Source organism: Mesorhizobium sp. YC-39, from assembly GCF_025753795.1.
Lineage (GTDB): Bacteria > Pseudomonadota > Alphaproteobacteria > Rhizobiales > Rhizobiaceae > Mesorhizobium.
Map to the genome: position 1 here is coordinate 221817 of NZ_JAOWPS010000002.1, position 55456 is coordinate 277272.

Genomic DNA, 55456 nt, shown 5'->3' on the forward strand with positions numbered 1-55456 from the left:
TCGACGAATACACCTGGTACTTCGGCTTGAGCCCGTTCGGTCCGAAGACACCGACACCGAGCTATTATCGCGACGCGGTGCGCAAGCTGCGCGCCTTCAATGCCCGGCTGGCCACCTGTCAGGCGACGTTCGATGCCCGTGCCGACAATCTGAAGCAGTATGTCGACCGTATCTCGTCCGACATCGGCTCGACCTCGGCTATCCTCAAGGAGCGCGCCGAAAAGCACAATGCCGGCTGGTTCGACACCCGCGCCGACGACCGCTTCTGGTTCGCCTATGGTCAGCTTTATGCCTATTACGGCCTGATGAAAGGTGCACAGGCCGATTTCGAGGACGTGATCAAGGAAAAGCACCTGCAGAATCTGTGGGACACGATGGACGCGCAGTTCGTCTCGGCGCTGCGCATCCAGCCTTTCATCATCGCCAATGGCCGCGAGGACGGCTGGCTGTTGCCGACGCATCTGACGACGATGGGTTTTTACATCCTGCGTGTGCGTTCGAACATGGTCGAGATCAGCAACGTCCTGACGCAATAGCAACGTCTGCTCGGCGGCATGGCGATGGCGAATTTGCGCCGTCGCCTCTGTCGCATTCCGTGCATTGTGCGGCTGTTTTGAGACGGCAGAACGGCGCGTCCTCTGGCTTCTATACGGCGCGACAACCGGGCGCAAAGACCCCGAACAGGTCGACCCGGCAGGCAGAAGCACTTTCTTCATAGGAAATATAGTTGCATGAAAGTTGACGCCGCGGCAGCGACAGGGTTAGAACAAGCCCCCACGCGCCTTCGGGCCGTTTCGAACATGCATCAGTGATCGAACCCGTCCCCTCCACCGTCCAATCCAGAGGAAAGCCGTCATGGCCGAAGTGAAGTCCGACATCGAGATCGCGCGCGCCGCCAAGAAGAAGCAGATCCAGGAGATCGGCCAGAAGATCGGCATCCCGAGCGAGCATCTTTTGCCTTATGGCCACGACAAGGCGAAGATTTCCGCCGAATTCATCAAATCGGTGAAGGGCAACAAGGACGGCAAGTTGATCCTCGTCACCGCCATCAACCCTACCCCGGCTGGCGAAGGCAAGACGACGACGACAGTGGGCCTCGGCGATGGTCTCAACCGCATCGGCAAGAAAGCCATCGTCTGCATCCGCGAGGCCTCGCTCGGACCGAATTTCGGCGTCAAGGGCGGTGCTGCCGGCGGCGGCTATGCGCAGGTCGTGCCGATGGAGGACATGAACCTCCACTTCACCGGCGATTTCCACGCCATCACCACCGCGCACAATCTGCTTTCGGCGCTGATCGACAACCACATCTACTGGGGCAACGAGCTCGGCATCGACACCCGTCGCGTCGTCTGGCGCCGCGTCATGGACATGAACGACCGGGCGCTGCGCGAGATCATCTGTTCGCTCGGCGGCGTCGCCAACGGTTTTCCGCGCGAGGGCGGCTTCGACATCACCGTCGCTTCCGAAGTCATGGCGATCCTGTGCCTCGCCACCGACCTGAAGGATCTCGAAAGGCGCCTCGGCGACATTATCGTCGCCTATCGCCGCGACAAGTCGGCCGTCTATGCCCGTGACCTCAAGGCTGACGGCGCCATGGCCGTGCTCTTGAAGGACGCCATGCAGCCCAACCTCGTGCAGACGCTGGAGAACAACCCCGCCTTCGTCCATGGCGGCCCGTTCGCCAACATCGCCCATGGCTGCAACTCGGTGGTCGCCACCACGACAGCACTGAAGCTCGCCGACTATGTCGTTACCGAGGCCGGCTTCGGCGCCGATCTCGGCGCCGAAAAGTTCTTCGACATCAAGTGCCGCAAGGCCGGCCTGAAGCCGGCGGCGGCTGTCATCGTCGCCACCGTGCGCGCCATGAAGATGAATGGCGGTGTCAAGAAGGAAGACCTCGGCAAGGAAAACATCGAGGCGGTGAAGAAGGGCTGCGCCAATCTCGGCCGTCACATCGAGAACATCCGCCAGTTCGGCGTGCCGGCGGTGGTCGCCATCAACCATTTCTATTCCGATACCGACGCCGAAATCCAGGCGATGAAGGACTACGTCACCTCGATGGGCGAAGAGGCGATCCTGTGCAAGCACTGGGCCAAGGGCTCGGCCGGCATCGAGGATCTCGCCAACAAGGTGGTGGCGCTGGCCGAATCCGGCGCGTCGCAGTTTGCGCCGCTCTATCCCGACGCCATGCCGCTGTTCGAGAAGATCAACACCATCGTCCAGCGCATTTATCGCGGCTCCGAAGCGATCGCCGACAAGTCGGTGCGCGACCAGCTCCACGCCTGGGAGAAGGCCGGCTACGGCAATCTGCCGGTCTGCATGGCCAAGACGCAGTATTCGTTCTCGACCGACCCGAATTTGCGCGGCGCGCCGACCGGCCATACCGTGCCGGTGCGCGAGGTCAGGCTGTCGGCTGGCGCCGGCTTCGTCGTCATCATCTGCGGCGAGGTTATGACCATGCCCGGTCTACCCAAGGCGCCGTCCTCGGAAAAGATCTTTCTCAACGAGATCGGCCAGATCGAAGGCCTGTTCTAAACCTTCCGGGCCATACAAACTGCCAAAAGGGCGCCGCATCATTGCGGCGCCCCTTTTGTTTGCGGATATTCCTAAGCCGCGTTGCGCGCCAGCGCTCGCTGGTTGGAGGCGAAGATCGTGTCGCGCTCCGGCAAGATGCCCGTCTTCAGGCCGTCGATCCATTCGGCGGTCTTGAGGACGGCCGCAAAGCGCGACTGCAGGATGATCGTCACCACACGATGGATCTCTTCGGCCGAGGCGTAACCGGCACTGTTGGCGTAGGGCACCGAGCCAGTCGCGTCGGACAGGAACTCAACCGCAAAGCCCATGTGGACGGCGTGGATGACCGTCGACAGGTCACAATTGTGCGTCATGTAGCCGACGACCGTAATTGTATCGATGGCGTTGGCGCGCAGCCACTCCTCGAGATCGGTGCCGGTGAAAGCGCTCGGCAGGGTCTTCTCGACATGGTGGTCGCGGCTTCGCCTGGCGATTTCGGGATGCAGCTCGCCGCCATGGCTGCCCTTGGCGAAGATCGGTGAATTTTCGGGTGCCATCTGCTTGACGACCACGATCTTGACGCCGGCCTTGGCGGCCGCATCCATCGCGTGCGCCACATTGACGACGCTGTCGCGGAACGGCGGGTGCTGGATGGCGAGATTGCCGCCATCATAGTCGTTCTGCACGTCAACGACGATCAGCGCCCGGCGGGTAGTGACTGGTTCAGACATGGCGTTTTCCTTCGGCTTGAATTGACTGACCAAGAATAGGTCCGCAGCTTACCAGCCAAAAGTGGCCCGATTGACATTATTCGAAAGAATTGGGACAATTCGACCTCAACCACCTTGGTATTCCTCATGGCCGACCCGATCGTTGCCGCCATAGCCTTCGATGGCATCAGCCCGTTCCATCTTTCCGTACCGTGCCTGGTGTTCGGTGAGGATCGCACCGCGCTTGGCCTGCCCCGCTTCGACTTCCGCGTCAGTGCGGTCGAGAACAGCCCCATCCGCACCGATGCCGGACTGACCATAACGGTACCGTATGGGCTGTCCGCGCTTGATGACGCCGACATCATCATCGTTCCAAGTTGGGATCTCGAAGTACCACCGCCACCAGCGTTGACCGAGACGCTGCGGCGCGCGCATCGGCGCGGCGCGTCGATCGTCGGCCTGTGCCTCGGAACCTTCGCCATTGCTGCAACCGGACTGCTCTCGGGAAAGCGGGCGACGACCCACTGGGCCTATACCGACCAGTTGCAGGCACTCTATCCCGACATCGTCGTCGACGCCGACGTGCTTTACATCGACGACGGCGATATCGTGACATCGGCCGGCGTCGCCGCCGGGCTCGACTGCTGCCTCCACATCGTGCGCGCGCGTTATGGCGCGGAAGCGGCGTTGCGGCTTGCCCGGCGCATCGTGCTGTCACCGCATCGGCAAGGCGGACAGGCGCAGTTCATCGAACGCCCCGTGGCGACGGCTCCGACCCTCGATCGTTTTGCAAAAGCTCTGGATACAGTGCTGAAAACGCTGGGCGACCCGCACAGCCTGGACAGTGTTGCCGAAGCCGCCGGCCTCACCCGCCGAACCTTCACGCGCCGCTTTCAGAAATCGGTTGGCACCAGTTTCGGCGACTGGTTGATCGAACAGCGGGTCCAACTGGCGCAACAGCTGCTCGAGTCGACGGCGCAGCCGATGGATGCAATTGCCTTCGAGGCGGGTTTCGGCAGCGCCACTTCGTTACGCCAGCATTTCGCGGCGCGGCTCAGGATCTCGCCGGTGCAATACCGGCGTGAATTCTCGAAAAGCGCCCCGGTGAACAACGACCGTCCGATCCAAACCGTGCGGCTTCAGAACGCGGGCGCGCTCACCGCCGTGTGATCACCCGCGCCGGATTGCCGACCACGGTCGTGTTCGCGGCCACGTCGCGCGTCACCACGCTGCCGGCGCCAACGATTGCCCCCTCGCCGATGCTGACGCCGCCGAGGATGATGGCGCTGCCGCCGATCCAGGCATTGTCGCCGATCTCGACCGGCCTGGCGATTTCCAGGCCTGCCTGCCGTCCTACTGCCTCCTTGTGATGCTCGGCGCAATAGATCTGCACGTTGGGGCCGAGCAGCGTCCGCTTGCCGATGCGGACCGTTGCGGTATCGAGGATGGTGCAGCCGGCGTTGAGGAAAACGCCATCGCCGAGAAAGATGTTGAAGCCATAGGCACAATGGAACGGCGCCTCGATGCGGGCGCCCTCGCCCGCTGTACCGAGCAGCGATTTCAGGGCGGGGCCGATATTGCCGCGGCGACCAGGTGGCAGACTGTTGTGTTCGAAAACCGCATCGCGCGCGAGGACGCGCAACGCCTCCAATTCGTCATCGAGGCATGTATACCACTCGCCCGCCGCCATTTTTGTGCGTTCACTTCCAGCCATGGCGGCGCCTCCTGTCTCAAGATCGTTCCAAAGCACAGTCGATCCAAACTGGAAAGCACCAGTGTCGCCACTGGTCAAATGCCAAGCCTATGCTAGCCTGCTCTTGCCGGACTGTCCTGACCGGTGATCGAGGGGATCAATCATGCTGTATATTCTCGCACTGCTGATCGGCGTCATTGCCGGCCTTCGCGCCATGACCGCGCCGGCCGCGGTTGCCTGGGGCGCGTATCTCGGCTGGCTGCCGGTTGCCGGCACCTGGGCCAGTTTCATGAGCCACTGGGCCGCCGTCGGCATCTTCACCATCCTGGCCATCGTCGAGCTGGTCACCGACCAGCTTCCGTCGACGCCGAGCAGAAAGGTGCCGCAGCAGTTTGGCGCCCGCGTCATCATGGGCGCCTTCACCGGCGCGGTGATCGGCGCGACCGGCGGCGCCACAATCGGCGGCCTGATCGCCGGTGCCATCGGTGCGGTCATCGGCACGCTGGGCGGCGCCGGAGCGCGCGGTCGGCTTGCAGCCGCTTTCGGCAAGGACCCGCCCGCCGCCTTCATCGAGGATGCCGTGGCGATCATCGGCGGCCTGCTGATCGTGGCGGCCGTCGTATGACGGCAAAAAGCTTCGACGCCATCATCATCGGCGCCGGACAGGCCGGCACTCCGCTCGCCGGCCGGCTGAACGCAGCCGGCATGAGCGTGGCGCTGATCGAGCGCAAGCTGGTCGGCGGCACCTGCGTCAACACCGGCTGCATCCCGACCAAGACCATGGTAGCGAGCGCCTATGCCGCGCATCTCGCCCGCCGCGCCGCCGACTATGGCGTGACGCTCGGCGGTCCCGTCGGCGTCGACTATAAAGCGATCAAGGCGCGCAAGGACAAGGTGTCGGGCGCCTCCCGCACCGGGCTGGAAGACTGGATCGCCGGCATGGACAAATGCACGCTCTATCGCGGCCATGCGCGCTTCGAATCCGCCAACACCGTGCGCGTCGGCGACGATCTGCTGAGCGCCGAAAAAATCTTCCTCAACACCGGTGGCCGCGCCTCGGTGCCCGACCTGCCCGGCGTCCACGATATCGACTACCTGACCAATTCGTCGATGATGGATCTCGATGTGCTGCCGCGCCATCTGGTCGTTGTCGGCGGCAGCTACATCTCGCTCGAATTCGCGCAGATGTTCCGCCGCTTCGGCTCCGATGTCACCGTCATCGAAAAGAGCCCGCGGCTGACCGGCCGCGAGGATGAGGATGTCTCGGCCGCCATTCTGTCTATCCTCGAAAACGAAGGTATCACGGTTCACGTCGGCGCCGACGACATCGGCTTTGCCAGGAGGGGCAACGACATTGCCGTGACATTCACCGCGGGCAAGGCGCCGGCGGTCGGTTCGCATGTGCTTTTGGCGCTGGGGCGGACACCCAACACCGACGATCTCGGCCTCGACAAGGCCGGTGTCGAGGTCGACAAACGCGGCTTCGTCGTCGTCGACGACCAGTTGCGCACCAGCGTGCCCGGCATCTGGGCGATGGGCGATTGCAACGGCAAGGGTGCCTTCACCCACACCTCCTACAATGACTATGAGATCGTCGCCGCCAATCTGCTCGACAATGACCCGCGCAAGGTCAGCGATCGCATCGAAGCCTATGCGCTTTACATCGACCCGCCGCTCGGCCGCTGCGGTATGACCGAGACGGCAGTGAAAAAGTCCGGCCGTCGCGCGCTGGTCGGCCAACGGCCGATGACCCGCGTTGGCCGCGCCGTTGAAAAAGGCGAGACGCAAGGCTTCATGAAGATCCTGGTCGACGCCGATACCAGGGAGATTCTTGGCTGCTCGGTGCTCGGGCCGGGCGGCGACGAGGCAGTGCACTGCGTGCTCGACCTTATGTATGCCAAGGCGCCGGTCGACACGCTGGCGCGGGCCATGCACATCCACCCCAACGTCTCGGAGTTGCTGCCCACCATTGCCCAGGAGCTGAAGCCGCTGGTCTAAGCCCGACAGGACTCCATCGGGATCGACCAAGCTCCGATTGCGCCATGACGGACGCTTCGGCGCCCGCTCTGCATCCACCGCATGATGTAATGCAGTCGCGCTCTGCCCTTCGCTTTCTGCATTGCTGCATTGCAGCAATCGCGCTTGTGCGCCGGTACATCACCGCACAATCTCGACTTGAACCGATTCATTCTGGACGCTCCATGCCCTTGCCCATCCTAGCGCTTGCCATTGCGTCCTTCTGCATCGGCACCACCGAATTCGTCATCATGGGCCTGCTGCCCGAGGTCGCCGCCGATCTCGGCGTTTCGATTCCCTCGGCCGGCCTTCTGGTCACCGGTTATGCGCTGGGCGTCGTCTTTGGCGCGCCGGTGATCGCGGTCGCCACCGCGCATCTGCCACGCAAGCCGGTGCTGGTCGGGCTGGCAACGCTGTTCGTCATCGGCAATCTCTTCTGCGCCATCGCCCCCAACTACTGGACGCTGATGGCCGCGCGCGTCTTCACCGCCTTCGGCCACGGTGCCTTCTTCGGCATCGGCTCGGTTGTTGCCGCCAGTCTCGTGCCGCGCAACAAGCGGGCGAGCGCCATCGCGCTGATGTTTGCCGGGCTGACGCTGTCCAACATCCTCGGCGTTCCCGGCGGCACGGCACTTGGCGAAGCCTTCGGCTGGCGCGCCACTTTCGTGGCCGTGGTCGGCATCGGCCTCATCTCGGTCGCGGCCATCGCCTGGCTGGTGCCATCGGACGTGGCCGAACCGAGTGGCGGCGGCCTGCTCGGCGAGGTGCGCGTGCTCGGCAAGCTGCAGGTCTGGCTTGGCATGCTGATCTCGGCGCTGGCTTCCGCCAGCCTGTTTGCCGTCTTCACCTACATCAAGCCCTATCTCACCGATGTATCCGGCCTTTCAACCGGAGCGGTCACTTGGGTGCTGCTGTTGTTCGGCGGCGGCATGACCATCGGCAATATCATCGGCGGCAGGCTGGCCGACTGGAAACTAATGCCGACGGTAATCGGCACGCTCTTGATGCTGGCATTGTTGCTGGCCTGTTTCACAGGATTTGGCGCCATCGCCACTGTTGCGGTGGCGATGGTTTTCCTGTGGGGCCTGCTCGTCTTCGTGGTCGTGCCGCCGCTGCAGATCCGCGTCGTCGAGGCGGCCTCCGAGGCGCCGAACCTTGCCGCCACACTGAACCAGGGCGCCTTCAATGTCGGCAACGCCAGCGGCGCCTGGATCGGCGGACTGGCCCTCTCCTTCGGTGTATCCTACGCCAATCTTCCGCTAGTCGGAGCGGCACTCGCCCTGCTGGCGGTCGCCGTCGCGGTGATGTCGCAGGCGCTGGATCGGCCTGCGCCAGTCGTCTCTCTTCAGGCTCCGGCGGAATAGCCTTGCGCCCATAGCGCGGCAGGCTGGACCAATCGACATCGACACCTCCGATGGGCATGTCTTCTCGCTCTTGATGGAGAAAGTCATGCGGAAAACGATCGAGCGCATCGCCGGCGACAGCGAGGGGGTTTCTTACGAATTCCCTGTGTTTCGTTTTGCTGGAGCCGACAAGGCAGCACCCTCGGCCTATCTGCAAGCAGCCCTTCATGCCGGCGAACTGCCGGGCGTGGTTGCCATCGATGCGCTGATGCCGATGCTGGCCAAGGCCGAGGCTGAAGGCCGCATCAAGGGCGACATCACCCTCATACCCCAGGCCAATCCGGTCGGCCGCGCCCAGTATCATTTCGGCGAGCACCAGGGTCGCTTTCACCTAGGCACTCGCAACAACTTCAACCGCGACTTTCCATTGCTGGCGGCGCCCGACACCAAATTGCTGCCGGACACGACGCTCGGCACGGCCGACCAGCGGCTGAAGACGCGCCTGCTCCAGCTCTCGATCGGCCACGACATCGTGCTCGACCTGCATTGCGACGACGAGGGCCTCGCCTATCTCTACGTCCATACCAGCCTGTGGCCTGATATGGCGGATTGCGCTGCGGCCATGGGCGTCGATGCGGTGATATTGTGGGACGAGGATAGCGACGGCACTTTCGAAGGCGCCTCGATCATGCCCTACCAGAACGTCCCCGCCGATGTGGCGCGCTTCGACCGGCGCGTCGCCACCACGGTCGAATATCGCGGCATCCTCGATGTCGATGGTGCTCTGGCCGCCTCCGATGCCGAGGGGCTCTATCGGCTGCTGGTGGCGCGCGGCGTGATCGCCGATACGGCCCTGCCCTCGCCCGGTCCTTTCACCGGTACTGTCGCGCCGCTCGAAAACATCGACATGATGCCGTCACCCCGGGCTGGCGCGATCCTCTACGACGTGAAGCCTGGCGACCGTGTCGCCAAGGGCGCGCGGCTTGCGACCATCATCCATGGGCCGGGCGAAGCCGATGGCCGCACGGAAGTGTTCGCGCCGCAAGCCGGAATCATCCTGACCCGTCGCTCCCGGCGCATCATCCGCGCCGGCGAGGACCTGCTGAAGCTGGTCGGCGACGAAAAGAGCGCCGACGCCCGATCGGGAACACTGGAGGATTGAGGAAGGCGGCCTAGTCAGAAATAGCCTGGCGCGCCTTGGCCTCGAGCCATTCGGTCATCTGCCGGTAGGGCACGGGGCCGTGGCTGATGCGGGCAACGCCGAGCTCCGCCAGCCGCTGGCGCGGCGGCACATGCGCCAGCGCGATGATGTTGACCGGCAACGCAATTGCCTTGCAGAGCGCCTCGATAAGCCCTTCGTCGCCAAGACCCGGCGCAAAGAAGCCGCTCGCTCCGGCCTTTTCATAGGCATGCGCCCGTTCGATCGCCTGGTCGAGCAGCGCCCTGTCATGCGTATCCGGCTTCGCCTTGAGGAATATGTCGGTTCGGGCGTTGAGGAATGCCGGAATACCCGAGGCCTTGACGGCTGCTGCCGCAGCTTCGATCCGCTTCATCTGAACGGCGATATCGTGCAGGCCACTGCCTCCGACAATCTGGTCCTCGAAGTTGAAGCCAATGGCACCGGCCTGCAGGGCAAGCGTCACCGTACCGGCGACGGTTTCCGGAGCAACGCCATAGCCACCCTCGAGGTCCATGGTCACCGGCAGGTCGACAGCCCCGACGATGCGCCTGATGTTGTCGAGCGCCAGCTCCAGCGGGATTTTCTCGCCATCGGCGAATCCGAAGGCGGCCGCCACCGGCCAGCTTCCCGTGGCGATGGCCTTTGCTCCCGCTTTCTCGACGATCTTGGCTGAGCCCGGATCCCAGGCATTGTAGAGAACAATCGGGTTTCCCTTGACATGAAGGGAATGGAAGGTCCGCGCGCGCTCGATCTGCTGGGTCATTGGTGTTTTTTCCATCTTCGTGCTGATGAATGCTCAAGGTAGTCGGGACCACAGGCTCTGGCGATGTGCCATGAGTCGCAGAAGCGGCGGCCACGGAACAGGCTTTTCAAACCTGTTGCGCATCCTGTCTTTCGCGGCTATGGATTTCGCCATGAACATGCGTTCGATCAAGACCGTTTGGTGGTGGGCTCGCTGACAGCGGCCTGTTCGAACGCGTTCGCGTGAAAATAGAGGGTGGCCGCAACGGAATGTCCGGGCGGCCATTTGTTTTTCTAGGCATTCCCGGGTCCGTTGCCCCAATACGCTGATGGAGACGGCAATGACGACGAAAATTCTCGAAAACGGAGCGGAGCGCTTCGTCACCGCTGGTGGCGTGATGATTACCCGCGAGCGCCACGACCGGCCCTATGAGGGCGCGATCGACGCCTATGTCGACGGGCTGAATTCCCGCCGCGGCGCGGTGTTTTCCTCGAATTACGAATATCCCGGCCGTTACACGCGCTGGGATACCGCCATCATCGACCCGCCGCTGGTGATCTCCGCGCGTGGCCGCGCGATGTGCATCGAGGCGCTGAACGGCCGTGGCGAAGTGCTGTTGCCGGTCATCGGCAAGGCGCTTGCCAACCTTGCCGAGGTGACGATCGCCGAGACGTCGAAGAAACTTATCTGCCTCGATGTCGCCAAGCCCGGCCGTGTCTTCACGGAAGAGGAACGAAGCCGCGTTCCCTCCGTCTTCACTGTGCTGCGCGCCATCACCGCTTTGTTCAAGACGGAGGAAGACGCCAATCTCGGTCTCTACGGCGCCTTCGGCTACGATCTCGCCTTCCAGTTCGATCCGGTGGATTACAAGCTCGAGCGCAAGCCAAGCCAGCGCGACCTCGTGCTGTTCCTGCCCGACGAGATTTTGGTTGTCGACCACTACTCGACCAAGGCCTGGACCGATCGCTACGACTATTCCGGCGAGGGGTTTTCGACGGAAGGCCTGCCGCGCGATGAGATCGTCGAGCCATTCCAGACCGCCGACCGCATCCCGCCGCGTGGCGACCACGAGCCCGGCGAATATGCCGATCTGGTGCGCAAGGCGATGGAGAGCTTCAAGCGGGGTGACCTGTTCGAAGTGGTGCCCGGCCAGATGTTCTACGAGCGCTGCGAGACGCCGCCCTCCGACATTTCGCGCAAGCTGAAGTCGATCAACCCCTCGCCCTATTCCTTTTTCATCAATCTCGGCGAAGGCGAATATTTGATTGGCGCCTCGCCCGAAATGTTCGTGCGCGTCAACGGCCGCCGCGTCGAGACCTGCCCCATCTCAGGCACGATCAAGCGTGGCGACGACGCCATTTCCGACTCGGAGCAGATCCTAAAACTGCTCAATTCGAAGAAGGACGAATCCGAGCTGACCATGTGCTCGGACGTCGACCGCAACGACAAGTCTAGGGTCTGCGAGCCGGGCTCGGTGCGCGTCATCGGCCGCCGCCAGATCGAGATGTATTCGCGCCTGATCCACACCGTCGATCACATCGAGGGGCGGCTGCGCGAAGGCATGGACGCCTTCGATGCCTTCCTGTCGCACGCCTGGGCGGTCACCGTCACCGGCGCGCCGAAACTATGGGCCATGCGCTTCATCGAGCAGAACGAGAAGAGCCCGCGCGCCTGGTATGGCGGAGCGATCGGCATGGTCAATTTCAACGGTGACATGAACACCGGCCTGACGCTTCGCACCATCCGCATCAAGGACGGCATCGCCGAGGTGCGCGCCGGCGCCACCCTGCTCTTCGACAGCATCCCCGAGGAAGAAGAAGCCGAAACCGAATTGAAGGCATCCGCCATGCTCTCCGCCATCCGCGACGCCAAATCAGGCAATGCCGCCAGCATCGAACGCAGCACCGCGCGTGTCGGCGACGGCGTCAACATCCTTTTGGTCGACCACGAGGACTCCTTTGTCCACACGCTGGCCAATTATTTCCGCCAAACCGGCGCCAATGTCTCGACCGTGCGTACGCCGGTGCCGGACGAGGTCTTCGACCGGCTGAAGCCCAATCTGGTCGTGCTGTCGCCCGGACCCGGCACGCCGAAAGACTTCGACTGCGCCGCCACCATCAAACGGGCGCGCGCGCGTGAGTTGCCGATCTTCGGCGTCTGCCTCGGCCTGCAGGCTCTGGCCGAGGCCTATGGCGGCGAGCTGCGGCAACTGCATGTGCCGATGCACGGCAAGCCGTCGCGCATCCGCGTGTCGAAGCCGGGCATCATCTTCTCCGGCCTGCCCAAGGAGGTGACGGTCGGCCGCTATCACTCGATCTTCGCCGACCCGGTGCGCCTGCCCGACGGCTTCATCGTCACGGCCGAGACCGAGGACGGCGTCATCATGGCGTTCGAGCATCGCAAGGAGCCGATCGCCGCGGTGCAGTTCCACCCGGAGTCGATCATGACGCTCGGCCACAATGCCGGCATGCGCATCATCGAGAACATCGTCGCGCACCTGCCGCGCAAGGCTCGGGAAAAGGCCGCCTAGAGCCGGATGATTTCAGGTCGAATCAACCTGAAATCTGAATCCGGCTCTAAATTCAAAGAGGTAGAGCATGATGTCGCCCGAAAACCGTTTCACACTTTTCGGCATCATGCTCTAGGGTTACGGATGAACGCGGCTCCCCCAGCGATCACAGCAGACGCAAAAGCCGCCGCCAGGCGCAAGGTCGCCAGCCTTGCCTTCTGGTCGATTGTCGTCGCCTGCGTCGTACTCGCCCTGAAGCTGGCGGCCTGGTATGTCACCGGTTCCGTCGCGCTCTATTCGGACGCGCTGGAATCGATCGTCAACGTCATTGCCTCGGCCGCCGCCTACTGGGCAATCCGAGTCAGCTACAAGCCGGCCGACCAGGATCATCCCTTCGGCCATCACAAGGCCGAGTATTTTTCGGCCGTTCTGGAAGGCGTGCTGATCGTGCTGGCGGCGCTGCTGATCCTGAACGAGGTCTGGTGGTCCTGGCGCCATCCCGCCCCGCTCGAGCAACCCTGGACCGGCCTGGCCATCAACGGCGTCGCCACGATTATCAACGCCTTCTGGGCGTGGACACTGATCCGTGCCGGTCGCGCCGAGAAATCGCCGGCGCTGGTCGCCGACGGCAAGCACATCATGACCGACGTTGTCACCTCGGTCGGCGTCTTCGCCGGCCTGGTCGGCGCCGTGCTGACCGGCTGGCAGATTCTCGACCCGGCGCTTGCCGTCATTGTCGCGCTCAACATCCTGTGGCAAGGCTGGCACGTCATCGGCTCGTCGATGAACGGGCTGATGGACCGCGCCGTCGATACGCAGGAGCACATGCACATCCGCGACATCATCTCGGCCAATTGCAAGGGCGCGCTGGAAGTGCATGATTTGAAGACGCGCATTGCCGGCCGCGCCACCTTCATCGAGTTCCACCTGGTCGTCGATGCCGACATGTCGGTGGGCGCCAGCCATGTGATTTGCGACCGTATCGAGGACGCGCTGAGGGCGGAAATCCCTTCGGTTCGCGTCACCATCCATGTCGAGCCGGACGACGAGGCTAAGCTGCCCAAGGGCACGACAGCCGTGCCTTTCGCGTAGACTGCAGGCTCTCCGGACCGCTCAAGGCGCGCAGGCGGATTGCGGCATCGGCTGCAGTCGATAAACCTTGTCGTCGGACATGGTCTTGCCGTCGACCGCCTTCGAGCAGAGATCGACGATCGGCAGGCTGTTGTTGGGATTGGCCAGCATCATCGTGCCGTTGGCGCCACGGCGCAGATAGATCTCCTTGGCCGCGATATCGCAGGAAAAGTTGCTCATCTTCGCGCTGGCTGTACAGCGCCACTGGTCCGCTTCGCCCTCGCAACTGTAAATCTGCGTCACCTCAGCCGACTTCTGGCGCGTGGTAACGGACACGGCAATATCGGCACCGCTTGGCCAGTTGGCCGGATCGCCATCCTTGGCGAAGGAGGCGAGTTCGACCGGCCCTCTGAAAACCCGGATGGTGCGGGTCAACTGATCGGGATGCGAGCCGAGATGCTTGTCGTCGTAGTCGCGCCCGTAGCAGAAGGGCTGGTCCGGCTTCAGCCGCTCGCGCAGCGGCGGCCCCAGCGCCGGGTCTACGGGATCGATGCGCGCGAACTCGGCCCTGCAAATCTCCGCCGGCATGCGGTCGAGCCGGAAGCCGTCGTCCTCGGTGCCAAGCGCCTGCCTGGCGTATTCCTTTGCGCCCAGCTCCTCCTCGGCGCCGACATCGAGATAGAGGTCGCGCCCGACGTCGGAGACGATCAGCCGGCCTTTTTCGTCAAGCTTCAGCGTGGCCATGGTGCGGTCGCATTCCATGCCGCAGCGGATCTCGCCCGATTGCGGATCGTCCTTGCCGCACCAGCCGCCGACCCATTCGGGCTTGTTGGCGCCGCGCACCGTCGTCGCCATGAAGCCGGTGTAGTCGGACGGACCGCTGCTCGGCTCCTCGTTTGGATGGCTGACCGGGTCATGACCATGGTAGAAGAAAATCCGTCCCACCTTCTGGTTCGGATGTGCCTTGAGATGCGCCGCATCATAGACCCGCCCGAAACAGGCATCCTTGCCGTCCGGGCTGAGTTCGGTGAGCTTGAGCACATCCTCGGCGAAGGCCGTGCCCGCCAGTGTCGCGAGCAGGGCAGCACCAAGTCCGGCGCCCGCCAGTGTCTTCGACGTCATGTGACCCCTCCTTGCCCGACAGGACGTGGCTTCAATTTATGCTAGGATCGAAGCCGAAGCCACGCAATTTGCGAGGCCGGCAACAGGAGGAAGTCATGCGCCGCCGCGACATGTTCCGCGTGGGTCTGGCCGGAACCGCTGGCCTTTTCGGGCTGCGCCAGGTTAAGGCTGCGGCCATGGCAGAGCAAAGGCCAAAGGTCGCCTACCACCTCAGCGATCTCGATAAGGTCGGTTTCGTGCTCGGCAATATCAAGAACCACTATGACGGCACCGGCGGCAACGTCGATATCGCGCTGGTCGTGCATGGACCAGCACTCGCCGCTTTCAAATCGAAGAGCGCATCCGCCGCGATTTCCAGCCGTTTTTCGGGTTTGGTTCGCGACGGACTTTCCCCGCATGCCTGCGCCAACACCATGCAAGGCATGGATATCGCGCTCTCCGACCTGCTCGACGGCTTCCACGCCGCCGAAACCGGCGGCGTCGTCAAGCTCGCGGAACTGCAGCGCCAGGGCTACGCCTATCTCAGGCCTTGATCCGAAGGGCTTGAACACAGAGGCGGCAAGGGCCTACGAAGGACGGGCAGAAATCCGGAGGATAGACGTGCCAGGCACCACGACCGCCCCAATCATTCCCGGCCTGGCCATCCCCGATCTCGCCGGCAAGGCGGTGCTGGTCACCGGTGCGTCGACTGGCATCGGGGCAGCACTTGCGCTGGCCTATGCCGCGCAGAAATGTCTTGTGGCGCTCCATTACAATTCGAGCCAGGAGGCGGCCGAAAAGCTTGGCCGGACGATCCAGGATGGCGGCGGGAAGGTGTTCCCCGTCCAGGGCGATTTCTCGATCCCCGCCGATGTCGAGCGCGTGGTTGAGGACAGCGCGCAACATTTCGGCCGGCTCGACGGGCTGGTCAACAATGCCGGTGGCATGCTCGGCCGCGTGCCCTATGCCGAGCTGACCGAGGCGCATTACGACGCGGTGATGGACCTCAACGCACGTTCCGTGCTCACCGCCTCGCGCAAGGCGATCCCATGGCTGAAGCGCCAGGGCGGCTTCATCGTCAACACCTCGTCGATCGCCGCGCGCAACGGCGCCGGCGGCGGCGCCGGCCTCTACGGCTCGTCCAAGGCCTTTGTCTCCAATGTGACGCGCGGCATGGCCAAGGAACTCATCGGTTTCGGCATCCGCGTGAATGCGGTGGCGCCCGGCACCATCGCCACGGCCTTCCATGAACGCTATTCGACCGACGAGCAGATGAAGGGCATGGTCGCCACCATCCCTCAAGGCCGCGCCGGCACGCCGCAGGACTGCGTCGGCGCCTATCTGTTCCTGTCGTCCGATCTGTTGAGCGGCTACATCACCGGCCAGGTGATCGAGGTGAATGGCGGCCAGTTGATGCCTTGATGTGCGATCTGCATACTCCTGTCGCGAAATCTGAATGGAGACGAAGGCGATGTACGGACTGATCGGTAAGATGCGGGCGGCGCGCGGTCAACGCGACGCGGTCATGGACGTGCTGCGCGCCAGCACCGGCGCCCTGCCCGGCTGCCTGAGCTACATCATCGCCACCGACCCGGCCGACGCCGACGCCATTTGGGTGACCGAAGTGTGGACCGATCAGGCGAGCCACAAGGCATCCCTGCAACTGCCGGAAGTCCAGGCAGCGATTGCCAAAGCACGCCCCTTCATCGCCGGCTTCGAATTCCAGATCGAAACCCACCCCGTCGGCGGTTTCGGCCTGACCGACGGCAAGACCGGCTGACGCTCGGGAGCGGGCAGGAATTCAGCATTTTTGTGAAAAATGCTCACTTGCCAGTGGCCCGGTTTTTCAGCCGTGTGCACGGCTATGCGCGCATTACGAACATTGCAAACAACCGAGGCTACGGCACTTGCACTATGCTGCCGCTGCCTCTCACCTGCGAACGTCGCATGGTCGGATGCCCGTACAGCTCGACATCGCCGCTACCGGAAATCGAGACATCCGCATCCGCCTGTGCGGTAATTTGCGCGTCGCCGCTGCCGCGGATCTCAATCTGTGCGGATTGGGCGATCAGGTTCTTCAACCGCCCTGAGCCGGAACCGGAGATTTCCAGACCGACGGTCTGGGCGATGCCGGTGGCGGCGACACTACCGCTTCCCCGGATGCTCAGCCGCAGTTCAGGCTGATTGATCTGCGACAGAGCGAGATCTCCGCTGCCGAGCACTTTCCAGTCGGTTATCGCCGGCCCCGACAGGCTGACATCGAGCCGGGACGCAAACCAGCCCGGCTCACAATCGAGACTGAGCCTGCCGCCTTCCAGCCGCACATGGTCCAGCAGAGCTGAATCACCGCTCACGACAGCCTCGGCTTTGTCCCCCGGCTGATAGTGGACCGAAGCCGGCAGATCGATCGTCAGACTGTCGCTGGCGATGAAGGGCAGAGTAACCTGCCGGCTGGTGGATGTGGCCGATCCGCAGGTGGACTGGCCCGCAATCCACCACCCTCCGGCATTGGCCCAACCTGGCCCGGAAAGCCCGACGCCCAGCGTCAGAAAGACGACCGCGCCGATCAGTCCCGTCGTTGCGATGAATGCCAGTTTTCCAGTCATTGTCCGTTTCCTTCAACGTGATGACAAATTGCTCGAGCTTGGCAACGCTCAAACCCGGTCATGGTCCGGTTGAGCCAGGCGGGAATGCAGCCGGGCATAACGCCCGAGCACGCGTATCCCGGCGCTCAGCGCCAGCAGCAGCAAGGCGCCGCCACCGAGGAAGAAGCTCACCAGCCCAGCGCCGATGAACAGATGGCCTAAAGTCACCGTGATTGTGCCGCCGATGTCGAAGAACAGCGTGGTGAGAATGATCTTGATGCCGAGTGCGCCGATGGCGACAAGCGCGATGCCAAGGGCCAGCGCAAGGACGATCGCGGTGATCAGCAACGGCAGCAGGAAGACAATGTCGACGAAAGCAAGGCCGGCGAGCGCCAGCATCGCAGCCAACATGTTCGACACACTCCAATGGGCCTCGAAACGACGCAAGCCTGCCTCGGCCCGCAACTCGCGAGCAAGCCGGGCCGGGTCGCCCAATGCAGCCGCGACCTCCGCTTCGCTACGGCCCGACGCGTCGGATTCGGCGAAATGGGCTGTGTAGTCGCCAACGATGTCCTCGATCTCCTGAGGCGGCAGACCGGCGAGCCCCAGTCTCAGCGTGCGCAAGAAAGCATCCCTGGTCATGGCAAATCCTCAAGAAGTTTATCGACTGCACCCGCGAAGGAGCGCCAGTCGCGGCGATGGGCTTCGAAGGCCTGCTGGCCGAGTGGCGTGAGCCGGTAATATTTGCGCGGCGGCCCGCTGCTCGATTCGACGATGCGAGTGGCGACCAGACCGTCGTTCTGCATCCGCCGCATCAGCGGATAGATTGTGCCTTCTCCCATACTCACCGCGGCGACCAGCGTGCTGGCGATTTCATAGCCATAGCTCTCACCTCGCGACAGCACGGCCAGGACGCACAGGTCGAGGGCGCCTTTTCGTAACTGGACTTGGATTGAGTCGGTCATGGCAGGTCTCGAATTCGAGATCTGTATATAGCACGCTACCTGTTTATGCAAGGTAGCAACTTCGACTGCCGCTCTCACGTAATCTTGGTGCGGTAACTGCTTGCGCAAATCCTAAAACTTCGACGAAATGAGCCTTAGGATTTTTCTCGGCCAACGGGGTTCGCATTTTTCCGCTATGGGTCTAAGAGCCGGATATGGATTCCTCGCGAGACCAGCCGCCGACCGTTGAGCGCATGGCGCGAACACACAAGGGCTGGCAGTGGCTGGTCCTCCTGGTGCTCTCGATCCTCTTCGCCGGCGCGCTGGAGCTCGCCGCCTTGCCGGCGGCGCTGCTGATCGGACCGATGCTGGCGGCGATCCTCGCCGGCACCAATGGCGCCACGGTGCGCGTCCCGCGCCTGCTGTTCGGTTCCGCCCAGGCGATCGTCGGCTGCCTTGTCGCCAGTTCGATTTCCGCCGACATCTTTGCGGTCTTCTACCAGGAATGGCCGCTCTTCCTCGGCGTTGTGATGGCGACCGTCGCGGCCTCCAGTCTGCTCGGCTGGCTGATCAGCCGCTGGCGCATCCTGCCCGGCACCACCGCCGTCTGGGGCTCGTCGCCGGGTGCCGCCACCGCCATGGTGCTGATGGCCGGCGCCTTCGGCGCCGACCAGCGCCTCGTCGCCTTCATGCAATATCTGCGCGTCATCTTCGTCTCGATGACGGCAGCCCTTATCGCACGCATGTGGGTCGACACATCGGGTATCGAGATTCCGCCCATCGTCTGGTTTCCACCCATCGATCCGCAAGCCTTCGCCGCCACCATCTGCATCGCCCTCGTCGGCGGCCTGATGGGAAAGCTGTTCAGGCTGCCGTCGCCCTTCTTTCTTGGCACCTTCATCTTCGGCGCGGTGATTCACCTCGGTCTGGGCGTACCGATGCAATTGCCAAACTGGCTGCTGGCCGTCAGCTACGCGATGGTCGGATGGTCGATCGGACTGAACTTCACGCGCCCGATCCTGCGTCACGCGACGCGGGCGCTGCCGCAGATCGTCGGCTCCATCATCGCGCTGATCGCCTTTTGCGGCGGTCTCGGCTTCATGATCAGCCATCTGCTTGGCGTCGATCCGCTGACCGCCTATCTGGCGACCAGCCCCGGCGGCATGGACAGTGTCGCCATCATCGCCGCCGCCGCGCAGAACGTCGACATCTCCTTCGTCATGGCGCTGCAGTCGGCCCGCTTCCTGGTCGTGCTGCTGGTCGGCCCAAGCGTGGCGCGCCTGGTGGCGAGAAGCCTGAAGGAATGACGCGCTCGCGCAGAAATGTTCCACTGCACCGTTGCGGTGCGGACCGTCAGGCGATCACCAGGCTGGAGATGCGATCGCCCTCCAGCGTGAAGGTCATGTCGCCCTCGCCGTTGAAGCCACTGCCCTTCACGGCAATGCGGACCTGATAGGTGGCGTCGACCGGTGCGATGCGGACGATGCTGAGATGGGATTGCACACCGATATTGTCCGACTGGTTCCAGCGCGCGATCTCTGCGCGGCCCTTGAAGGTGCGGCCCCAGTCGCTCAGCAAGGCATCGGCCGTGAACGTGTCGAGAAACGCCGCGGTGTCACCTTCATTGGTCGCCTCGATGAAGCGTCGGATAGGATCGGGCGTGGTCATTGGGCTGTACCCTAAGGTGTGTCGAGATTCAGGTCAGGCCGAGTCGAAAACGATGGTTTCCGAGAACCGGAGCGGAGCGTACTTGAAGTACGTGAGCACCGGAAGCGCAGGAAACCATCGTTTGCAGGCCGGCATCACCTGAATATCAACACACCTTAATCCAGCCTGTGCATCAGGTCGTCATCCAGCCATCGGGCGAAGAAATAGACCAGTTGCTTGTGCCACCATGGCCAGTCATGGCTGACATCGCCTCCCCAATAATCGACCCAGGCGGGAATGGACTTTTCCCGCAGCACCTGTTCCAGCGCCCGTGTCTCGACCAGCATCCGTTCCTCCCAGGCCCCCTGCCCGCAACAGAAGATCAGTCTCAGCGCCTTCAGCCGGCCAAGCAGTTTCTGATCGACAATGCCAGGCAGATAGTCGAGTGGCGAGTTGAAGAAGATGTTGCCGTCGAGCGCCTCTCCGAAGAAGTCGCGGGTCGAATAGACACCCGACAGCGCGATGACACCGCTGCTCAGTTCCGGAAAGCGGAAGACGAAGTTCGAGGCATGGTAGCCACCCATCGAACAGCCTGAAAACAACGGCTTCAGCGCGCGCCCGCCATTGGCCTCGGTCGCCGTGGAGAGAAGTTCCGGCAGCGCCTCTTCGCGCACATAGCGGAAATAGGCCTCGTGGCGGGCGATACGCTGGGCGGGATCGGCGTGCTTGTCGAAAAAGGTCTCCGAATCGATGCTGTCGAGCGTGAAGAGCTGGACGCGGCCGGTGTCGATGAATTCGGCAAGGGCGCCAACCGCGCCGGAATCCTCGAACTGGTAGAATCGTCCTTGCGAGGTCGGGAACACCACCACCGGCCGGCCGGCATGGCCGTAGCGCTTGTACTCCATGTCACGGCCGAGGTTGCGGGCAAAACCCTTGTGATAGGAGACCTCCATCGCCTCACGCCTTTTCCGCATGGATGTAGTCGACCGCCTGGCGCAGCGCTTTGGCATCCTTCGACCGCATCTGATACGCGTAATGTCCCATGGCGCGGCTGAAAACCTCTTCGATGGCCTGATAGTGGACGATCTTGTCGCCATGGGCGGCTAGCACGTCGGCATGGCTGTGCAAATAGTCGAGGTGCCGCTTGCGGCTGGCATAGGCGGTGAAATACTTGCCCTTGTAGGGTCCGCCGGCGGCATCCCTGACCACCATATCGGCCCAGGCCGCATAGACGTCGATGTCGAACGTGTAGTTGATGGCGTCGGTCATCCAGGCGCCGGGCGGACGCATGTTGACCTCCAGCGCGATGATGCGGTCGTCCCTGGTCTCGAACAGCTCGATGTGGAAAAAGCGTTCGCGCACGTCGAACGCTTTCAGGATCTTGCGGCCTGCCTCCTCGACCGCCGGGCTGATCTCGGGAAAGCAGGTGTAGCTCATATGGCGGTCGCGGTTGACCACCTCCATGACGCTCTGGTCGTAGCGGTGGCTGGCCGCCAGCACCACCTCACCGTCGCGGTTGACCAGCCCGTCGAAGGTCACCACCAGCCCCTCGATGAACTGCTCCATGACGAAGCTGACATCTTCCGGCTTGTCCTTGAAAAACTGGTCGAGTTCCCTCGTATTGGAAATCTTGAAGGTGTTCGAGGCGCCGGAGCCCGAATCCGGCTTCACCACCACGGGGTAGCCGACGCGGCGGATAAAGGTCATGGCGCCGGCCCGATCCGAGCATTTGCGCTGCGGGATGGTTTCGACGCCGCTCTTGCGGAAGAAGGCGCGCATGCGGCTCTTGCGCTTCAAATTCTTCACGAAATCGAGTTTGGTGCCAAAGATGTTGAAGTCGGTACGGATGTTGGCTTCCAGCTCCAGCCAATGCTCGTTGAGCGACTCGAAGCGGTCGATACGGCCCCATTTGTGGATGAAATGGCCCATTGCCCGGAACACCGGCTCGTAGTCCTCCATGTCGGCGACACGGTAATATTCCGACAGCGCCGTCTTCAGTTTTCCGTTCAGCGCTTCATAGGGCGCATCGCCGATGCCGAGCACGGTGGCGCCGGCCTTCTTCAGCCGGTCGCAGAAGTCGGCGCCATTGGCGGGAAAATGCGGCGAGAAGAACACGAAATTCACGGACGACCTCCCCCGGCATTGTCGCCAAGTCGACAGCCTAGTCTGGCGCATTTGCACCGTGTGGGGAAGAGCGCGCGCAGCACTGCCATGCGGCCCACTTGCCTCCCACAGCCCGCTCCTGTATGAAAACCGCCATGAATACGCGCGCCACATCAGTTGCTTCTCGTCAGACCGGCTTTGCCGGCGAGACCGTGCGCGCGCTTGCTTCGACCCTGCTGCTTCTCGGCCTTATCGGCGATCGCCGGGTTCGCTGAAGGAGCGCCCGGCGGTCGAACCGCCGCTCACGCGCACGCTCCTTGGCAAGTCACATCAAGCGAACGAAACTTTGGTAAAGGCGCCGCTCGCCACCAATCCGCCTGAGGGCGGATCCGCGAGCCGCCGGGAGAAACGACGATGAACGCACGAGAAGACATCCGCGATGGCGGGGAGCCCATGGCAGAGGCAGCACGGGGCATGCCGGACGCCGCTCGCAAATATCAGCCCTATCCGACCGTCGGCCTCACAGATCGCACCTGGCCTTCCAAGGTTATCGACAAGGCGCCGATCTGGTGCTCGGTCGACCTGCGCGACGGCAATCAGGCGCTGATCGATCCGATGGGCCACGAGCGCAAGGCGCGCATGTTCGCTCTGCTGCTCGACATGGGCTTCAAGGAGATCGAGATCGGTTTCCCCTCGGCCTCGCAGACCGATTTTGACTTCGCCCGCTGGTGCATCGAGGAAGGCAATGTGCCCCCCGATGTCTCGCTGCAGGTGCTGGTGCAGTGCCGTCCGGAACTGATCACCCGCACCTTCGAGGCGCTGAAGGGCGCCACCAACCCGATCGTGCATTTCTACAATTCGACCAGCGAGTTGCAGCGCCGCGTCGTCTTCGAGAAGGACGTTGCCGGCATCAAGCGGATCGCCACCGACGCGGCCAAGATGATCACCGACATGGCGGCCAAGGCCGGCGGCGGCTACCGGTTCGAATACTCGCCGGAGAGCTTTACCGGCACCGAACTCGACGTGGCGCTGGAAATCTGCAACGCCGTCACCGAGATCGTGAAGCCGACGGCGGACAACAAGCTGATCATCAACCTGCCGTCCACGGTCGAGATGTCGACGCCCAACATCTATGCCGACCGCATCGAATGGATGTGCCGTAACCTGGACAACCGCGAAAACCTGCTCATTTCACTGCATCCGCACAATGATCGCGGCACCGGCATCGCCACCACCGAGCTCGGCCTGATGGCGGGTGCTGATCGTGTCGAAGGCACGCTGTTCGGCAATGGCGAGCGCACGGGCAATGTCGACATCGTCACGCTGGCGCTCAACATGTACACGCAAGGCGTCGATCCCGAGCTCGATTGCTCCGATATCAACCGGATGAAGGACGTCTACGAATATTCGAACCAGTTGAAGATCCCGGAGCGCCATCCCTATGTCGGCGAGCTCGTCTACACGGCCTTTTCCGGTTCGCACCAGGATGCCATCAACAAGGGCATGAAGGCGCTGCGCAAGGCCAACACGCCGCACTGGGAAGTGCCTTATCTGCCGATCGATCCCGCCGATGTCGGCCGCAATTACGAGGCGATTATCCGCATCAATTCGCAGTCCGGCAAGGGCGGCATCGCCTATGTTCTGCAGGCGGACTATGGCCTCCATTTGCCGCGCAATCTGCAGATCGAGTTCAGCCAGGCGATCCAGGCGATCACCGACGCCGAAGGCAAGGAGGTGCCGGCCAAGCGCATTCACGAACGTTTTCTCGACACCTATGTCGACCAGCCCGGCGCGCGGCTGAAATTCCTCGACCACCAGACCTATCCGGATACCGAAACCAAGGGTCGGCGCGTGGTGGAGGCGATCATCCTCGACAGGGGCAAGGAAGTGACGATATCCGGCACCGGCACCGGCCCGATCGACGGGTTCGTCGATGCGCTGTCGCGCCATATCGGCGTCGAGATGTCGGTGCTCGACTATTCGGAGCATTCCATGCAGCGCGGCTCCAACGCCTCGGCCATCTCCTATGTCGAGATGGAACATCCCGGCGGCAAGCTGTTCGGCGCCGGCATCAACACCAACATCGTCGCCGCTTCGTTGGAAGCCGTGGTTTCCGCCGCCAACCGCATCATCGGCCGCAAGGCCGGCTGAAACCCCCGGCACAAGAGCAAGATGAACCCGGACGGAATCATCTTGCTCCGATCCTTGGTACCATTAACCACCGGGGGATTATCCGGTGGGGTACGCGATCGCATAATGGATGCATGCTTGTGTGGCAGTGTAGGCGCTATATGATCGAGCACATAACCTGTGCCGACTTCGAAAGGATCGACACTTGCAGCATGCCACGCCTGCCGCCCCCGCAGTGCGCGAGACGTTGGAGCGATTGCTAGCCAGCGAGACGTTCGGGCGCTCCGAGCGCGCGCGTAAACTGCTTCGCTACCTGGTCGAGCGCGAGCAGGCAGGCGAAGCCGACAAGCTCAAGGGCTTTTCCATCGCGATGGACGTTTTCGGCAAGGACGGCGATTTCGATTCGTCGACCGATGCGGTGGTGCGGGTCCAGGCGGGCAGGCTGCGCGAGCTTCTGCAGCACTATTTCGCCAATGAGGGCATTGCCGAACCGATCCGCATCGCCATCCCGCGTGGCGGCTATGTCCCATCCTATGAACTCAACGCGATCCGCCTGCCGGTCGAGCCCGAGCCGGCGGAACATATCGGGACGGTCGCTACCTCTTCGGAACCGCTCGAAGGCGCCGGCATGGGCGCGCCTGCTGCATCATTGATGTCCTCTTTTGTCCCCGAGCCGGGATCCTCTCTGCGGCGCCACCTCCAGTTCTTCTGGGCGGCGATCGCGCTGGTCATTGTCATGCTGGGCGTGTTGATCCTTCGTCAGGGCAGCGGCGCATTGCTGGCCGGAGGCGATACCGCATCGACGGTCGAGAGTGCAGTGGCGACCGGCAGCATCGCGCCATTGCCACCGATCGAAGCCCTTCCGCTCGTCTACATCGCCGTGAAAGCCAACAGCGCCGAGGCGACGCGCGTCGCCTCGGCGCTGCGTGCCGGCCTCAGCGGCTTCGATACGGTCAACTTCATCGGTCGCGACGCCGACAGTCCACCCGATCCGGTCGCGGACGCAACCAGTTTCATATTCGATGTCTTGCCGGGACCGACGACGGGCGTTGTCACTCTCGAGTTGCAAAGCGTGGCGACCGGACGGGTCCTGCTGTCACGCAACCTCGCCGCCGCCGACAGCACGTCCTCAACCGTCGAGGATAGTATCGCCGGCATTTTGAGCTCGGCCGTACCCGCCTCGGGCACGATCTATAACTATATCGAACAGAGCGGCATTCAGAACGGTCTGACGGAATGTCTGCTGCTCAACGACAAATACTATCTCGACCAGAACGCCAGGACCCACGAGGCTGCCTATCGCTGCCTCGAAAACCTGGCCAATCTGGATGCGAAGTCGTCGCTCGTCTATTCCGAACTCGCCTCCTTGCACCTTGAGGCGGTCACCGACCACTACGCCTATCCATCCGGCGCAACAATTGAACAGGCGATGTTGTTTGCCCATCGCGCCGCACAGATGGGGCCGACCAGCCCCTATGCGCACCGCGCCTATGGCTACCTCTACGCGCGCCTCGGCAATTCGGACGAATCGATCCGCTGGATGCGCAAGGCCCACGAGCTCAACCCTTATGACCTCAGCATGGCGGCCGCCTATGGCTACGGGCTGATCTTCGCCGGCAAGTACAGCCAGGGCACGCCAATTCTTGCGCACGCCGTCGAAATCTCCAGCGCTCACCCGACCTGGTGGGACTACGGGCTTTTCGTCGGTGCGTTCATGCTGGGCGACATGAACAGGGCCACGATCGCCAGCGATGCGCTGCGCACGACGGCGACGAAATCGCACTATCTGGCCGCGCGGCTGATTGGTTCGAAGGCCGCCGGCCGCGATCAACTGGCGCTGAAGCTCGCGGATGAACTGACCGCCAAGTTCCCGAAATTCGCTGCCGATCCGCGCGCGACATTCATCGACAGACGGTATCCCGCCGATCTGACCGACCGGCTGGTCGAGGCCCTGCATGCCGCCGGGATCGGCAGCGGTAGCTAACTATTTCCAGGCTGTCGCCTGATCGCGAAAATTTTACTGGCTTTGGATCTGGACAAAGAGCAATCCAGCCACAATTTCAGCTCTGCTGTCCCGCCCGCCTTGCGATAACATCACAAATTTTCATGATTTCATCCCTTTACGCTGTCGAACGGGGCATCGGCCCGAAGACGATTGTCTTCTTGCATGGCTTCGGCGGTTGCCACCATGATTGGCGCGAGGTGATTTCGACACTGGCATCTGGAGCACGCACGCTGGCCTATGATCTTCCGGGCCACGGACTGTCGCTCGATTTCCCCGAGGGCGGTTCGGCCAAGACGGCCGCTCGCGCCGTTCTCGCCGATCTCGCCGCGCGCAAAATCACGAGAGTGCATCTCGTCGGCCATTCGATGGGCGGAGCGGTAGCGGTGCTGATGGCATTGGCCGAACCCGAAAAGATAGCGTCGCTCACGCTTCTGGCCCCGGGCGGCTTTGGGACAGAGATCAACGGACCACTGTTGCGCCGCTACGCCGCTGCTGCCGACAAGGGCGAAATTAGCGCCTGCCTCGCCGCCATGTCCGGACCGCAAGGCCCGCCCTCGGAGCGTATCGTGGATGCTCATGACGACATGCGGGCGCGTCCTGGCCAGTTGCAGAAACTGGTCGAGATCGCGACTGCCATGACCAGGGATGATCGGCAAGGTGTCATTCCCTGCGAACGGCTCGAGACGCTGACCATGCCGGTGATGGTGGCTTGGGGGACCGACGATGCCGTTCTGCCCTTTACCCAGGCCGATGGCCTGCCGGCGCATTTCCACCTGCACCATGTGCTGGAGGCCGGCCATATGCTGGTCGAGGAGGCGCCCGGCCTCGTCGCGGAGATAATCCGCCACAACATGAAACGCCGCAGCAGCCCGCTTCGTTTAAAATTTACCGCGGCGGCGAACTGATCCCTTCGCTGCGAAGACCGGCGCCCTCTTGGAGGCGCCAGGCAACCTCCCGGCACTTTGATGCGCAATGCATTCCTACCCCCCCGAAGGTCGGTCCTGCGTGCATTTTGCCGGTGATTATGGTAACTCGCTGTTAACCAACCCGCGAGGCGAACGCCGATGAAGGACGCAGGCGAGAACATCACCCAGATCGATCAGTCGCGAAAACTGTCCGATGCCATTCGCGACGTGAAAAACGCCTTCGCCGACCGCGATGACGTCGTGGTCGACATGCGCGAGGCGCATCGCATGCGGCTCGACCTGCTTGCCGCCGAACTCGCACCCGTCTTCGCCGACGTGCCCGCCGACATGGACAATTTCGACTTCGCCATATCGTCCGGACTGCAGCCGCGTCTGTGGATCGATGCCGTCAGCCATGTCGCCATGGGGCGCGATCGCCGCACCTATCGTTTCCTCAGGGATACGCGCATCGGTCGTGTGGTGCTCGCCGAATCGACCGACATGAAACCCGTTGCCGATCAGGTGACGCGCTACGTCGCGGAGCGCGTCGTAGAACGCCAGAGAATGTTGGAAGGTGGCGTCGAGCAGGCTATCGCTGGCCTGAAGCGCGCTGCTGTGGCGGAAGCCGAGCCGCCGTTGCAGGCAGCCCCGCGCAGCAAGGGCTGGTCGGCTTTCCTCTCCGGCCTGGGTTTGATCGCCGCGGGCGCCCTGGTCGGGCTGGTTGTCTCGATCGTATTGTTCTGGGAACGCATCGTTGCGATGGGATGGGGCTTCAAGCCATAGCTTCGGCGTTGGCGCCAAGTTCCAGCGTCTCCAGGTCGGAAGGCGCTATGGCTGGCCCGGTCAGGCCGCGCCGTGTCAGCTTGATGCGCCAATTGCCCTTTTCGCCGTCGATATCGAGCAGATTATACTGTGCTGCCGGGCGCCTGCCGCCAGGCGACTGTCCAGCGGCAGCCACGCCGACCACGGGAATCCTGCGGCCTCGCCCGCCGATGAAGAACAGCGACGGCTCATGCGAATGGCCGTGCAGGATGAGTTCGGCCCCATGCGTATGAACGACCTTGTTGAAGCGGGCGATGCCGAACAGCCGTTTGGGTTGCGAAACCGCGCCGCGCACCGGTGGGTGGTGGATCATGATCACCCGGAACAGCCCGCGCTTGGCGGTCGCATCGAGCACACCGCGCAGCCTTTTGGCCTGACCTTCCAGAAAAAAGCCGTTGGCCATGAACGGAGCCGTGGCGCGCGCCGTCGTGACACCGATCAGCGCGATGTCGCCACGCACGCGCAGATAGGGAAAGGCGTTGCGGTCGACCGGCGTATTGACGCCGTCGCCGGTCATCCACGCCGCCCATGACCGGCAGGCCTTGTCGAAGGCGCCCGGCACATAGGCGTCGTGGTTGCCGGGTACGACCGACACATCATCCGGCGAACCCAGCGTCTCCAGCCAATGCTTGGCCATCTCAATCTCGCCGTCGAGCGCCAGATTGACCAGATCGCCGGTGACGGTGATGTGATCCGCCCCGCTGGCTTTCATGTCGGTGACGATCGTGTCGATGACGGCATCGTGCATGTGGCGGCGGCGGTTGCGCTGCCAGTTGACGTAGCCGACCACGCGCTTGGAGGCGAGATCGCGATAGGTTACATCGGGGAGCGGTCCCAGATGGATATCGGAAATATGCGCGAGCCTGAACATCCTTCCTTCATAAGCGACGCGCGTCCCGCTTTCCACCCACGGTTTCGTGGCTGATGACGCGGTCCGATCCGCAACAGGCCTTTCGCCAAACCGGCTGGCCGGGTCTCAGGACAAGGCTGTTTCACCTGTATTTCGTGCTGCGGCGGCCAATGACGCTCGGCGTGCGCGGCCTGGTCCACGACCGTGCCTCCAACTCCGTCTTTCTCATTCGCCACACCTATGTCCCGGGCTGGCAGCTTCCGGGCGGCGGCGTCGAACACGGCGAGACGCTGGTTGAAGCGCTTGTGCGCGAACTCGCCGAGGAGGGCAACATTGCGCTCAGCGCGCCGCCGCTGCTGAAGTCGATGCATTTCAACCACCGGGCCAGCCGCCGCGATCACGTCGGCCTGTACCTGATCGAGGCGTTCAGCCAGACCACGCCGAAGCTGCCGGACCATGAAATCGCCGAAGCCGGCTTCTTCCCGCTCGACCGCTTGCCGGAAGGAACCACGCCGGCCACGTTGCGGCGCATCGCCGAGATTTTTGGCGGCAACCAGCCCTCGCCCTACTGGTAGGTCACGCCGCCTTCCTGAACCGCGCGCGATCATGCGGCGCGCCATAGTCGAGCTCTGGTCCGACCGGCACGATGCGCGTCGGATTGATCGTCTGGTGGCTGCCGTAATAGTGCGCCTTGATGTGATGCAGGCTCACCGTGCCCGAGACGCCCGGCACCTGATAGAGATCGCGCAGATAGTTCGACAGGTTGGGATAGTCGGCGATGCGGCGCAGATTGCACTTGAAATGGCCGACATAGACCGGATCGAAACGGACCAGCGTGGTGAACAGCCGCCAGTCGGCCTCGGTGATACGGTTGCCGACGAGGTATCGCTGTTGCGACAGGCGGTCCTCCAGCGTGTCGAGTGCCGAGAACAGATCGTCAAACGCTTCCTCATAAGCCGCCTGCGTGGTGGCGAAGCCGGCGCGATAAACGCCGTTGTTGACGGCGGGATAGACCAGTGCATTGACCCTGTCGATCTCGCCACGCAGTGCCTGCGGATAGAAATCGAGGCTGGCATCGCCCCATGCGTCGAAGGCGGAGTTGAGCATCCGGATGATCTCGGAGGATTCGTTGGAGACGATGGTCTGCTCTTTTTTGTCCCACAGCACCGGCACCGTCACCCGGCCGGAATAGGCGGAATCAGCCCTGGTATAGATCTGATGCAGGAAATCGAGGCCGTAAAGCGTATCGCCGGTGGCGCCGTCCTCGGCCAGGAACGTCCAGCCATCGGCCCCCATGAAGTGATGGACGACCGAGACGGAAATCACGTCCCTGAGCCCTTTCAGCGCGCGAAAGATCAGCGTCCGGTGCGCCCAGGGACAGGCAAGCGAGACATAGAGATGGTAGCGGCCGGGCTCGGCCTTGAAGCCGCGCATGCGGCCCTCGGCCGGCGCGCCATCACGAGTGACCCAATCGCGCCATTGCGACTGTGCCCGCACGAACTTGCCATTGTCCGCGGTGTCGTAACCGCGATCGTGCCACCTGCCTTCGACCAGCAATCCCATGCGAAATCTCCTTGCATCCTCTTCAACCATTTAGGCGCAAGGCGGCGCTGCCGAAGTCGTCATGTGCTGAACAGACCGTCACTTGGGCGAAGCGGCGGACCAAAACGGCCGATTGCAGCGACTGAAAATTGATGCTAGCGGAAAATCCGCATGTTCGACTTTGCTTTGATCCGGATTGACCGACGACGAAAGGGCGCCCGCGCTTGATGTAGCGCTGACTGGCGAACGCTGCCGTTTGCAGCAAACCTTTCCCCGTACCGGAACGCAAAGACCATGAGCCTTGCCGACGTAAGATACCTGCCGGAAACTCCGGCGCATGATCCCGAAATCGAAGCCATAAACGACGAGGCCTTCGGGCCGGGCCGTTTCGTCCTGGCCGCCTACAAGATCCGTGAGGGCGGCCCGCATGAGCGTGCACTGTCCTTCGTCGCCGTCGATGGCGGTACTGTTGTCGCCTCGGTGCGCATGACACGCATCGCTGCCGGTGCCGGTCGTGCGCTGATGCTCGGGCCGCTTGCGGTGCGGCCAGCTTTCAAGAATCTCGGCATCGGCCGCCGGCTGGTGGCGATCGCATTGGAGACCGCCGCCAAGGCAGGCATAGCAGCCATAATGCTTGTCGGGGACGAGCCTTATTACGGCCCGCTCGGCTTCAGGAGAATCCCGCGCGGGCAAATCTCCATGCCGCGTCCGGTCGATCCCGACCGGCTTTTGGCGCATGAGATCATGCCGGGCGCGGTGGCAAGGCTGGCGGGAGAGGTCTGCCACGCCGATCAGGCGAAGATCGGCGAGCCCATCGCCGTGATGGCATGACGACGCGGATGTTGCGTCGTCCTGTCGAGCTTCGTAGCATCTGGCCGACTGGCGCATGACCCCGAAAATCGGAATCGATTTTCGGAAAGGATCATGCGCAAAATCAAAGTGCTACAGCGTCCTTTGCGCGTCCGAAAGGACGCGCGGCGCTGTAGTGCATGTCGCGCAAAAGTGTGAAGCGGTTCTGCGACAACGACATGCATAAAGACAAAACCTAAAGCGCATCCATTGATTCCGTTTCAATGCGAAGCGCTTTAGTTGGAGGACGCCGACATGACCCCAAACGGCCAGATTGCGATCGTCACCGGTGGCGGATCCGGCCTTGGCGAGGCGACAGCGCGCGCACTGGCCGCGAAGGGTGCCAGCGTTGCCATCCTCGACCTCGGTATCGAGCGGGCGGCGAAGGTGGCGGCCGACATCGGCGGCATCGCCATCCAATGCGATGTGAGCAGTGCCGACAGCGGCGCTGCTTCCGTGGCGGAGGTGGCGGGAAAGCTTGGCGAGCCGCGCATCCTGGTCAACTGCGCCGGCATCGCCATCGGCATCAAGACGATCGGCAAGGACGGCCCGCATCCGCTCGACCAGTACCGCAAGGTGATCGAGGTCAATTTGATCGGCACCTTCAACATGATCCGCCTTGTCGCCGACCGGGCCGCCAAACTCGAGCCGTTGCAAGGCGGCGAGCGCGGCGTCATCGTCAACACGGCATCGGTCGCCGCCTATGACGGTCAGATTGGCCAGGCAGCCTATTCCGCTTCCAAGGGTGGTGTCGTCGGCATGACGCTGCCTGTGGCGCGCGACCTTGCCCGGTCAGGCATCCGCGTCTGCACCATCGCGCCCGGAATCTTCAAGACGCCGATGATGGCCGGCATGCCGCAGGAGGTGCAGGATTCGCTGGGCGCCGCGGTACCCTTCCCGTCCCGCCTCGGCGAGCCTTCCGAATATGCGGCACTTGCGCTGCACATCGTCGAAAACCAGATGCTGAACGGCGAGACCATCCGCCTCGACGGCGCCATCCGCATGGCTCCGAAATAGTGCCGCTCTTGTCAAATCAGGCCTTGTCGTCCGATAAGTGGATTATGAAAATCAACTTGTGATGGTAATCACCTTGGACGATCGGAAGAAGGACGTAATCCGCGAGACGGACGCCGAGGCGATCAGGCTGGCCAAGACGCTGATCCGCAGCGCCCGTTTCGGCGCGCTTGCGGTGATCGAGCCCGGAACCGGTTCGCCGCTGGCCAGCAGGGTCGGCGTGGCGACCGATATCGACGGCACGCCGCTGATCCTCGTCTCGACGCTGTCCGCCCATACCGGCGCGATCCTTGCCGATCCGCGCTGTTCTCTGCTGGTGGGTGAACCCGGCAAGGGCGATCCGCTGGCGCACCCGCGAATCACCCTGGTTTGCCGAGCGGCGCGGCTCGAGCGCGGATCCGGCGAGCACACCCGCGCCGAACGGCGCTATCTCAATCGCAATCCCAAGGCGAAGCTTTATGCCGGGCTTGGCGACTTCTCTATCTTCCGCCTCGAACCCGAGCGAGCCAGCCTGAATGGCGGCTTCGGCAAGGCCTTTTTGCTCGACCGCGCCGACCTTGTCACCGCCGCACCGATCGTCGAGGAACTCGCCGCCGCCGAACAATCCGCCCTTGACCACATGAATGCCGACCATAGCGATGCAATTGCCGTCTATGCCAGTCATTTCGCCAAGGCCGCGGGCGACGATTGGGTCGTCACCGGCTTCGATGCCGATGGCATGGATCTGGCGTCGAGCGACGATGTCTGCCGGATCTTCTTCCCCAAGCCATTGCAGGCCGCGCGGGAGTTGCGCCCTGCCCTGATCGACATGGCAAAAACTGGCCGGGCGGCAGGCTGATTCATGTCGCCCAAAAAGTGTGCAGCGATTGCAGGAGAACGGCATGCATAAAAACAAAGGCTTGAAGCGCGTCGCACGATTCCGTTCAAGCGTGACGCGCTTTAGACACAGCCCCACAGTTAATCGCATCGGATCGAAAGCAAGTCTTGAGATTTGAGCGAAATGTTCTACCTTCCCGCTAGCGTTGAATCGCCAGCGCATATCAACGAGTGAGTCTATGGAACCAGACGCTATTGCCCCCATGGCGTTCGGATGAGCAGGAAGGCATGGGGGATCGATGGTCTCGACTAAGCTAATCGCCAACGCCGAATCAGCGGCGACGTTTCTGACGCTGATGGGCAACGAGAAACGGCTGTTGATCATGAGCTATCTCGCCGACGGTGAAATGTCGGTCGGCGCCATTGCCGAGAAGGTTCTGCTTAGCCAGTCCGCCCTGTCGCAGCATCTGGCCAAATTGCGGGCGCTCGATCTCGTCGAGACCCGCCGCGACCGGCAGATGATCTACTATTCCTGCAAATCAGAGGCCGTGCGCGAACTTCTCACCATGCTGGACGGGATTTTCGGCGAGGGCGAGCTGTCGCAGATGGCCTATCGCCTGCGCCGCGCCGGAACTTGACCGGAAAGTCCAATCGTTCCTAATGCATGTAGCCCAAAAACATGCCCTCGGGCTTGACCGAGGATGAAGTGGTTTCGGGCAACGACATGCATAAAATACAAAAACGCAAAGCGCGCCGCGTGAAACGCATGTCACGCGACGCGCTTTACGTCGCTGTTCGTCCGCCGAGGAACGCATGGACCCTATCCGTATCGATGACCCGCTGGACCCGCGCGTCGCTGCTTATCTGGACATACGCGAGCGCGATCTTGCTGGCCGGCAAGGCCGTTTCGTTGCCGAAGGCAAGGTCGTGCTGGACATGCTGCTCTCCACCGGGCGCTTCAAGGCCGAATCGGTGCTGGTGCTCGAAAACCGGCTGGCTGGCCTCGGTGAAATCCTGCGCAAGGCGCCCGTAGACCTGCCGGTCTACGTCGCGGCTGGCGAGATCATGGACAGGATTGCCGGCTTCCACATGCACCGTGGCATATTGGCGATCGGCCGCAAGGCCGGGATACAACCTGCAGAGGCCCTGGTAGGCGCCCTGCCCGCCCGCTCGCTGATCGTCGTGCTGGTCGGCATCGCCAATCACGACAATATGGGCTCCGTCTTTCGCAACGCCGCCGCCTTCGGCGCCGATGCCGTGTTTCTGGACGCGACCTGTTGCGATCCGCTGTACCGCAAGGCGATCCGCGTCTCGGTCGGCGCCGCGCTGAAAGTGCCCTTCGCCTCCTTCCCCGATACTGTCGGCTTCATCGCCGCGCTCGACCGGCAAGGCTTCGACCAGCTTGCTCTGTCGCCGCACGGGCAAACCGAAATCCGTGATGCAAAAAGGGCAGAGCGGCTGGCGCTTTATCTCGGCACCGAGGGCGAAGGCTTGCCCGAAAGCCTGCTTGCCCGCCTGCGAACAGTGCGGATCGACATGGCCGAGGGGTTCGACAGCCTGAATGTCGCCGCGGCGTCAGCCATCGCGTTGCATCATTTTTCCGCAAGCAGGAGCTAGTGCATGTCGCGCAGAAGTGCGCAGCGGTTTTGTGATGACGACATGCATAAAAACAAGAACTTAAAGCGCGTCGCCTGAATCCGTTCAAACGCGATGCGCTTTAAGCCGCGGAAGACGGCCTCCATCGTCCGGGTTTCAATTCGTCAAAGCGGCCTTCTGCAACGCTCGCACGCGGTCGGCGAGGCTGCGTTCGCCGCCTGCCGACTGCTTGGGTGCCGCAAGCACCTTGGCGATCGGCGACTCCGGGCCGTCGAGTTGCGCCGTCAGGGCGACAACTTGCGCCGCCAGATCGCTGATCTGCTCGCGCAATGCCGCACTGGCGTTACGCGCATCGTTCCCACCCTCGGATCTGGGGGATTCGAAGGTGGCAAGGTCAGTCTTCAGCCGCCTGTTCTCGCGGGCCAGCGCCGCCAACCTGGCTTCCAGCCGCTCGCGGTCGGCATCGAGCTTGGCGATCGCCTTTTCGATCTCGTTACCCTTGACGGATGTACCAGCGGGATCGCCTGGCGCGCCGACAAGCCGCACAGGGGACGTGTTGCCCTCGCCCTTCTTTTCGCGAAGCCGCGCGATCTCCTTTTCGCGACGGTCAAGCTTGTCCTCGCGATCGGCAAGCGTAACGAGCAGGCGCTCGACCTTCTTGTCCAGTTCGCCAGTCCTTTTCTTCTCGGTTTTCAACGCGTCTCGCACAGCCTTGCTCTCGGCCACGATCTCTTGGCTGCGCCTGTCCGCTTCCTTGCGCCGGCCACGCAGCAACGAAATGTCGCTGGCCAGCTTCTGTAGCTCGGATTCGCGCGCCACCAATTCGATCTGGCGGTTGCTGGAGGAAAAACTCGCGTCATCATACATGTGCTCGAGCTTTTCCAGCTCAAGCGCGCGCTTTTCCAGCACACGCTCGGTCTGGGCAAGCCGATCCGTCAGAACCTGCAACTGGTTTTCGCGCTGCCGCAGTTCCTCGCTCTTGGCCTCGAGCTCTAAAAGGGCCTGCTTCTTGTCCTTCCGCTCGATTTCCAGCCCTTTCAGGGCCTCGCGGCCGCGGCCGATCTCGACAAGCTGTTCGGCCGATTTCTCGCGCAGCGACTTCACACTCATTTCGAGTCGGCGCGTCGACATGGCGAACTCGGCCCGGACGCGGTCCTTGTCCGCCTGGATCTCGGCCAGCGTCAGCGGCATTGAACCCTCGACGCGTTTGCGCGTCAGCGCCACGGCCCTTCGCCAGATCGCCGGGGCAATCATCAGCGCCAGAAAGCCCGCGCAGAGAAAGCCGAGGACAAAGAACAGGATCGACTGAACCAAGGTGACTATCCGTTATGGATGGCAAACAATCGTAGGCAATTGTGCCACGTTCGCATGACGGAATTCCAGTGCTGCGGCAAGGGTCTGCCGCAGCACTGTTCGGATTGCGAACTCACTCATCTGGCCGAATGGCACGATCACAGACCTGGGGTGTTTTGAGATTCAGGTCAGGCCGGCCTCACCTGAATACCCAACATGCCCTGCTCAGAACGGATTCCAGGTCGCTCGCTGGGTAAGCTTGAGGTAACCGAGATTGACGCCGAGCCGGGCGCCAACGCCGGTACGAATCGGCACCAGCAGCACGTTGTTGTTCTTCATGACGTTGAAGCCGACGCCAGCCACCACATAGGCCGAGCCAGAAACGCCGCCGAAACGATTGTAGAGGCTGTTCACGTCATCGAGGTTATAGACCAGCATCATCACCCGCGAGCCCTCACCGCCGAAATCCCAGCCAAGCGACGGGCCTTGCCAGAACACTTTGTGATCGCCGGCATTTTTGGTGTAGAGCGTACCTTCACCATAGGTCAGGCCGCCGATCAGCGCGCCGGACCCCTCCTCGCCGAGCAGATAGCCATTAGGCAAGCCGTAGGAGGCGAAGATCTTCTCGACGACGGTGGCGAGCCCGCCCGATGTCGCCCCGAAGAATTTGTGACCGGAATCAACGATCTCCTGAGCGGTGTATTCCTGGGCTCGCGAGGCCGAGGGTGAAAGAACGACAAGGCCCACGAGAGCGATCGTCATTGCGAGGACACGGAAAAATATCCGGTCTGGGATGACACGGAAAAAAGTCCGGTCGTAGAATCGGGAAAACATGCTTCCAATCTCCGTCAGGGAGCACTTTCGCCGACGCCTCGCATCCGTGCGGCTCTTTGGCGGCCGTTAAGGATGACTGTTACAGGCAAACTATGCCGTAATTCTTTTTCAACCATTAAGCTTTCACATGAAGATGGCGGTTCGAAGGCTGGTTTCGGCCTGGTTTGGCTCGCCCGCGCATCCACTTGCGTGAACGCACCATTTTCTATCACGACAATTCTGGATTTGTTGATGGACGCACAAGCGCTGTGTATTCAGAAAGCCTTGTGAGAGAACGTGATTCGTGTGGACAGGCGTGATTGTCGATCGCCCGGCCATTGGTTGTGAAATTTGCAGGGACTTTCGCTGATGGCCGAGCTTTTCACCCTTTCCGCACCGGACCTCGCGGCGCTTTTGTGCAGCCGGGTCTGTCACGACATCATTTCGCCGGTGGGCGCCATAAACAACGGGCTCGAACTGCTCGATGAAGGCGGCGCCGACGAAGATGCCATGAAACTGATTCGCCAGAGCGCCAGAAATGCCTCGGCTCGGTTGCAATTCGCCCGCATCGCCTTCGGCGCAGCCGGTTCTGCCGGCATGATGATCGACACCGGGGACGCGGAAGCCGTTGCCATCGCCTTCCTCAAGAACGAGAAGCCGGAACTGGTCTGGAACGGAAGCCGTGCGCTGTTGCCCAAGAACAAGGTCAAGCTGCTGCTCAATCTCATTCTCGTCGCCAACGCCGCCATCCCGCGTGGCGGCAAGCTTGTGGTCACGCTTGAGAGCCTCGAGGCCGAACCGCGCTTTGCTCTGGCCGCGAGCGGTCCGATGCTGCGCGTGCCGCCGAAGTTCCTCGAACTTCATTCTGGCCACAGACCCGAGGAACCGATCGACGCGCATTCGGTGCAACCCTATTACACGCTGCTGCTGGCGCGCGAAGCCAACATGACGATATCGATCCACGCAACCGCAGAAGAAATCGTGCTTTCCGCAGCCTGAAACTTCCTGCACCACCGCGCCTGATCCTCTTCCGAACCTGTGATTGGGATCGTTCGCCAGCGGAAAGCACAGATAAAGAACTTTTTCTAACAATACCTTGTGTCGTTGCGGAAAGATTTTCCGGTCTGAAAAAGCCGAAGTATCGACGAAGAAGAATATGTAATAGCGCCTTTACAAAAATTTTACCCAATGGCTTTTCGGCTTCTTTACCGGATTGGCCGATGGTGCCTCTCAGCCCCGCGACGCTGCCGGCAAAGAAGGCCCGGAAATGAAACGCTGCATGTTCATCGACAATTCGAGCGTCATCAGGAAGGTTGCAAAGCGCATCCTGGGTGGTCCCGACATGCTGGTCATCGAAGCCGCCAGCGGGTTTGACGCAGTCGAGATGTGTGCCGCCGATATGCCAGATATCATCATCGTCGACAGCGCCTTGCCGGATATGCAGGCGGTGGATGTCATTCGCCGAGTGCGCGCCATGGCAAGCCCGGTACGGCCGCAGATCCTGATTTCGCTGGTCGAGGTCGAGGTCGCATCGATCATGAAGGCAAAGCGCGCCGGCGCTCAAGGCTATCTGCTGAAGCCGTTCAATCGACCGCAGCTGCTCGAATGCTTCCGCAACTTGAAAATCGCGGCCTGATACAGGCTCACTAATGACTATTCAAAAGAAAAACCCGGCTGAAGCCGGGTTTTGTGGGAAACCAATCGAAAGAGCGCCTCAGGCGCTGACGCGGATATCCTCCGGTTCGCGCAGCACATAGCCGCGGCCCCAAACCGTCTCGATGTAATTCTGGCCGCCGGAGGCGGCGTCGAGCTTCTTGCGCAGCTTGCAGATGAAGACGTCGATGATCTTCAGTTCCGGTTCGTCCATACCGCCGTAAAGGTGGTTGAGGAACATCTCCTTCGTCAGCGTCGTGCCCTTGCGCAGCGAGAGCAGCTCCAGCATCTGGTATTCCTTGCCGGTCAGATGCACGCGCTGGCCGCCGACCTCGACGGTCTTGGCGTCAAGATTGACCACCAGGTCGCCGGTGGTGATGACCGACTGGGCATGGCCCTTGGAACGCCGCACGATGGCGTGAATGCGGGCAACCAGCTCATCCTTGTGGAACGGCTTGGTCATGTAGTCGTCGGCGCCGAAGCCGAGACCGCGCACCTTGTCCTCGATGCCGGCCATGCCGGAGAGGATCAGGATTGGCGTCTTCACCTTAGAAAGACGAAGTGTTCTCAAGACTTCATATCCCGACATATCGGGAAGATTGAGGTCGAGAAGGATGATGTCGTAGTCGTAGAGCTTGCCTAGATCGACACCTTCTTCGCCGAGGTCGGTCGTGTAGACATTGAAACTTTCCGATTTCAGCATCAGCTCGATGCTTTGTGCGGTTGCACTGTCATCTTCTATCAGCAGAACACGCATTTCATTCCCCTTTTCTGCTGCCGGACCATTTCACGACCCGTCCAGGACCGGAGCAGTGATTGCCTAGAGCAGAGGCTGCCATCGAATGGTTAACAAAACCTAATTCCGTACTGATGACGGTATCAGATTTTTTAACCCCTTTCTACACCTTGTTGAATCTAATGATGAATCACAGAACCAAACCGCTAATGCAACACATTAATAAGCCAGACTAAGTGACTCTTCGGACTCGCTGGTCACGCTTCCCAGCCGAGGACCGGAATTTTTACCCGGCCTTAAGTCCTGAGCCGTATGATTAACAATGCCCGTAAACGAATGGTTACCGCCGGCAAAAAACTTTAGGGGTTTGTTTCCCATAGTTCCGGGAAAGCCGGTGGAAACGGGTGAAGCCTCGGCTTGCCGGAGCGGATTGGACGATATGTGCAGGTGTGCGTTTCCAGGAGTACCGAATCATGAAGTCACGTGAAAACCTCGTTCGACTGAAGCAGTTTCAGGTGAACGAGAAGCGGCGGCAGCTGCTGCAACTCGACATGATGATCGCCGAATTCGAACGCATGGCTGTCGAGCTGGAACTTCAGATCACCGCCGAGGAAAAGAAGGCTGGCATCACCGACATCAACCATTTTGCCTATCCGACCTTCGCCAGGGCGGCGCGCTTGCGTCGCGACAATCTCAGAAACTCACAAAGCGATCTCGCCCAGCAGCGAAGCATTGCCGAATCACTGCTTGGCGAAGCCGAAGCTGAGCTCTCCAAGGCGGAAATGCTCGAATCGCGCGATACCAAGATCCGTGACGCCGAGACCGGCCCCCGCAGCGCCATGATCGGCTGAAAACAGGGCTCCAGGCCCAATCGGTACGCGGCGATAGGGGCGTCGACCATGGAACGCTGCCAGTCGCCAGGCAGGCGCCAGTTTCAAGCCACCAAATCCCCTTCCTGTCCCGCGGCCGCCCGCGCACGGGCATCCTTGATGTCAGGGGCATGTTGCTCCGACCAGGTCCTTATCTGACTGAGCAGCCCCGCCAGATTCTGGCCGAGTTCGGTCAGTTCATATTCGACCCGCGGCGGTATGACTGGAAAGATCTCGCGCCGCACCAGGCCGTCGCGTTCGAGAACGCGCAGCGTCTGCGTCAGCATTTTCGGCGTGATGCCTTCGAGCTTGCGCGCCAGTTCGCCGTTGCGTAGCCGTCCGCGACGCAAGGCGCAAACCACCAGATAGACCCATTTGCTGGCGAGCATTTCGAGCACGGTGTGCGACGGGCACGTCCGGCGGAACGCGTCATAGCCAAAAGGGGATTTATCTTCGCTATCCATTAGATACATATATATCAAACGGGTACATACTAGACAAGGTATTATTACTATCCAAATGATAGTGGAACACCAACCAGCAGGAGATTCCCATGCGTGCCATTGTCCAGAATTCCGTCGGCGGACCTGACGTCCTCGTCATCGCAGATCGACCCGACCCGATACTCGCATCAAGGCAGCGGGCATCAACCCGGTCGATGGCTCTGTGCGCAGCGGCCGTTATTCACTGCTCGGCGCGCCACCCTTCATCCTGGGCTGGGTTATTTCTGGAACCGTCGAGGCACTAGGTTCAGGGGTGACCGGCCTGAAGCTTGGCGACGCCGCGTTCGGCATGCCGCGCTTTCCCAAGCAGACAGCGGCCTATGCCGAACTGGCCGCCGTACCGGCGGGCGAGATTGCAAAGAAGCCGGAGAGTATCGACCATGTTCACGCAGCGGCGCTGCCGTTGGCCGGCCTGACGGCCTGGCAGGGCCTTGTCCGCCATGGCGGGCTCAAACAGGGCCAGCGCGTTCTGATCCATGCTGCGGCCGGCGGCGTCGGGCATCTGGCGCTGCAGATCGCCAAGGCGCGCGGCGCTTATGTCATCGCCACCGCCAGCCCGGGAAAACTCGATTTCGTCCGCTCGCTCGGCGCCGATGAGGTTGTCGACTACACCAAGGGCGATTTCGCCGACAGCATCATCAACATCGATCTCGTCCTAGAAACGGTCGGGGGCGACCATGCCCAGCGCTCGCTGAAGGTGCTCAAACCCGGCGGCGTGCTGGTGTCGCTGCTCAATGTCGGCGATGCTGCCAAGGAGGAGGCCAAGACACGAGGCATCCGGGTCGAACGCATGTCTGTCGTGCCTGACCGCGACGGCCTTGTCGAGCTTGCCAAACTGGTCGATGCGAAAAAGCTCGCCGTTCACGTGGCAAAAGCCTTTCCGCTCGAAGAGGCTGGCGCCGCGCATGCCTTTCTCGCCACCAGGCCGATCGGCAAAGTGGTGCTTGCGGCCTGATACAGGAGAATCGTTCCGGCAAAACAAAAAAGGCGCGGATTACCGCGCCTTTCATCGTCCTGGAATCAGTTTAATGACGGTATTGCTGGATACGCGTCGTGCGCAGTCCGGCAAGGCCATACTCATCGATCGATGCCTGCCAGGAGAGGAATTCCTCGGTTGTCAGCTTGTAGCGCTGGCAGGCTTCTTCAAGGCTCAAAAGCCCGCCGCGCACCGCAGCCACCACTTCCGCCTTGCGCCGGATAACCCAGCGACGTGTGTTCGTCGGCGGCAGATCGGCGATCGTAAGAGGGCTGCCGTCAGGCCCGATAACATATTTGACTCGTGGTCTAACTAGATCGGTCATCGTACTCTCTACTAAAAACTCAAAGACCCAATCCCCATCACATTACCGCCACAGCTTTAAAAATTGCCTAAGCGAACCCTAATAGCTAGGTAAGGATCATGAACGCCGCGTTAGTGTTTTCGTCGGCATTTGAGATATCCGCCGGCAAGTGCGGAATTTGCTCGCAAAAATCGACGCCGCCGCAAAGCTGGCGCACCCGAGGTGCTTGACCTATATTCCGGCCATTGGCATTCAAGCGCCGTCAATTGGGCGCCGCGCAGAACGAAAGAACCATGAACAGCCTCGACCTTCCCGAAAGCCCGCAAAACACTCGTGTCGTCGTCGCCATGTCGGGCGGCGTCGATTCGTCCGTTGTCGCCGGTCTTTTGAAGCACGAAGGCTATGATGTCGTCGGCGTTACGCTGCAGCTCTACGACCATGGCGCGGCAACGCACAGGGCTGGCTCATGCTGCGCCGGTCAGGATATCGACGATGCCCGCCGCGTTTCCGAGACGCTCGGCATCCCGCATTATGTGCTCAACTACGAGGAGCGCTTTCGCAAGGCGGTGATCGACCCGTTCGCCGAGAGCTATGTGGCCGGCGAAACGCCGATCCCTTGCGTGTCCTGCAACCAGACGGTGAAGTTCGCCGATCTTCTGGCGACCGCGCAGGAGCTCGGCGCCGACGCGCTGGCCACCGGCCACTATATCCGTTCCGGTGCCAACGGCGCCCATCGCGCTCTTTACCGGCCGGTCGACGCCGATCGCGACCAGAGCTATTTCCTGTTCGCCACCACGCAGCCGCAGATAGACTATCTGCGCTTTCCGCTCGGCGGCCTGTCGAAGCCGCAGGTTCGCGCCATTGCCGAGGAAATGGGGCTTAACGTCGCCGCCAAGCACGATAGCCAGGACATCTGCTTCGTGCCGCAGGGCAAATATTCCGACATCATTGCCAAGCTGAAGCCGGCCGCCGCCAATCCAGGCGACATCGTCCACATCGACGGCCGCGTGCTCGGCCGCCATGAAGGCATTTTGCGCTATACGATCGGCCAGCGCCGCGGCATCGGCATTGCTTCGGGCGAGCCGCTCTACGTTGTCCATCTCGATGCCGACCGCGCCCGCGTCGTCGTCGGTCCGCGCGAAGCGCTGGAGACGCACAAGATCTATCTGCGCAACATGAACTGGCTGGGCGATGGGCACCTCGCCGACATTCCGGCGACCGGGCTGGAGCTCTTTGCCAAGGTCCGCTCGACACGCCCGCCGCGCCCGGCCGTGCTGCATCACCGCGCCGGCGTCACTTCGGTGGAATTGGTCGACGGCGAGTCCGGCATCGCGCCGGGCCAGGCGTGCGTGCTCTATTCCGACGACGGCAACGAGGCCCGCGTGTTCGGCGGCGGTTTCATCGAGCGTTCCGAGCGCGGCGCCGAGGCCGAGGCAATGCTGAACCGGCTTGCGGCTCGGCCAGCGCAGGTTCCCGCCGAGTAGGGCGGCGACAGCACTTTTCTCTCAGGAAGGCGATCCGCTATGGGCGACCGTGCCGGCAGTCAGGATGCGCAGCACCCTGATGGCTTCCTCGCCGCTGGTGCGGGGCTCTGCCCGCGTCTCGATGCACTGGATGAAATGCTCTAGCTCACGCGTCAGCGGCATGCCCTCGCCGACCGCCACATAGGATGGCTCGTTGGCGGTGAAGGCCCATTGGCCGCTGTCCTGCCACACCGCGTGGCGGTAGACGGCGAGCTTGCGCTCCCATGGCTCGACATCGTCGAACACTGCCATCGCCTTGGTGCCGACCACGGTCAGCCGCCGCTCGCGGTAAGGATTGAGCCGCGAGGCGAAGAGATGGCTGCGCAGGCCGTTGGGAAAGCGCATATGCAGATGCGCGAAGTCACTGAGCTTGTCGAGCAGTGCGGCGCCCTCGCCGCGCACTTCGACCGGCTCCGAGCCGGTGATGGCCAGGATCATCGACAGGTCGTGCGGCGCGAGATCCCAGAGCGCGTCGTTTTCGGTATGGAACTTGCCGAGCCCGAGCCGATGCGAGTGGATGTAGCGCACCTCGCCGAGCTCGCCATTGTCGATCAGCGCCTTCAGCGTCTCGAAAGCGGGATGAAAGCGCAGCACATGGCCAACCATGAAGACGCGGCCATTGTCGGCCGCCGCCTTCACCGAGCGCTCCGCATCGGCCACCGTCAGGGCGATCGGTTTTTCCACTAGCACGTCCTTGCCGCCCTTGACGGCGCGCACTGCCATGTCGGCGTGGAATTGCGGCGGCAGCGCCATGACGATGGCATCGACGTCTTTGCGGGTAAACAGCGCCTCGGGCTCGATTGCCAGGCAATCCTGCTCGCTGGCGAACCCTTCGGCACGGGCAGGGTTGGCGTCCGAAACAGCGTGCAGCGCGCCGAGCGCCTTGAGGGTGCGGATGTGGTTGCTGCCCCAGTATCCGCAACCGAGGACTGCAATGCGCGGTTTCATCAATTTCAGACCATGACTTTCGTGGCCGAGACATAGCGACGTGCCTCGTCGAACTCAACCCCGGTGTCCCAGCTCAAATGTCTGCCCGGCAAAGCATTTTGGCCATTGGAGCGACGTGCGTCCACTTGGACGCACAAAGTATGCTCCAAGACCTTGAATCTCCCGCATCGTGCCGGCCGAAAATCGATTCCGATTTTCGGACCGATGCGAGGCCAATATGGCGGCATGGCCGACTGCATCGATGCTTGACAGGCTTGGTGTCCCAACCTTATATCCGCGCGACCTTGGCGAACGCCTCGACATGCCTTTCGATTTAAGGCGGATTTCGGGCCTTTCGCCGCCCTGGCGGGGTAGCTCAGTTGGTTAGAGCACGGGAATCATAATCCTGGGGTCGGGGGTTCAAGTCCCTCTCCCGCTACCACCCTCAAATTCCGAACAATTCTCCCGTCCCCTCTTGGCTTCCCGGAAGCCCAGCTTTTGGCAGTTTGGGGTCGAAAGCTGGGGAGTACGGAAACGACTTTCTTCCCCAAATGACTCTCTGAATGCCCATCATTCTCCGAAGCTGGGGAGTAGTTCCAAAAATCCCCAGGTTTTGACGACAGCAATATCAATGCCTTAGCGTCGACTTGATGCGGCAGTTTTGCGGTTCGCTCGCCTATCTAATGACGACCACAACTATGCGGTCGCTCGCTAGGTCCGGCTTGCGCAACTACGGAAATCCCCAAGCCACTACTCGGACGTCGGGTTTCGGGCCGAGAACGGACCGGCAGCTTCGCGCCTCGGATGTTCAAAGCGGACCGTCTTTCTGGCAGCCGCTTACTTGCCCGCGGGTTCAATCAAGCATCGGCTGAAGCACCCGATGCTGGTGGGCATCATCCTTTGGGCCATCGGCACCTCCTGGCCAATGGCGACCTTGCCTCGCTCCTAGTCTTCGGAGCGCTTCTGGTTTACGCGATTGTCGATCTCATTGCCGTCATTCCACGCGGGATCCGGCACCCGCGGTCGTGCGACCGCTTAGCGACCTGATTGCTGTGGGCATCGGCTTGGTGGCTTTCGCATTGTTCGGGCTCTGGCTGCACGGCTGGCTGTTCGGAGTCTCGCCCTTCGCTTGAACGTCCGCAGCGACGGCGCGCCTTAGATGGCCTGGCGAATCCCACCAGTTGCCGCGGATCGAGCGCCTCGCAGACACCACAGTGAACCAATGCTTGGCATAAGGTCGGCACATCAGAATTTTGATCCATAGACGGGCTCCAGCCGGCAACGTTGCGGTTCGGCTCGGATCGCGCCTTGCGACGCTGCAAACACGAGCGGTACAACAATTACCGGAGCGAATGCGTCCCCGGGATGGCTCAAATGTCCTCCATCGATTCTCTCGCCGCGAGATTATTGTCGGCGACATTGATGTTCGATCGGGCGTCGTTGCTGGCGCTCGAGGCTTTGGCTGCCGAATCCGACCGTCGGGTCCTGAGGCGCGGTGAGGTCCTGGTTCGCGAAGGAGATCCATCGGACAGGTTCTTCGTCGTGCTGTCCGGTCGCTTTACGGTACACAAAGGAGATCCGATTGGCTCGGTCGCCGAGATTGCACAGGGCGAACTAGTCGGCGAAATTGGTTTCTTTGCAGGGCTGCCCCGTACGGCCACTGTCCTTGCGGCGCGCGATTCGATCGTCCTTGAAATCAGTCGTAATCATTTCGAGAAGGCGGCCGAGGCTTTGCCGAACCTCAGAGAGGCGGTCACAATATCTCTGGCGCGCCGGTTCGCCACGCAATCCCCGATTTTGTCACGTCTCCAGAAACCTGCCAAGATCCGAACGCTTGCCATCATTGCAGCCGGCGGAAGTCGCATCTCACCGGTTTTCATCGGGCACCTACAGCAAGAGTTCGGCGCGGTCACGCGCGCTCAGTTCGTTTCCCGGCTTGACGTCCACGCGAAGTTCGCAGGTCGTCCGATCGACGACGAGCCGGTCCTTAACTGGTTGAACGAACTGGAGGCGCAAGCTGAATTCGTTGTCTACGTCGCCGATGAAGAACCTAATGAATGGACACGCGTCTGCATTCGCCAGGCCGATACCGTCCTGTTGCTAGCGAACGCGTCCTCCTCGCCTCGCTTGAACACGTCCGAGGAATTGGCGCTATCGGTCCATCCACCATCGACCGGTCGGCTTGTCCTAATTCACGACAATCGCTCGGCTGCGGTCTCCGGCACCTCTGCGTGGCTCGATGAGCGTCCCCATGTCGGCCAGCATCATCATGTTGCGCTGGAGGACAGGTCTGATATCCAGCGCCTGGTCCGATTTATTTCCTGCAAGGCACGTGGCTTCGTGGCAGCGGGGGGTGGGTCCCTGGGCAGCGCCCATCTGGGCGTCTACAAGGCCTTCGTCGAGGCGGGCGGGCGCTTCGACTACCTCGGCGGGACGAGTTCCGGAGCGGCGATGATGGCCGGCTTCGCAAGAGGGTTGGACGCCGAGCAGATCGACCGCGGCACGCACAACATATTTGTCAAGAGTCGGGCGTTTCGGCGCCCCACCTTGCCGCGTTTCGCGCTTCTAGATCACAAAGCCTTCGATCGAGCCCTTCGGGAGGAATACGGCGACGTTCTGATCGAAGATCTTTGGCTTCCGTTCTTTGCGCTTTCGACCAATTTGAGCAGCCGTCAGCCCCATGTCCACCGTCGTGGAAAACTCTGGCAAGCCGTTCGGGCATCCGGCTCGCTCCCGGGTGTCCTGCCGCCGTTCTTTACGGCTGGCGGCGATATGCTGGTGGACGGCGCCATCATGAACAATTTGCCGCTGGAACAGATGAGGGAACTCAAGACCGGCCCCAATGTCATCGTGAGCTTTGGGTCCAGTGGACCGCAAAAATACCACATCGACTATGACCGCATCCCCGGAAGATCGGACCTGGCGGTCGCCCTGCTGAATCCTTTCGGCCGTGCCCGCTTGCCGCAGATTCCGAGCATGCTTCAGGTTATTGCCGCGAGTATGCTGGCACACGGGCCGCAGGACATTGCCGTCGGCGACGAGGATGTCTTGGTCTGTCCGCAGGTTTCGAGCACGATCGGCTTCATGGATTGGAGTCGGCATTCCGAGTTATTTTCGGACGCCTACGACCGCACGACGCAATGGATCGAGCAACGTCTCCGCCAGAACGACTCAGGGCTCCGGGCGGTGCTCGGCAACGCACATACTTAGCGCATCACAGCGCGATACCGGCAGCCCGAACATCAAAAGCGCGGCGATGAGCAAATGCACGGCAAGGGAGGCAGGTTCGTCAGGGTGGAAACCGGAAGTTCGACGCGAACCCAACAGGAGCTCGCCGGCTGTTCACGGCTGCTCTACGCGCTCAGTCCTCGGACAAGCCGGCCAGAGAACTATCAGAAGCGACCCGGGATCAAGGGACGTCGCCTGGCCGGACGTTACGCGCAGGAGACAGCATCTTTGCAACCGCAACGATCACTCCGGCACGCCGGAGATGCCCAGCGCCTCGACGTAACGCTCGGTGACCGGCGGAAGACGCATTTGCGTCAACGAAACCATCTCGGCTCGTCGGCGCCCGAAGATCATGATTCGATTGCCTGAGCCGATCGGTGCTACACTGGCAAGCCGGCCAACGCCGCAGACCCTGTTCAAGAATATGACCAAAGTAACCGCTCTACCTGACCAGATCGATTTTGACGTGGCTGCCGATGAGACCTTGCTCGAGGCGGCACTTAGATCGGGCGTGCCGTTCGCACATGCCTGCGGCGGCCGGGCGAAATGCTCGACATGCCGCGTCTGGGTGCTCGATGGGCTAAAGGCCTGCCCGGACCGGAATTCCGATGAGACTTCGATGGCGGACCGGTTGAGATTGGCGGATGAGGTCCGGCTGGCCTGTCAGCTCAGGCCGGAAGGCGAGCTTCGCGTCCGACGCCTGGTGCTGGACGAAACCGACATGATGATCACCAGCCAGATTGGCGGTTCTGCCGCGACGCGTTGCGGCGAAGCAAAGCATGTTGCGGTCTTCTTCAGCGACATTGTCGATTTCACGGCGCTGTCTGAGCGGCTTTCGCCCTACGACGTGATGTATCTGCTCAATCGCTACTTCGCCCAGGTCGGCGACATCATCGAGCAGAATGGTGGTTTCATCGACAAACTCATCGGCGATGGGCTCATGGCAATATTCGGTATCGACGACCAGCCCGACGCTCCGCTCCGCGCCGTGAACGCCGCGCTTCAGACCCTCGCCACAGTCGATCGTCTAAAGCCGTTCTTTGCCTCGATGTATGGCATCGATTTCGATATTCGGATCGGCCTCAACTATGGCGAAGCCGTCATCGGCACGCTGGGTTTTGCCGGACACGAACGTCTCACGGCAATCGGCGACGTGGTGAATCTGGCCAGCCGGGTCGAGGCGGCCAACAAGGATGCCGGTACGCGACTGCTGATATCCGAGGCCCTCCGCGACCAGATCGCCGACAAGGTGGAAATCGCCGACTTCGTCAGGGTACGCCTTCGCGGTACCGCTGAGCGCATGAGCCTATTCGAAATCGTCAGGCTGAAGCCCGAAATTGACGCCGTGCTGAATGCCAAGCGGCCTCGCGAAACCATTCGTCACGGTGGTAGGAGGTGGATTCGCGCTTTTGCCGAAGACGAGCTTCAGCCCTACGAACGTCGGATTCTCGATTTTGAGAACTGCGATATCGTCGTCGTTCGCGGATCCGACAGCTATTGCGCGTTCAACAATGCCTGCCCGCATCTTCATCTGCCGCTCTACGAACGCCGAAGTTCCGCTCAGGCCGAAGTGCTGGGGCTCCCACACACGGAGAGCACGATCACCGCAGATCTTGGCTTGGTCTGCCGCTGGCATCAGAGTTGTTTCGACCTGCTAACTGGCGACATCAGGGAGTGGGCGAAGTTGCAGCAGGATGGTACTGCGCCGGGCTATGAATTCGCGGGTGACATTTCGAAAAACCGCTCAAAGCTGATCGTTTATCCCTGCCGAAAGCAGGATGGCTTTGTGTGGATCGGGCTCGAATGAAAGCGACGGTCAGTCGCGATCCCGTGTGTCGCCTTTTTCGCCGAAGCTGACTTTCGCGGTGCCCACTACAATTGCCCGGATCGGTCAGACTTCCCGTTCCCCATCAATCTTTGCAGCACCGAAACAGGTCCATCACGTCCAACACCGTAGAAAATATCGCAGGGATTTCGAGTGTGGGGAAAGGCGGTAGCGCTCTCTCGCTACCACCATCCCCCACTCCTTTGATGAAGCGCTCGCCGGAACGTGGAGCCAGCGCTTTTCAGTCGGCATGCCGACATACTGACCGGCCCGGTCGCCGGCCCTGGCGAGCGTGTTGGCAATGTCACTGGAACCGGTGAAACGTCACCAATGATGCCGATCTTCATTCGTCGTGGTCGCCAGTCTCAGGCTCACTTGCCCGCTGGCGCCAGAACATCGTCGTCAGCTGGTCGAGATGCTCCCGCATCGCCTGTTCGGCGCGATCGGGGTCGCGCGCCGCGATCCCATCATAGATGGCGCGGTGAGCCTCATAGGCCGTTTGTTCCTGGCCGTCGGCGGCCAGAGTGACGATGCGCTGCTCCTTGAGCCATTCCGATATCTGGTCGTGCAGTGCGATGAAGACGAGATTGCGGGCGATACGCGCCAGCTCGAAGTGGAAGGCGATGTCGGTGCTGGTGAAGCGGTCGCGGTCGCCGATCGCCAAGCGGTTGGCCTCGAGCGCGGCGCGCAGCGATTCCAGATCGGCGGCCGTCGCCGTACGGGCAGCCTCGCGGGCGAGACCGACTTCGAAGAACATGCGAGCACCCTGAAAGGAGCGCTGGCCTTCCTCGGTCGACAGCATCTGCCTGACGGCAGGCGCCATGCCGGTGAAGATATGGCTGGCTGTCGGCATCAGCACCTTGGCACGGGCGCCATTGGTGAGTTCGACGAGACCGGCCTTCTGCAGCGAGATCAACGCCTCGCGAATGGCCGGGCGGCCGACGCCGAAGCGCGACTGTAAATCGCGTTCGGGCGGCAATTGGTCTCCGGGCTTCAGTTTGCCGGAGAGGATCTGCCCCTCGAGATGCGTGGCGACATGCTCGAAGAGTTTCTTTCGTTCTATGACAAGTGGGTCGACCATAGACCTTTCATACCATCATGCTTGACAACCATGCAACAGCTTGCAATGCTGAAATCACAAAGATTGAAAAGCGGAAAGACAGGCCGGGCCTACGAGCATCGGCCGACGTCGGCTTGGTTTGCTGCCAAGCCGACAAGTCAGCGCGCTTTGCGACGGCGGTTGCGATCGCCAAGGGAGGAAAATGCATGAAAATCGCCATTCTGGGCGGCGGCGGAGCTATGGGCGGGATATTCGGTGGATATCTGGCCCGCGCCGGCAATGACGTGACCTTGATCGATGTCTCCAAGGCAGCCGTGACGGCGATCAACGACAACGGGCTGACCATCGAGGAGAAAGATGGTTCGCAGCCGGTGATCAGGGTGCCGGCAAGCGACGATCCGGCAAGCGTCGGCCCGGTCGACCTCATCATCAATTTCGTCAAATGCTATCATACCGAGGCTGCCGTCCGGTCGGCCGAACCGATGATCGCCAGCGAGACCGCCGTGCTCAGCCTGCAGAATGGCTGGGGCAATGCGCCACGCATTGCCTCGATCGTCGGCGAAGACCGCGTTCTGGTCGGGCTCACCTATCATGGCGGCACTCTGCTGGCGCCGGGCCGCGTCAAGCATCCGGGATCCGGTATGACCTATATCGGCGAGCTCACCGGCAAGCCGACCGAGCGCCTCGGCAAGGTGATCGAAGCGTTCCGCGCCGCTGACATCGAGACGACGCGCTCCGACAACATTCTGGACGAGGTCTGGAAAAAGCTGGCGCTGAATGCCTGCACGCTGCCGGTCGCCGGACTGCTGCATTTCATGTCGCACGAACTCGTCACCTTCGACGGCACCAAGAGCCTGATGGCCGCCATCCTCAAGGAGGTTGTGGCGGTAGCGAAGGCGCAAGGCATCGCGCTCGACTATGACGAGCGCTGGGCCGCAATCACCGGCCTGCTGGAGAAGGCGGTCGGCGGCAAGGCCTCGATGCTGCAGGATGTCGAGGCCAGGCGCCAAACCGAGATTGAAGTCATCAACGGTGCCATTGTCGACGCAGGCAAGCGCACCGGTGTGCCCACTCCTGTCAACGAAACTATGGTCTGGATGATCCAGGCCAAGCAGGCCCATTACCTCCAGGTCAAGGCTCAATAGGGCCATGGCGCCGCGCCTCGAAATCAACGGCCTTTCCAAGTTCTTCCCCGGCGTACGGGCGCTCGACGACGTCTCGATGAGCGTCGAGGCCGGCGAAATCCGCGCCCTGCTTGGCGAAAACGGGGCCGGCAAATCGACGCTCGGCAAGATCGTCGCCGGCGTCTATTCGCGCGACCAGGGCACCGTCCTGGTCGATAGCGCCGAGATCGGCACGCTCGATGAAAAGGCCGCCGGTGACCTCGGCATCGGCATCGTGCATCAGGAAGGCTCGCTCGTGCCGCAGCTTTCGGTTGCCGAGAACATCTTCGCCGGCCGCCAGCCGACGCAATGGCTTGGCCAGGTCAATGTCCGCGCCATGCGGGAACAGGCAAAGGCGCTGATCGCGCAGCTTGGCGTCGCCATCGACCCGGCACTGAAAGTGTCGGCGCTGTCGCCGGCGCAGGCGCAGATCGTCGAGATCGCCAAGGCGTTGTCGCGTGACCTCAGGATCCTCATCCTCGACGAGCCGACGGCAGCGCTGACCTTGACCGAAACCGAAAAACTCTTCGATGTGGTGCGGCGGCTGGCGGGCAACGGCGTCTCGGTCGTCTATGTTTCGCATCGCCTCGCCGAGATCTTTTCGCTTTGCCATTCGGTGACAGTGCTCAAGGACGGCAGGCTTGCCGGCACACGGCGGGTCGCCGAGACATCGACCGACGAGTTGATCCGGCTGATGGTCGGACGCGACGTGCATTTCTCTCGTTCGGCCGCGGGGCGAAGAATCGGCGACATCGTGCTTGAGGCGCAAGACGTGGAAGCGCCGCCGCTGGTGCGGTCGGCGTCGATCACCGTGCGGGCCGGCGAGATCGTCTGCCTCGCCGGCCTCATCGGCTCGGGCCGCAGCGAATTCTGCGAGGCGATCTTCGGCGCGCGCCGCCGGCATGGTGGCTCGATCCGGATCGGTGGCACGGCGATCGATCCGAAAGGTCCGTGGGACGGCAAGCACGCCGGCATCGGCATGGTGCCGGAAGACCGCAAGGCAGCCGGGCTGTTCCTCGGCATGGACATCGTCAACAACGTCGCCGCGACGGTTCTGTCCAGGGTCTCGTCGGGCGCGAATTTCTCCAACCGCAAGGCCGAGGCGCTGGCGAGGAACTTCGTCGACGAACTGCGTATCGCGACGCCGAGCGTCCACCAGATCGTCGGCAACCTTTCCGGTGGCAACCAGCAGAAAGTGCTGCTGGCCAAATGGATGGCAATGGAGCCGCGCCTGCTGATCGTCGACGAGCCAACACGCGGCGTCGATGTCGGGGCGCGCTCCGAAATCTACCGGCTGCTCAGGGCGCTTGCCGACAAGGGCGTCGCCCTGCTCGTCGTGTCTTCGGACCTGCCGGAGGTGCTGGCGCTTGCCGACCGTATCGTCGTGATGGCGGAAGGCCGGACGGTCGGCGAACTGCGTGGCGATGGAGCGAGCGAGGAACAGGTCCTGCGGCTGGCCACCAGATACACGGCCTCGGTGGCCGAGGTTCGCAAACAACCGGGAATGGCAGAGGCATGATGGCGATGCAGATCACGCAACCCCTGGCAGAGACTGCCGAGCGCCGGCGCGAGAACCTCTTCGTGCGCATCGTGCGGCGCCTTGCCGATTCCAGGGAACTAACGCTCTTTGTGCTCGTCGTCGCGCTGGCGCTGGCGATGAGCATCGTCTACCCGAACAACTTCCCGACCGCTTCCAACATGCGGGCCGTGCTGCTCAACCTGGCGCCGGTCGGCATGCTCGTCTGCGGCATGATGCTGTTGATGATCGGCGGCACGTTTGACCTGTCGGTCGGCTCGACGCTGGCCTTCTCCGGCGTCTGGGCCGGCGTCGTGGCGGGCTGGTGGGGCTGGCCGGCCGAGATCGCGGTCCTCGTCGGCATCATGGTCGGCGCACTGTGCGGTCTGGTCAACGGGCTGATCGTGACGCGCATCGGCATCAACGCGCTGATCGCCACCCTTGGCACGCTCACCATCTATCGCAGCCTGACCTATGTCACCGCCGGCACCGGCGTCACCCCGATCACCGACGCCTTCGCCGAATATGGCCGCGCCGCTGACCCGCTGTTCAGGATCCAGTCGCCCTTCTGGGCGATGCTGGTGCTGGTGCTAATAGGTGGCTGGCTGGTGGCGCGGACGCGCTTCTTCCGGCAGTTCTATTTCATTGGCGGCAATCCGCGCGCGGCCCAGCTCTCGGGCATTCGCGTCGACCGCCTCATCCTGATCGGCTTCGTCATCATGGGAGCGCTGGCGGGCCTCGCCGGCGTGCTGGGCGCGGCCCGCCTCAACAGCGCCGTCGTCAATGCCGGCGTCGGCATCGAGCTCAAGGTCATCACCGCCACGGTGCTCGGCGGCGCCAGCCTGAAGGGCGGCGAAGGCACGATCCTCGGCGGCATTCTCGGCGTGCTGTTCATCGCGCTGATCGAGAACGCCATGATCATCAATGCGATCGGCGTGTTCTGGCAGGGGCTGGTGGTGGGTCTGGTCCTGCTGTTCGCCGTCTCGCTCGATCGTTTCAAGACCAGCGGCCGCGCCTGAGTCCAGGCGGGCGGGAGGAGGCGTCCGGACAACCGGACGGCATGCAGGAGACTGGATTTCAGAAGACTGGGACCACAAGAAAACATCAGGAGGAAACGGGCATGAAATCGATAGTGAGAACGATACTCTCCGGCGCAGCGCTCGCTGCAATGGCACTACTCAATAGTTTTCCGGCCAGCGCGCAGGAATCATCCTTCGGGCCGGCCGATGCCAAGGAGACCTACTACTGGATTTCCAACAAGGCCAATTTGCCGCTGTTCGTGCAGTATGACTATGTCGGCATGAAGCGGATCGCCGAGGAGCTCGGCGTCAAGGTGATTGTCGCCGGGCCGACCGACTTCGACGTGCCTGGCTTCATCTCCGCCGTCGACCAGGTCTGCGCGCAGAAGCCAAGTGGCGTCTCGGTGGTCGGCGGCTGGGATCCGTCGTTGACCGAATCCGTCAAGAAATGCATGGAGCAGGGTGTGCCGACGGTGGTCGATGACGGCGACCTGCCCGACTCCGGCCGCCTTGCCTATATCGGCACGAACTGGACACAGGTCGGCGTCGCCCAGGCCAAGAAGCTGATGGAAATGCTGCCAAATGGCGGCAAGCTCGCGTCGATGTCGATCATCAACGCTGGCAACATGCGCGAAGCGGTGGCCGGCTTCAAAGCCTATATCGAGGCCAATGGCGGTGGCAAATACACCATCGTCGCCAATGAGGACGACGGCGGCGACGCGCAGAAGGCAGCGCAGGTGACGGCGGCGATCCTTGCCGCCAATCCCGATATCGCCGGCCTTGCCGGCTTCGATTCCGAATCCGGCGCTGGCATCGTCACCGCGCTGCGGGAAGCCGGCAAGAATCCCGGTGACATCAAGGTAACCGCGATGGAGCAGACGCCCGACTTCTTCAAGTCGGCCAAGGAAGGCTGGGTCGACGGTATTGTCGTGCAGAACCGCGAGTTGTTCATCTACTACGCGGTCAAGCTGCTGCACGACTACAACAACAACACGCTGAAGTCGGCGGGGCTCTCGTCGAAGGATGGCGGCCGTCCGATCCCGGACACGCTCGACACCGGCGTTATCCTGATCACCAAGGATAATGTCGACAAGGTGCTGACAGCGCTGAATGTGAAATAGGCTGCACGAACCCATGCCGGAGCCTTGGTTCAAGGTTTAGTCTTGATTCAGGGTGGGCAGCCTCCGGCGGCGCGATCTCCCTCGCCGCCGGATGGCCAATCATACCAAAATGGCCAAGGACATAAAATGGCACGTAATCCCACCACCCGGATGCGCTTCCACGGCGTCGCCGCCTACGAGATCCTGACACGCGATGGCTTGCGCATCCTGTGCGATCCGTTTCTGGACCAGAATCCGGGC

56 protein-coding genes and 1 tRNA gene (2 of these 57 only partly in view) are annotated in these 55456 nt (G+C 62.1%); 38 read left to right on the forward strand and 19 right to left on the reverse strand.

The window, feature by feature from the left end; all coding sequences use genetic code 11:
• Both OHD62_RS10565 and OHD62_RS10570 read left to right on the forward strand, forming a co-directional pair.
• On the forward strand, positions 1–536 hold the 3' portion of the coding sequence (locus tag OHD62_RS10565; protein WP_263782579.1) for a DUF2333 family protein. The gene continues 589 nt to the left of window position 1, outside the view; 536 of the gene's 1125 nt are visible here — the last part of the coding sequence; its start codon lies off the left edge, out of view; its stop codon occupies positions 534–536.
• A 319-nt stretch (positions 537–855) separates the two neighbouring features.
• Positions 856–2535 (forward strand): formate--tetrahydrofolate ligase, encoded by a 1680-nt coding sequence (locus OHD62_RS10570; RefSeq protein WP_263782580.1) that lies wholly within the window; start codon positions 856–858, stop codon positions 2533–2535.
• A 71-nt stretch (positions 2536–2606) separates the two neighbouring features.
• Here the strand turns inward: OHD62_RS10570 and OHD62_RS10575 are convergent, their stop codons facing one another.
• Positions 2607–3245, reverse strand: coding sequence for a cysteine hydrolase family protein (locus tag OHD62_RS10575; RefSeq protein ID WP_263782581.1), 639 nt, complete (start codon positions 3243–3245; stop codon positions 2607–2609).
• A gap of 126 nt (positions 3246–3371) precedes the next feature.
• Here OHD62_RS10575 and OHD62_RS10580 point away from each other — a divergent pair, with 126 nt between their 5' ends.
• Positions 3372–4394 (forward strand): helix-turn-helix domain-containing protein, encoded by a 1023-nt coding sequence (locus OHD62_RS10580; protein WP_263782582.1) that lies wholly within the window; start codon positions 3372–3374, stop codon positions 4392–4394.
• Here OHD62_RS10580 and OHD62_RS10585 read toward each other — a convergent pair.
• Positions 4381–4938 carry a sugar O-acetyltransferase gene (locus tag OHD62_RS10585; RefSeq protein WP_263782583.1) on the reverse strand — a complete coding sequence of 186 codons (558 nt, stop codon included), beginning with the start codon at positions 4936–4938 and terminating at the stop codon, positions 4381–4383. The genes OHD62_RS10580 and OHD62_RS10585 overlap by 14 nt on opposite strands.
• A gap of 142 nt (positions 4939–5080) precedes the next feature.
• On the opposite strand from OHD62_RS10585, the gene OHD62_RS10590 reads away from it, so the two are divergent.
• From OHD62_RS10590 to OHD62_RS10605, 4 genes are all read left to right on the forward strand, one after another.
• Positions 5081–5542, forward strand: coding sequence for a DUF4126 domain-containing protein (locus OHD62_RS10590; protein WP_263782584.1), 462 nt, complete (start codon positions 5081–5083; stop codon positions 5540–5542).
• Positions 5539–6915, forward strand: coding sequence for an FAD-containing oxidoreductase (locus OHD62_RS10595; RefSeq protein ID WP_263782585.1), 1377 nt, complete (start codon positions 5539–5541; stop codon positions 6913–6915). The genes OHD62_RS10590 and OHD62_RS10595 overlap by 4 nt, the downstream gene beginning before the upstream one ends.
• Before the next feature lie 203 nt (positions 6916–7118).
• Positions 7119–8297, forward strand: coding sequence for an MFS transporter (locus OHD62_RS10600; protein WP_263782586.1), 1179 nt, complete (start codon positions 7119–7121; stop codon positions 8295–8297).
• A gap of 85 nt (positions 8298–8382) precedes the next feature.
• Positions 8383–9438, forward strand: a complete 1056-nt coding sequence (locus OHD62_RS10605) for a succinylglutamate desuccinylase/aspartoacylase family protein (RefSeq protein WP_263782587.1) — start codon at positions 8383–8385, stop codon at positions 9436–9438.
• Positions 9439–9448: 10 nt separating this feature from the next.
• Here the strand turns inward: OHD62_RS10605 and OHD62_RS10610 are convergent, their stop codons facing one another.
• Complete coding sequence (locus OHD62_RS10610) at positions 9449–10219, reverse strand: isocitrate lyase/PEP mutase family protein (protein ID WP_263782588.1); 771 nt, start codon at positions 10217–10219, stop codon at positions 9449–9451.
• 319 nt (positions 10220–10538) lie between these two features.
• On the opposite strand from OHD62_RS10610, the gene OHD62_RS10615 reads away from it, so the two are divergent.
• On the forward strand, positions 10539–12728 hold the full coding sequence (locus OHD62_RS10615; RefSeq protein WP_263782589.1) for an anthranilate synthase: 2190 nt from the start codon (positions 10539–10541) through the stop codon (positions 12726–12728).
• Positions 12729–12851: 123 nt separating this feature from the next.
• Complete coding sequence (locus OHD62_RS10620) at positions 12852–13799, forward strand: cation diffusion facilitator family transporter (protein WP_263782590.1); 948 nt, start codon at positions 12852–12854, stop codon at positions 13797–13799.
• A gap of 21 nt (positions 13800–13820) precedes the next feature.
• Here the strand turns inward: OHD62_RS10620 and OHD62_RS10625 are convergent, their stop codons facing one another.
• Positions 13821–14900: a hypothetical protein gene (locus OHD62_RS10625; RefSeq protein ID WP_263782591.1), complete on the reverse strand. Its 1080-nt coding sequence runs from the start codon at positions 14898–14900 to the stop codon at positions 13821–13823.
• 95 nt (positions 14901–14995) lie between these two features.
• Here OHD62_RS10625 and OHD62_RS10630 point away from each other — a divergent pair, with 95 nt between their 5' ends.
• The 3 genes from OHD62_RS10630 to OHD62_RS10640 all read left to right on the forward strand — a co-directional run bounded on the left by OHD62_RS10630 (position 14996) and on the right by OHD62_RS10640 (position 16659).
• Positions 14996–15433, forward strand: a complete 438-nt coding sequence (locus OHD62_RS10630) for a DsrE family protein (RefSeq protein WP_263782592.1) — start codon at positions 14996–14998, stop codon at positions 15431–15433.
• A gap of 67 nt (positions 15434–15500) precedes the next feature.
• Positions 15501–16301 carry an SDR family NAD(P)-dependent oxidoreductase gene (locus OHD62_RS10635; RefSeq protein WP_263782593.1) on the forward strand — a complete coding sequence of 267 codons (801 nt, stop codon included), beginning with the start codon at positions 15501–15503 and terminating at the stop codon, positions 16299–16301.
• Between the two features lie 49 nt (positions 16302–16350).
• Positions 16351–16659: a putative quinol monooxygenase gene (locus OHD62_RS10640; RefSeq protein WP_263782594.1), complete on the forward strand. Its 309-nt coding sequence runs from the start codon at positions 16351–16353 to the stop codon at positions 16657–16659.
• Positions 16660–16777: 118 nt separating this feature from the next.
• On the opposite strand, the gene OHD62_RS10645 is transcribed toward OHD62_RS10640, so the two are convergent.
• From OHD62_RS10645 to OHD62_RS10655, 3 genes are read right to left on the reverse strand one after another with little or no spacing between them, the layout of a single operon-like run.
• Positions 16778–17485: a DUF2807 domain-containing protein gene (locus tag OHD62_RS10645; protein WP_263782595.1), complete on the reverse strand. Its 708-nt coding sequence runs from the start codon at positions 17483–17485 to the stop codon at positions 16778–16780.
• Between the two features lie 48 nt (positions 17486–17533).
• Positions 17534–18106, reverse strand: coding sequence for a DUF1700 domain-containing protein (locus tag OHD62_RS10650; protein WP_263782596.1), 573 nt, complete (start codon positions 18104–18106; stop codon positions 17534–17536).
• A complete protein-coding gene (locus OHD62_RS10655; RefSeq protein WP_097572391.1) occupies positions 18103–18429 on the reverse strand; it encodes a PadR family transcriptional regulator in 327 nt (108 codons plus the stop codon). Before OHD62_RS10655 ends, OHD62_RS10650 begins: the two co-directional genes overlap by 4 nt.
• Before the next feature lie 194 nt (positions 18430–18623).
• Here OHD62_RS10655 and OHD62_RS10660 point away from each other — a divergent pair, with 194 nt between their 5' ends.
• Positions 18624–19715: an AbrB family transcriptional regulator gene (locus OHD62_RS10660; RefSeq protein ID WP_263782597.1), complete on the forward strand. Its 1092-nt coding sequence runs from the start codon at positions 18624–18626 to the stop codon at positions 19713–19715.
• 46 nt (positions 19716–19761) lie between these two features.
• Here OHD62_RS10660 and OHD62_RS10665 read toward each other — a convergent pair whose 3' ends face one another.
• The 3 genes from OHD62_RS10665 to OHD62_RS10675 form a co-directional block, all read right to left on the reverse strand.
• Positions 19762–20076: a nuclear transport factor 2 family protein gene (locus OHD62_RS10665; protein ID WP_263782598.1), complete on the reverse strand. Its 315-nt coding sequence runs from the start codon at positions 20074–20076 to the stop codon at positions 19762–19764.
• A 155-nt stretch (positions 20077–20231) separates the two neighbouring features.
• Entirely contained in the window at positions 20232–21008 is a 777-nt protein-coding gene (locus OHD62_RS10670; RefSeq protein ID WP_318528605.1) for an esterase family protein, read from the reverse strand.
• Positions 21009–21012: 4 nt separating this feature from the next.
• Positions 21013–22179 (reverse strand): ATP-grasp domain-containing protein, encoded by a 1167-nt coding sequence (locus OHD62_RS10675; RefSeq protein ID WP_263782602.1) that lies wholly within the window; start codon positions 22177–22179, stop codon positions 21013–21015.
• Positions 22180–22572: 393 nt separating this feature from the next.
• Here OHD62_RS10675 and leuA point away from each other — a divergent pair, with 393 nt between their 5' ends.
• From leuA to OHD62_RS10695, 4 genes are all read left to right on the forward strand, one after another.
• Entirely contained in the window at positions 22573–24309 is a 1737-nt protein-coding gene (leuA, locus tag OHD62_RS10680; protein WP_412177364.1) for a 2-isopropylmalate synthase, read from the forward strand.
• A gap of 184 nt (positions 24310–24493) precedes the next feature.
• Positions 24494–26272, forward strand: a complete 1779-nt coding sequence (locus OHD62_RS10685) for a hypothetical protein (RefSeq protein ID WP_263782603.1) — start codon at positions 24494–24496, stop codon at positions 26270–26272.
• 122 nt (positions 26273–26394) lie between these two features.
• Positions 26395–27198: an alpha/beta fold hydrolase gene (locus tag OHD62_RS10690; protein ID WP_263782604.1), complete on the forward strand. Its 804-nt coding sequence runs from the start codon at positions 26395–26397 to the stop codon at positions 27196–27198.
• Between the two features lie 159 nt (positions 27199–27357).
• Positions 27358–27981, forward strand: coding sequence for a hypothetical protein (locus OHD62_RS10695; protein WP_263782606.1), 624 nt, complete (start codon positions 27358–27360; stop codon positions 27979–27981).
• Here OHD62_RS10695 and OHD62_RS10700 read toward each other — a convergent pair.
• Positions 27971–28891: a metallophosphoesterase family protein gene (locus tag OHD62_RS10700; RefSeq protein WP_263782607.1), complete on the reverse strand. Its 921-nt coding sequence runs from the start codon at positions 28889–28891 to the stop codon at positions 27971–27973. The genes OHD62_RS10695 and OHD62_RS10700 overlap by 11 nt on opposite strands.
• 53 nt (positions 28892–28944) lie before the next feature.
• Between OHD62_RS10700 and OHD62_RS10705 the strand changes: the two genes are divergently transcribed.
• Positions 28945–29445 (forward strand): NUDIX domain-containing protein, encoded by a 501-nt coding sequence (locus tag OHD62_RS10705; RefSeq protein WP_263782608.1) that lies wholly within the window; start codon positions 28945–28947, stop codon positions 29443–29445.
• A gap of 1 nt (position 29446) precedes the next feature.
• On the opposite strand, the gene OHD62_RS10710 is transcribed toward OHD62_RS10705, so the two are convergent.
• On the reverse strand, positions 29447–30433 hold the full coding sequence (locus OHD62_RS10710) for a glutathione S-transferase family protein (protein WP_263782609.1): 987 nt from the start codon (positions 30431–30433) through the stop codon (positions 29447–29449).
• A gap of 273 nt (positions 30434–30706) precedes the next feature.
• Here OHD62_RS10710 and OHD62_RS10715 point away from each other — a divergent pair, with 273 nt between their 5' ends.
• The 5 genes from OHD62_RS10715 to OHD62_RS10735 all read left to right on the forward strand — a co-directional run bounded on the left by OHD62_RS10715 (position 30707) and on the right by OHD62_RS10735 (position 34708).
• Positions 30707–31243 (forward strand): GNAT family N-acetyltransferase, encoded by a 537-nt coding sequence (locus OHD62_RS10715; RefSeq protein WP_263782610.1) that lies wholly within the window; start codon positions 30707–30709, stop codon positions 31241–31243.
• A gap of 273 nt (positions 31244–31516) precedes the next feature.
• Complete coding sequence (locus OHD62_RS10720; protein ID WP_263782612.1) at positions 31517–32278, forward strand: 3-hydroxyacyl-CoA dehydrogenase; 762 nt, start codon at positions 31517–31519, stop codon at positions 32276–32278.
• 61 nt (positions 32279–32339) lie between these two features.
• On the forward strand, positions 32340–33113 hold the full coding sequence (locus OHD62_RS10725; protein ID WP_263782615.1) for a HugZ family protein: 774 nt from the start codon (positions 32340–32342) through the stop codon (positions 33111–33113).
• A 277-nt stretch (positions 33114–33390) separates the two neighbouring features.
• A complete protein-coding gene (locus tag OHD62_RS10730) occupies positions 33391–33729 on the forward strand; it encodes an ArsR/SmtB family transcription factor (RefSeq protein ID WP_263782617.1) in 339 nt (112 codons plus the stop codon).
• Positions 33730–33904: 175 nt separating this feature from the next.
• The gene (locus OHD62_RS10735; protein WP_263782619.1) at positions 33905–34708 is read left to right on the forward strand and encodes a TrmH family RNA methyltransferase; all 804 of its coding nucleotides are present in this window, start codon (positions 33905–33907) and stop codon (positions 34706–34708) included.
• Between the two features lie 135 nt (positions 34709–34843).
• Here the strand turns inward: OHD62_RS10735 and OHD62_RS10740 are convergent, their stop codons facing one another.
• Together OHD62_RS10740 and OHD62_RS10745 are read right to left on the reverse strand one after the other, a co-directional pair.
• A complete protein-coding gene (locus OHD62_RS10740; RefSeq protein ID WP_263782620.1) occupies positions 34844–36001 on the reverse strand; it encodes a hypothetical protein in 1158 nt (385 codons plus the stop codon).
• Positions 36002–36205: 204 nt separating this feature from the next.
• The gene (locus OHD62_RS10745) at positions 36206–36814 is read right to left on the reverse strand and encodes a DUF1134 domain-containing protein (RefSeq protein WP_412177365.1); all 609 of its coding nucleotides are present in this window, start codon (positions 36812–36814) and stop codon (positions 36206–36208) included.
• Positions 36815–37162: 348 nt separating this feature from the next.
• Here OHD62_RS10745 and chpT point away from each other — a divergent pair, with 348 nt between their 5' ends.
• The gene (gene chpT, locus OHD62_RS10750; protein ID WP_263782623.1) at positions 37163–37792 is read left to right on the forward strand and encodes a histidine phosphotransferase ChpT; all 630 of its coding nucleotides are present in this window, start codon (positions 37163–37165) and stop codon (positions 37790–37792) included.
• Between the two features lie 268 nt (positions 37793–38060).
• Positions 38061–38429: a response regulator gene (locus OHD62_RS10755; RefSeq protein ID WP_263782624.1), complete on the forward strand. Its 369-nt coding sequence runs from the start codon at positions 38061–38063 to the stop codon at positions 38427–38429.
• 78 nt (positions 38430–38507) lie between these two features.
• On the opposite strand, the gene ctrA is transcribed toward OHD62_RS10755, so the two are convergent.
• On the reverse strand, positions 38508–39203 hold the full coding sequence (ctrA, locus tag OHD62_RS10760; RefSeq protein ID WP_006203583.1) for a response regulator transcription factor CtrA: 696 nt from the start codon (positions 39201–39203) through the stop codon (positions 38508–38510).
• A gap of 452 nt (positions 39204–39655) precedes the next feature.
• Here ctrA and OHD62_RS10765 point away from each other — a divergent pair, with 452 nt between their 5' ends.
• Positions 39656–40033 (forward strand): flagellar export protein FliJ, encoded by a 378-nt coding sequence (locus OHD62_RS10765; protein ID WP_263782674.1) that lies wholly within the window; start codon positions 39656–39658, stop codon positions 40031–40033.
• Positions 40034–40116: 83 nt separating this feature from the next.
• Here OHD62_RS10765 and OHD62_RS10770 read toward each other — a convergent pair whose 3' ends face one another.
• Positions 40117–40515, reverse strand: a complete 399-nt coding sequence (locus tag OHD62_RS10770) for a winged helix-turn-helix transcriptional regulator (RefSeq protein ID WP_263782675.1) — start codon at positions 40513–40515, stop codon at positions 40117–40119.
• Between the two features lie 202 nt (positions 40516–40717).
• On the opposite strand from OHD62_RS10770, the gene OHD62_RS10775 reads away from it, so the two are divergent.
• Positions 40718–41509 (forward strand): NADP-dependent oxidoreductase, encoded by a 792-nt coding sequence (locus OHD62_RS10775; protein WP_263782676.1) that lies wholly within the window; start codon positions 40718–40720, stop codon positions 41507–41509.
• Between the two features lie 70 nt (positions 41510–41579).
• On the opposite strand, the gene OHD62_RS10780 is transcribed toward OHD62_RS10775, so the two are convergent.
• Positions 41580–41855: a DUF1153 domain-containing protein gene (locus tag OHD62_RS10780; RefSeq protein ID WP_006203587.1), complete on the reverse strand. Its 276-nt coding sequence runs from the start codon at positions 41853–41855 to the stop codon at positions 41580–41582.
• A gap of 272 nt (positions 41856–42127) precedes the next feature.
• Between OHD62_RS10780 and mnmA the strand changes: the two genes are divergently transcribed.
• Complete coding sequence (gene mnmA / locus OHD62_RS10785; protein ID WP_263782677.1) at positions 42128–43318, forward strand: tRNA 2-thiouridine(34) synthase MnmA; 1191 nt, start codon at positions 42128–42130, stop codon at positions 43316–43318.
• Positions 43319–43339: 21 nt separating this feature from the next.
• Here mnmA and OHD62_RS10790 read toward each other — a convergent pair whose 3' ends face one another.
• Positions 43340–44305 (reverse strand): Gfo/Idh/MocA family protein, encoded by a 966-nt coding sequence (locus OHD62_RS10790; RefSeq protein WP_263782678.1) that lies wholly within the window; start codon positions 44303–44305, stop codon positions 43340–43342.
• A 344-nt stretch (positions 44306–44649) separates the two neighbouring features.
• Here OHD62_RS10790 and OHD62_RS10795 point away from each other — a divergent pair.
• From OHD62_RS10795 to OHD62_RS10805, 5 genes are all read left to right on the forward strand, one after another.
• A tRNA-Met gene (locus OHD62_RS10795) sits at positions 44650–44726 on the forward strand.
• Between the two features lie 384 nt (positions 44727–45110).
• Complete coding sequence (locus OHD62_RS35705; RefSeq protein WP_412177380.1) at positions 45111–45233, forward strand: hypothetical protein; 123 nt, start codon at positions 45111–45113, stop codon at positions 45231–45233.
• A complete protein-coding gene (locus tag OHD62_RS35710; RefSeq protein ID WP_412177381.1) occupies positions 45185–45331 on the forward strand; it encodes an NnrU family protein in 147 nt (48 codons plus the stop codon). Before OHD62_RS35705 ends, OHD62_RS35710 begins: the two co-directional genes overlap by 49 nt.
• Before the next feature lie 327 nt (positions 45332–45658).
• Positions 45659–47494: a patatin-like phospholipase family protein gene (locus OHD62_RS10800; protein ID WP_263782679.1), complete on the forward strand. Its 1836-nt coding sequence runs from the start codon at positions 45659–45661 to the stop codon at positions 47492–47494.
• 370 nt (positions 47495–47864) lie between these two features.
• Positions 47865–49319 carry an adenylate/guanylate cyclase domain-containing protein gene (locus tag OHD62_RS10805; protein WP_263782680.1) on the forward strand — a complete coding sequence of 485 codons (1455 nt, stop codon included), beginning with the start codon at positions 47865–47867 and terminating at the stop codon, positions 49317–49319.
• Positions 49320–49680: 361 nt separating this feature from the next.
• Here the strand turns inward: OHD62_RS10805 and OHD62_RS10810 are convergent, their stop codons facing one another.
• The gene (locus OHD62_RS10810) at positions 49681–50418 is read right to left on the reverse strand and encodes an FCD domain-containing protein (RefSeq protein WP_263782681.1); all 738 of its coding nucleotides are present in this window, start codon (positions 50416–50418) and stop codon (positions 49681–49683) included.
• A 185-nt stretch (positions 50419–50603) separates the two neighbouring features.
• Here OHD62_RS10810 and OHD62_RS10815 point away from each other — a divergent pair, with 185 nt between their 5' ends.
• From OHD62_RS10815 to OHD62_RS10835, 5 genes are all read left to right on the forward strand, one after another.
• Complete coding sequence (locus tag OHD62_RS10815) at positions 50604–51542, forward strand: ketopantoate reductase family protein (RefSeq protein WP_263782683.1); 939 nt, start codon at positions 50604–50606, stop codon at positions 51540–51542.
• A 4-nt stretch (positions 51543–51546) separates the two neighbouring features.
• Positions 51547–53079 (forward strand): sugar ABC transporter ATP-binding protein, encoded by a 1533-nt coding sequence (locus tag OHD62_RS10820; protein ID WP_263782684.1) that lies wholly within the window; start codon positions 51547–51549, stop codon positions 53077–53079.
• Positions 53079–54095, forward strand: a complete 1017-nt coding sequence (locus OHD62_RS10825; protein ID WP_263782685.1) for an ABC transporter permease — start codon at positions 53079–53081, stop codon at positions 54093–54095. The genes OHD62_RS10820 and OHD62_RS10825 overlap by 1 nt, the downstream gene beginning before the upstream one ends.
• Positions 54096–54196: 101 nt before the next feature.
• The gene (locus OHD62_RS10830; RefSeq protein ID WP_263782686.1) at positions 54197–55216 is read left to right on the forward strand and encodes a substrate-binding domain-containing protein; all 1020 of its coding nucleotides are present in this window, start codon (positions 54197–54199) and stop codon (positions 55214–55216) included.
• 126 nt (positions 55217–55342) lie between these two features.
• On the forward strand, positions 55343–55456 hold the 5' end (the start) of the coding sequence (locus tag OHD62_RS10835; RefSeq protein WP_263782687.1) for an MBL fold metallo-hydrolase. 705 nt of this gene lie beyond the right edge of the window; 114 of the gene's 819 nt are visible here — the first part of the coding sequence; its start codon is at positions 55343–55345; the stop codon falls past the right edge of the window.

Excerpts from the sequence above, each read along its gene's own strand:
- OHD62_RS10570 (WP_263782580.1), top strand. The coding sequence starts at position 856 with ATGGCCGAAGTGAAGTCCGACATCGAGATCGCGCGCGCCGCCAAGAAG.
- OHD62_RS10575 (WP_263782581.1), bottom strand. The coding sequence starts at position 3,245 with ATGTCTGAACCAGTCACTACCCGCCGGGCGCTGATCGTCGTTGACGTG.
- OHD62_RS10580 (WP_263782582.1), top strand. The coding sequence starts at position 3,372 with ATGGCCGACCCGATCGTTGCCGCCATAGCCTTCGATGGCATCAGCCCG.
- OHD62_RS10585 (WP_263782583.1), bottom strand. The coding sequence starts at position 4,938 with ATGGCTGGAAGTGAACGCACAAAAATGGCGGCGGGCGAGTGGTATACA.
- OHD62_RS10590 (WP_263782584.1), top strand. The coding sequence starts at position 5,081 with ATGCTGTATATTCTCGCACTGCTGATCGGCGTCATTGCCGGCCTTCGC.
- OHD62_RS10595 (WP_263782585.1), top strand. The coding sequence starts at position 5,539 with ATGACGGCAAAAAGCTTCGACGCCATCATCATCGGCGCCGGACAGGCC.
- OHD62_RS10600 (WP_263782586.1), top strand. The coding sequence starts at position 7,119 with ATGCCCTTGCCCATCCTAGCGCTTGCCATTGCGTCCTTCTGCATCGGC.
- OHD62_RS10605 (WP_263782587.1), top strand. The coding sequence starts at position 8,383 with ATGCGGAAAACGATCGAGCGCATCGCCGGCGACAGCGAGGGGGTTTCT.
- OHD62_RS10610 (WP_263782588.1), bottom strand. The coding sequence starts at position 10,219 with ATGACCCAGCAGATCGAGCGCGCGCGGACCTTCCATTCCCTTCATGTC.
- OHD62_RS10615 (WP_263782589.1), top strand. The coding sequence starts at position 10,539 with ATGACGACGAAAATTCTCGAAAACGGAGCGGAGCGCTTCGTCACCGCT.
- OHD62_RS10620 (WP_263782590.1), top strand. The coding sequence starts at position 12,852 with ATGAACGCGGCTCCCCCAGCGATCACAGCAGACGCAAAAGCCGCCGCC.
- OHD62_RS10625 (WP_263782591.1), bottom strand. The coding sequence starts at position 14,900 with ATGACGTCGAAGACACTGGCGGGCGCCGGACTTGGTGCTGCCCTGCTC.
- OHD62_RS10630 (WP_263782592.1), top strand. The coding sequence starts at position 14,996 with ATGCGCCGCCGCGACATGTTCCGCGTGGGTCTGGCCGGAACCGCTGGC.
- OHD62_RS10640 (WP_263782594.1), top strand. The coding sequence starts at position 16,351 with ATGTACGGACTGATCGGTAAGATGCGGGCGGCGCGCGGTCAACGCGAC.
- OHD62_RS10645 (WP_263782595.1), bottom strand. The coding sequence starts at position 17,485 with ATGACTGGAAAACTGGCATTCATCGCAACGACGGGACTGATCGGCGCG.
- OHD62_RS10650 (WP_263782596.1), bottom strand. The coding sequence starts at position 18,106 with ATGACCAGGGATGCTTTCTTGCGCACGCTGAGACTGGGGCTCGCCGGT.
- OHD62_RS10655 (WP_097572391.1), bottom strand. The coding sequence starts at position 18,429 with ATGACCGACTCAATCCAAGTCCAGTTACGAAAAGGCGCCCTCGACCTG.
- OHD62_RS10660 (WP_263782597.1), top strand. The coding sequence starts at position 18,624 with ATGGATTCCTCGCGAGACCAGCCGCCGACCGTTGAGCGCATGGCGCGA.
- OHD62_RS10665 (WP_263782598.1), bottom strand. The coding sequence starts at position 20,076 with ATGACCACGCCCGATCCTATCCGACGCTTCATCGAGGCGACCAATGAA.
- OHD62_RS10670 (WP_318528605.1), bottom strand. The coding sequence starts at position 21,008 with ATGGAGGTCTCCTATCACAAGGGTTTTGCCCGCAACCTCGGCCGTGAC.
- leuA (WP_412177364.1), top strand. The coding sequence starts at position 22,573 with ATGAACGCACGAGAAGACATCCGCGATGGCGGGGAGCCCATGGCAGAG.
- OHD62_RS10690 (WP_263782604.1), top strand. The coding sequence starts at position 26,395 with ATGATTTCATCCCTTTACGCTGTCGAACGGGGCATCGGCCCGAAGACG.
- OHD62_RS10695 (WP_263782606.1), top strand. The coding sequence starts at position 27,358 with ATGAAGGACGCAGGCGAGAACATCACCCAGATCGATCAGTCGCGAAAA.
- OHD62_RS10700 (WP_263782607.1), bottom strand. The coding sequence starts at position 28,891 with ATGTTCAGGCTCGCGCATATTTCCGATATCCATCTGGGACCGCTCCCC.
- OHD62_RS10705 (WP_263782608.1), top strand. The coding sequence starts at position 28,945 with ATGACGCGGTCCGATCCGCAACAGGCCTTTCGCCAAACCGGCTGGCCG.
- OHD62_RS10710 (WP_263782609.1), bottom strand. The coding sequence starts at position 30,433 with ATGGGATTGCTGGTCGAAGGCAGGTGGCACGATCGCGGTTACGACACC.
- OHD62_RS10715 (WP_263782610.1), top strand. The coding sequence starts at position 30,707 with ATGAGCCTTGCCGACGTAAGATACCTGCCGGAAACTCCGGCGCATGAT.
- OHD62_RS10720 (WP_263782612.1), top strand. The coding sequence starts at position 31,517 with ATGACCCCAAACGGCCAGATTGCGATCGTCACCGGTGGCGGATCCGGC.
- OHD62_RS10725 (WP_263782615.1), top strand. The coding sequence starts at position 32,340 with ATGGTAATCACCTTGGACGATCGGAAGAAGGACGTAATCCGCGAGACG.
- OHD62_RS10730 (WP_263782617.1), top strand. The coding sequence starts at position 33,391 with ATGGTCTCGACTAAGCTAATCGCCAACGCCGAATCAGCGGCGACGTTT.
- OHD62_RS10735 (WP_263782619.1), top strand. The coding sequence starts at position 33,905 with ATGGACCCTATCCGTATCGATGACCCGCTGGACCCGCGCGTCGCTGCT.
- OHD62_RS10745 (WP_412177365.1), bottom strand. The coding sequence starts at position 36,814 with ATGTTTTCCCGATTCTACGACCGGACTTTTTTCCGTGTCATCCCAGAC.
- chpT (WP_263782623.1), top strand. The coding sequence starts at position 37,163 with ATGGCCGAGCTTTTCACCCTTTCCGCACCGGACCTCGCGGCGCTTTTG.
- OHD62_RS10755 (WP_263782624.1), top strand. The coding sequence starts at position 38,061 with ATGAAACGCTGCATGTTCATCGACAATTCGAGCGTCATCAGGAAGGTT.
- ctrA (WP_006203583.1), bottom strand. The coding sequence starts at position 39,203 with ATGCGTGTTCTGCTGATAGAAGATGACAGTGCAACCGCACAAAGCATC.
- OHD62_RS10765 (WP_263782674.1), top strand. The coding sequence starts at position 39,656 with ATGAAGTCACGTGAAAACCTCGTTCGACTGAAGCAGTTTCAGGTGAAC.
- OHD62_RS10770 (WP_263782675.1), bottom strand. The coding sequence starts at position 40,515 with ATGGATAGCGAAGATAAATCCCCTTTTGGCTATGACGCGTTCCGCCGG.
- OHD62_RS10780 (WP_006203587.1), bottom strand. The coding sequence starts at position 41,855 with ATGACCGATCTAGTTAGACCACGAGTCAAATATGTTATCGGGCCTGAC.
- mnmA (WP_263782677.1), top strand. The coding sequence starts at position 42,128 with ATGAACAGCCTCGACCTTCCCGAAAGCCCGCAAAACACTCGTGTCGTC.
- OHD62_RS10790 (WP_263782678.1), bottom strand. The coding sequence starts at position 44,305 with ATGAAACCGCGCATTGCAGTCCTCGGTTGCGGATACTGGGGCAGCAAC.
- OHD62_RS10800 (WP_263782679.1), top strand. The coding sequence starts at position 45,659 with ATGTCCTCCATCGATTCTCTCGCCGCGAGATTATTGTCGGCGACATTG.
- OHD62_RS10805 (WP_263782680.1), top strand. The coding sequence starts at position 47,865 with ATGATTCGATTGCCTGAGCCGATCGGTGCTACACTGGCAAGCCGGCCA.
- OHD62_RS10810 (WP_263782681.1), bottom strand. The coding sequence starts at position 50,418 with ATGGTCGACCCACTTGTCATAGAACGAAAGAAACTCTTCGAGCATGTC.
- OHD62_RS10815 (WP_263782683.1), top strand. The coding sequence starts at position 50,604 with ATGAAAATCGCCATTCTGGGCGGCGGCGGAGCTATGGGCGGGATATTC.
- OHD62_RS10820 (WP_263782684.1), top strand. The coding sequence starts at position 51,547 with ATGGCGCCGCGCCTCGAAATCAACGGCCTTTCCAAGTTCTTCCCCGGC.
- OHD62_RS10825 (WP_263782685.1), top strand. The coding sequence starts at position 53,079 with ATGGCGATGCAGATCACGCAACCCCTGGCAGAGACTGCCGAGCGCCGG.
- OHD62_RS10830 (WP_263782686.1), top strand. The coding sequence starts at position 54,197 with ATGAAATCGATAGTGAGAACGATACTCTCCGGCGCAGCGCTCGCTGCA.